The organism is Campylobacter sp. RM10537, from assembly GCF_022369435.1.
Taxonomy (GTDB): domain Bacteria; phylum Campylobacterota; class Campylobacteria; order Campylobacterales; family Campylobacteraceae; genus Campylobacter_D; species Campylobacter_D molothri.
Window position 1 is genome coordinate 1 of the sequence record NZ_CP059597.1, and the last position, 57,671, is coordinate 57,671.

49 protein-coding genes and 2 pseudogenes (1 of these 51 running past the window's edge) are annotated in these 57,671 nt (G+C 28.4%); 24 read left to right on the plus strand and 27 right to left on the minus strand.

The genetic code is table 11. The features are described from left to right. From dnaA to CMOL_RS00020, 4 genes are all read left to right on the plus strand, one after another. Positions 1-1,323: a chromosomal replication initiator protein DnaA gene (gene dnaA / locus CMOL_RS00005; RefSeq protein ID WP_239820294.1), complete on the plus strand. Its 1,323-nt coding sequence runs from the start codon at positions 1-3 to the stop codon at positions 1,321-1,323. A gap of 161 nt (positions 1,324-1,484) precedes the next feature. Further along, positions 1,485-2,552: a DNA polymerase III subunit beta gene (dnaN, locus tag CMOL_RS00010; RefSeq protein ID WP_239820295.1), complete on the plus strand. Its 1,068-nt coding sequence runs from the start codon at positions 1,485-1,487 to the stop codon at positions 2,550-2,552. A 35-nt stretch (positions 2,553-2,587) separates the two neighbouring features. After that, on the plus strand, positions 2,588-4,900 hold the full coding sequence (gene gyrB / locus CMOL_RS00015) for a DNA topoisomerase (ATP-hydrolyzing) subunit B (RefSeq protein WP_239820296.1): 2,313 nt from the start codon (positions 2,588-2,590) through the stop codon (positions 4,898-4,900). A 53-nt stretch (positions 4,901-4,953) separates the two neighbouring features. After that, on the plus strand, positions 4,954-5,910 hold the full coding sequence (locus tag CMOL_RS00020; protein WP_239820297.1) for an HrgA protein: 957 nt from the start codon (positions 4,954-4,956) through the stop codon (positions 5,908-5,910). A 46-nt stretch (positions 5,911-5,956) separates the two neighbouring features. Here the strand turns inward: CMOL_RS00020 and sorB are convergent, their stop codons facing one another. Beyond that, positions 5,957-6,295 (minus strand): sulfite:cytochrome c oxidoreductase monoheme cytochrome C subunit, encoded by a 339-nt coding sequence (sorB, locus tag CMOL_RS00025; RefSeq protein WP_200281474.1) that lies wholly within the window; start codon positions 6,293-6,295, stop codon positions 5,957-5,959. Positions 6,296-6,297: 2 nt separating this feature from the next. After that, positions 6,298-7,539 carry a sulfite:cytochrome c oxidoreductase molybdopterin oxidoreductase subunit gene (gene sorA / locus CMOL_RS00030; protein ID WP_200281476.1) on the minus strand — a complete coding sequence of 414 codons (1,242 nt, stop codon included), beginning with the start codon at positions 7,537-7,539 and terminating at the stop codon, positions 6,298-6,300. A gap of 193 nt (positions 7,540-7,732) precedes the next feature. Here sorA and CMOL_RS00035 point away from each other — a divergent pair, with 193 nt between their 5' ends. From CMOL_RS00035 to CMOL_RS00045, 3 genes are all read left to right on the plus strand, one after another. Continuing rightward, positions 7,733-9,034, plus strand: coding sequence for a Na+/H+ antiporter family protein (locus CMOL_RS00035; RefSeq protein WP_200281478.1), 1,302 nt, complete (start codon positions 7,733-7,735; stop codon positions 9,032-9,034). A gap of 69 nt (positions 9,035-9,103) precedes the next feature. After that, positions 9,104-13,531, plus strand: coding sequence for a glutamate synthase large subunit (gltB, locus tag CMOL_RS00040; RefSeq protein WP_239820298.1), 4,428 nt, complete (start codon positions 9,104-9,106; stop codon positions 13,529-13,531). A 12-nt stretch (positions 13,532-13,543) separates the two neighbouring features. Further along, positions 13,544-15,310 (plus strand): DUF262 domain-containing protein, encoded by a 1,767-nt coding sequence (locus CMOL_RS00045; protein ID WP_200281482.1) that lies wholly within the window; start codon positions 13,544-13,546, stop codon positions 15,308-15,310. On the opposite strand, the gene CMOL_RS00050 is transcribed toward CMOL_RS00045, so the two are convergent. The 5 genes from CMOL_RS00050 to CMOL_RS00070 form a co-directional block, all read right to left on the minus strand. Next, complete coding sequence (locus tag CMOL_RS00050; RefSeq protein ID WP_200281484.1) at positions 15,311-15,886, minus strand: ribonuclease HII; 576 nt, start codon at positions 15,884-15,886, stop codon at positions 15,311-15,313. Next, entirely contained in the window at positions 15,861-16,916 is a 1,056-nt protein-coding gene (locus tag CMOL_RS00055) for a beta-1,4-N-acetylgalactosaminyltransferase (RefSeq protein WP_200281487.1), read from the minus strand. Before CMOL_RS00055 ends, CMOL_RS00050 begins: the two co-directional genes overlap by 26 nt. A 161-nt stretch (positions 16,917-17,077) precedes the next feature. Further along, positions 17,078-17,725 carry a ferritin family protein gene (locus CMOL_RS00060; RefSeq protein ID WP_200281489.1) on the minus strand — a complete coding sequence of 216 codons (648 nt, stop codon included), beginning with the start codon at positions 17,723-17,725 and terminating at the stop codon, positions 17,078-17,080. 93 nt (positions 17,726-17,818) lie between these two features. Beyond that, positions 17,819-18,337 (minus strand): YagU family protein, encoded by a 519-nt coding sequence (locus CMOL_RS00065; protein WP_239820299.1) that lies wholly within the window; start codon positions 18,335-18,337, stop codon positions 17,819-17,821. Positions 18,338-18,419: 82 nt separating this feature from the next. Next, positions 18,420-19,646 carry an HD domain-containing protein gene (locus tag CMOL_RS00070; RefSeq protein WP_239820300.1) on the minus strand — a complete coding sequence of 409 codons (1,227 nt, stop codon included), beginning with the start codon at positions 19,644-19,646 and terminating at the stop codon, positions 18,420-18,422. A 73-nt stretch (positions 19,647-19,719) separates the two neighbouring features. Between CMOL_RS00070 and queC the strand changes: the two genes are divergently transcribed. Then, positions 19,720-20,400, plus strand: coding sequence for a 7-cyano-7-deazaguanine synthase QueC (queC, locus tag CMOL_RS00075; protein WP_200281498.1), 681 nt, complete (start codon positions 19,720-19,722; stop codon positions 20,398-20,400). A 135-nt stretch (positions 20,401-20,535) separates the two neighbouring features. Here queC and dsbI read toward each other — a convergent pair whose 3' ends face one another. The 6 genes and pseudogenes from dsbI to CMOL_RS00105 form a co-directional block, all read right to left on the minus strand. After that, entirely contained in the window at positions 20,536-22,053 is a 1,518-nt protein-coding gene (gene dsbI, locus CMOL_RS00080; RefSeq protein WP_200281501.1) for a disulfide bond formation protein DsbI, read from the minus strand. A 12-nt stretch (positions 22,054-22,065) separates the two neighbouring features. Further along, positions 22,066-22,233, minus strand: coding sequence for a disulfide bond formation protein Dba (gene dba / locus CMOL_RS00085; RefSeq protein WP_200281504.1), 168 nt, complete (start codon positions 22,231-22,233; stop codon positions 22,066-22,068). Positions 22,234-22,328: 95 nt separating this feature from the next. Continuing rightward, positions 22,329-22,976 (minus strand): methyl-accepting chemotaxis protein, encoded by a 648-nt coding sequence (locus tag CMOL_RS07850; protein ID WP_374269639.1) that lies wholly within the window; start codon positions 22,974-22,976, stop codon positions 22,329-22,331. Positions 22,977-23,435: 459 nt separating this feature from the next. Then, positions 23,436-24,116 (minus strand): annotated as a pseudogene (locus CMOL_RS07855) (DAHL domain-containing protein); the annotation flags it as partial. Next, on the minus strand, positions 24,100-25,014 hold the full coding sequence (locus CMOL_RS00100) for a cytochrome-c peroxidase (RefSeq protein ID WP_200281510.1): 915 nt from the start codon (positions 25,012-25,014) through the stop codon (positions 24,100-24,102). The gene CMOL_RS00100 and the pseudogene CMOL_RS07855, both read right to left, overlap by 17 nt. Before the next feature lie 76 nt (positions 25,015-25,090). Further along, positions 25,091-25,996 carry an RluA family pseudouridine synthase gene (locus CMOL_RS00105; protein ID WP_239820301.1) on the minus strand — a complete coding sequence of 302 codons (906 nt, stop codon included), beginning with the start codon at positions 25,994-25,996 and terminating at the stop codon, positions 25,091-25,093. A 79-nt stretch (positions 25,997-26,075) separates the two neighbouring features. On the opposite strand from CMOL_RS00105, the gene purB reads away from it, so the two are divergent. Next, entirely contained in the window at positions 26,076-27,404 is a 1,329-nt protein-coding gene (gene purB / locus CMOL_RS00110; protein WP_239820302.1) for an adenylosuccinate lyase, read from the plus strand. Between the two features lie 17 nt (positions 27,405-27,421). After that, positions 27,422-29,791: a ribonucleoside-diphosphate reductase subunit alpha gene (locus tag CMOL_RS00115; RefSeq protein WP_239820303.1), complete on the plus strand. Its 2,370-nt coding sequence runs from the start codon at positions 27,422-27,424 to the stop codon at positions 29,789-29,791. 46 nt (positions 29,792-29,837) lie between these two features. On the opposite strand, the gene CMOL_RS00120 is transcribed toward CMOL_RS00115, so the two are convergent. The 6 genes from CMOL_RS00120 to bamA all read right to left on the minus strand — a co-directional run bounded on the left by CMOL_RS00120 (position 29,838) and on the right by bamA (position 35,773). After that, positions 29,838-30,755 carry a tRNA dihydrouridine synthase gene (locus CMOL_RS00120; protein ID WP_239820304.1) on the minus strand — a complete coding sequence of 306 codons (918 nt, stop codon included), beginning with the start codon at positions 30,753-30,755 and terminating at the stop codon, positions 29,838-29,840. Beyond that, the gene (locus CMOL_RS00125) at positions 30,752-31,738 is read right to left on the minus strand and encodes a hypothetical protein (protein WP_239820305.1); all 987 of its coding nucleotides are present in this window, start codon (positions 31,736-31,738) and stop codon (positions 30,752-30,754) included. Before CMOL_RS00125 ends, CMOL_RS00120 begins: the two co-directional genes overlap by 4 nt. Beyond that, a complete protein-coding gene (dksA, locus tag CMOL_RS00130) occupies positions 31,735-32,091 on the minus strand; it encodes an RNA polymerase-binding protein DksA (RefSeq protein WP_239820306.1) in 357 nt (118 codons plus the stop codon). Before dksA ends, CMOL_RS00125 begins: the two co-directional genes overlap by 4 nt. A gap of 13 nt (positions 32,092-32,104) precedes the next feature. Then, positions 32,105-32,557 carry a 23S rRNA (pseudouridine(1915)-N(3))-methyltransferase RlmH gene (locus CMOL_RS00135; protein ID WP_200281523.1) on the minus strand — a complete coding sequence of 151 codons (453 nt, stop codon included), beginning with the start codon at positions 32,555-32,557 and terminating at the stop codon, positions 32,105-32,107. 1 nt (position 32,558) lies between these two features. Then, positions 32,559-33,401 (minus strand): acetyl-CoA carboxylase, carboxyltransferase subunit beta, encoded by an 843-nt coding sequence (accD, locus tag CMOL_RS00140; RefSeq protein WP_239820307.1) that lies wholly within the window; start codon positions 33,399-33,401, stop codon positions 32,559-32,561. Between the two features lie 155 nt (positions 33,402-33,556). Continuing rightward, entirely contained in the window at positions 33,557-35,773 is a 2,217-nt protein-coding gene (bamA, locus tag CMOL_RS00145) for an outer membrane protein assembly factor BamA (RefSeq protein ID WP_239820308.1), read from the minus strand. A 216-nt stretch (positions 35,774-35,989) separates the two neighbouring features. Here bamA and pgp6 point away from each other — a divergent pair, with 216 nt between their 5' ends. The 10 genes from pgp6 (at position 35,990) to CMOL_RS00195 (ending at position 46,769) form a co-directional block, all read left to right on the plus strand. Next, a complete protein-coding gene (pgp6, locus tag CMOL_RS00150; RefSeq protein ID WP_239820309.1) occupies positions 35,990-37,357 on the plus strand; it encodes a peptidoglycan metallopeptidase Pgp6 in 1,368 nt (455 codons plus the stop codon). Continuing rightward, the gene (gene lpxC, locus CMOL_RS00155; RefSeq protein ID WP_239820310.1) at positions 37,354-38,238 is read left to right on the plus strand and encodes a UDP-3-O-acyl-N-acetylglucosamine deacetylase; all 885 of its coding nucleotides are present in this window, start codon (positions 37,354-37,356) and stop codon (positions 38,236-38,238) included. Before pgp6 ends, lpxC begins: the two co-directional genes overlap by 4 nt. Before the next feature lie 11 nt (positions 38,239-38,249). Beyond that, entirely contained in the window at positions 38,250-38,678 is a 429-nt protein-coding gene (locus tag CMOL_RS00160; RefSeq protein WP_239820311.1) for a tRNA threonylcarbamoyladenosine biosynthesis protein TsaB, read from the plus strand. A gap of 22 nt (positions 38,679-38,700) precedes the next feature. Next, positions 38,701-39,579: a homoserine kinase gene (gene thrB, locus CMOL_RS00165; protein ID WP_239820312.1), complete on the plus strand. Its 879-nt coding sequence runs from the start codon at positions 38,701-38,703 to the stop codon at positions 39,577-39,579. Then, positions 39,573-39,869: a YlxR family protein gene (locus tag CMOL_RS00170; RefSeq protein ID WP_234284798.1), complete on the plus strand. Its 297-nt coding sequence runs from the start codon at positions 39,573-39,575 to the stop codon at positions 39,867-39,869. The genes thrB and CMOL_RS00170 overlap by 7 nt, the downstream gene beginning before the upstream one ends. After that, positions 39,856-42,435, plus strand: a complete 2,580-nt coding sequence (gene infB, locus CMOL_RS00175) for a translation initiation factor IF-2 (protein WP_200281542.1) — start codon at positions 39,856-39,858, stop codon at positions 42,433-42,435. Before CMOL_RS00170 ends, infB begins: the two co-directional genes overlap by 14 nt. Further along, complete coding sequence (gene rbfA, locus CMOL_RS00180) at positions 42,432-42,794, plus strand: 30S ribosome-binding factor RbfA (RefSeq protein WP_239820313.1); 363 nt, start codon at positions 42,432-42,434, stop codon at positions 42,792-42,794. The genes infB and rbfA overlap by 4 nt, the downstream gene beginning before the upstream one ends. Then, the gene (gene rimP, locus CMOL_RS00185) at positions 42,784-43,224 is read left to right on the plus strand and encodes a ribosome maturation factor RimP (RefSeq protein ID WP_239820314.1); all 441 of its coding nucleotides are present in this window, start codon (positions 42,784-42,786) and stop codon (positions 43,222-43,224) included. The genes rbfA and rimP overlap by 11 nt, the downstream gene beginning before the upstream one ends. Before the next feature lie 69 nt (positions 43,225-43,293). Next, the gene (locus CMOL_RS00190) at positions 43,294-45,378 is read left to right on the plus strand and encodes an AAA family ATPase (RefSeq protein WP_239820315.1); all 2,085 of its coding nucleotides are present in this window, start codon (positions 43,294-43,296) and stop codon (positions 45,376-45,378) included. 8 nt (positions 45,379-45,386) lie between these two features. Beyond that, a complete protein-coding gene (locus CMOL_RS00195; RefSeq protein WP_239820316.1) occupies positions 45,387-46,769 on the plus strand; it encodes an McrC family protein in 1,383 nt (460 codons plus the stop codon). Here the strand turns inward: CMOL_RS00195 and CMOL_RS00200 are convergent. The 3 genes from CMOL_RS00200 to CMOL_RS00210 are packed head-to-tail and all read right to left on the minus strand — an operon-like array spanning position 46,740 to position 49,207. Then, positions 46,740-47,546 (minus strand): metal ABC transporter permease, encoded by an 807-nt coding sequence (locus CMOL_RS00200; protein WP_239820317.1) that lies wholly within the window; start codon positions 47,544-47,546, stop codon positions 46,740-46,742. The two genes, CMOL_RS00195 and CMOL_RS00200, sit on opposite strands and share 30 nt — an antisense overlap. 9 nt (positions 47,547-47,555) lie before the next feature. Further along, positions 47,556-48,335 carry an ABC transporter ATP-binding protein gene (locus CMOL_RS00205; protein WP_239820318.1) on the minus strand — a complete coding sequence of 260 codons (780 nt, stop codon included), beginning with the start codon at positions 48,333-48,335 and terminating at the stop codon, positions 47,556-47,558. Positions 48,336-48,343: 8 nt separating this feature from the next. Beyond that, on the minus strand, positions 48,344-49,207 hold the full coding sequence (locus CMOL_RS00210) for a metal ABC transporter solute-binding protein, Zn/Mn family (RefSeq protein ID WP_239820770.1): 864 nt from the start codon (positions 49,205-49,207) through the stop codon (positions 48,344-48,346). Between the two features lie 123 nt (positions 49,208-49,330). Between CMOL_RS00210 and CMOL_RS00215 the strand changes: the two genes are divergently transcribed. After that, positions 49,331-51,307: a methyl-accepting chemotaxis protein gene (locus CMOL_RS00215; protein ID WP_239820319.1), complete on the plus strand. Its 1,977-nt coding sequence runs from the start codon at positions 49,331-49,333 to the stop codon at positions 51,305-51,307. A 167-nt stretch (positions 51,308-51,474) separates the two neighbouring features. On the opposite strand, the gene CMOL_RS00220 is transcribed toward CMOL_RS00215, so the two are convergent. Then, positions 51,475-52,182: a class I SAM-dependent methyltransferase gene (locus CMOL_RS00220; RefSeq protein ID WP_239820195.1), complete on the minus strand. Its 708-nt coding sequence runs from the start codon at positions 52,180-52,182 to the stop codon at positions 51,475-51,477. A gap of 138 nt (positions 52,183-52,320) precedes the next feature. On the opposite strand from CMOL_RS00220, the pseudogene CMOL_RS07860 reads away from it, so the two are divergent. Beyond that, positions 52,321-52,516 (plus strand): annotated as a pseudogene (locus CMOL_RS07860) (class I SAM-dependent methyltransferase); the annotation flags it as partial. Positions 52,517-52,683: 167 nt separating this feature from the next. Here CMOL_RS07860 and CMOL_RS00225 read toward each other — a convergent pair. The 4 genes from CMOL_RS00225 to CMOL_RS00240 all read right to left on the minus strand — a co-directional run bounded on the left by CMOL_RS00225 (position 52,684) and on the right by CMOL_RS00240 (position 57,019). After that, the gene (locus tag CMOL_RS00225) at positions 52,684-54,789 is read right to left on the minus strand and encodes a methyl-accepting chemotaxis protein (protein WP_239820320.1); all 2,106 of its coding nucleotides are present in this window, start codon (positions 54,787-54,789) and stop codon (positions 52,684-52,686) included. A gap of 103 nt (positions 54,790-54,892) precedes the next feature. Further along, complete coding sequence (locus CMOL_RS00230; protein WP_200281276.1) at positions 54,893-55,402, minus strand: DUF2393 family protein; 510 nt, start codon at positions 55,400-55,402, stop codon at positions 54,893-54,895. Further along, entirely contained in the window at positions 55,402-55,932 is a 531-nt protein-coding gene (locus CMOL_RS00235) for a DUF2393 family protein (protein ID WP_239820771.1), read from the minus strand. Before CMOL_RS00235 ends, CMOL_RS00230 begins: the two co-directional genes overlap by 1 nt. A 19-nt stretch (positions 55,933-55,951) precedes the next feature. Further along, positions 55,952-57,019: a prohibitin family protein gene (locus tag CMOL_RS00240; RefSeq protein WP_200281279.1), complete on the minus strand. Its 1,068-nt coding sequence runs from the start codon at positions 57,017-57,019 to the stop codon at positions 55,952-55,954. Between the two features lie 312 nt (positions 57,020-57,331). On the opposite strand from CMOL_RS00240, the gene CMOL_RS00245 reads away from it, so the two are divergent. Together CMOL_RS00245 and bcp are read left to right on the plus strand one after the other, a co-directional pair. Continuing rightward, positions 57,332-57,538: a tautomerase family protein gene (locus tag CMOL_RS00245; protein WP_239820321.1), complete on the plus strand. Its 207-nt coding sequence runs from the start codon at positions 57,332-57,334 to the stop codon at positions 57,536-57,538. Further along, a protein-coding gene (gene bcp / locus CMOL_RS00250; protein ID WP_239820322.1) for a thioredoxin-dependent thiol peroxidase crosses the window boundary here: on the plus strand, positions 57,535-57,671 show its 5' portion. The gene runs 322 nt beyond the window's last position; 137 of the gene's 459 nt are visible here — the first part of the coding sequence; its start codon is at positions 57,535-57,537; its stop codon lies off the right edge, out of view. Before CMOL_RS00245 ends, bcp begins: the two co-directional genes overlap by 4 nt.

The following is a 57,671-nucleotide window of genomic DNA, read 5'->3' on the forward strand; positions in this document are numbered from 1 at the left end:
ATGAACCCAAGCGAGATACTCCTAGCTTTAAAAAAAGAATTAAATCAAAACGAATATGAAAATTATATATCTATGTTAAAATTCAATGAAAAGCTAAGCAAAGCTGATTTTTTAGTTTTCAATGCTCCAAATGAACTTATCGCTAAATTCATACAAACAAAATACGCCCGCCAAATTTCACATTTTTACGAAGTACAAAGTGGAATTAAAGCTAATATCAACATACAAGCACAAAATCAAAAACATAGTAAAAATACAACTAAAATCGATATCGCAAATATCAAAGCACAAAGCACGATTTTAAATCCTTCTTTTACTTTTGAAAGTTTTGTCGTTGGAGACTCTAATAAATACGCTTATGGAGCTTGTAAGGCAATCGCACATAAAGATAAACTTGGTAAGCTTTATAATCCTATATTTATCTATGGACCTACAGGACTTGGTAAAACTCATTTGCTTCAAGCTGTAGGTAATGCTAGTTTAGAAATGGGTAAAAAAGTTATTTATGCAACAAGTGAAAATTTTGTCAATGAATTTACCTCAAATTTAAAAAATGGCTCTTTAGATAAATTTCATGATAAATATAGAAATTGCGATGTTTTACTCATAGATGATGTGCAGTTTTTAGGAAAAACAGATAAAATTCAAGAAGAATTTTTCTTTATATTTAATGAAATCAAAAATAATAATGGTCAAATCATAATGACTTCAGATAATCCACCTAATATGTTAAAAGGCATCACCGAACGTTTAAAGAGTCGTTTTGCACATGGGATTATCGCTGATATCACTCCACCACAACTTGATACTAAAATCGCTATCATAAGAAAAAAATGCGAATTTAATGATATCAATCTTTCTAATGACATCATAAATTACATCGCAACTTCTTTAGGGGATAATATAAGAGAAATTGAAGGAATTATCATCAGTTTAAACGCTTATGCAAATATAGTCGGACAAGAAATTACACTTGAACTTGCAAAAAGTGTTATGAAAGATCACATCAAAGAAAAAAAAGAAAATATCAGTATAGAAGATATTTTAGCTTTAGTTTGTAAAGAATTTAACATCAAACCAAGTGATGTGAAATCAAACAATAAAAAACAAAATGTAGTAACTGCTAGACGCGTTGCAATTTACTTAGCAAGAGAACTTACTAGTCTTACTTTTTCGCAATTGGCTAATTTTTTCGTAATGAAAGATCATACAGCTATTTCACATAATGTGAAAAAAATCAAAGAATTAATGGAAGAAAATAGCGAAACAAAAATCAAAATAGAAGAATTAAAAAATAAAATTTTAGCAAAAAGTCAAATTTAAGTGAAAAAAGGTGAAAAAATAGAAAGGCTATGTGAAAAAAATAGAATTAAGCAAAGTATGATAAAATACAAATTTAATGATTTTTTGCTGAAAAATTTCACAATTTCAACAGCCCTATTATTACGACGAATTTTAAAATTAAATATAAGCAAGGAGAAAAAATGAAACTTAGTATTAATAAAAATACACTTGAATCCGCTATACTTTTATGTAATGCCTACGTTGAAAAAAAAGATTCTAGCACGATTACTTCACACTTACTTTTTCAAGCTGAAGAAGATAAACTTATCATCAAAGCAAGTGATTTTGAAATAGGAATTAACTATAAAATAAGAAAAATTCGCGTTGAAAACAGTGGTTTTGCAACTGCAAATGCAAAAAATATAGCTGATGTTGTTAAAAGTTTAAACAATGAAGAAGTTGTCTTAGAAACCATCGATAATTTTTTATTTATAAGACAAAAAAGAACAAAATATAAATTGCCTATGTTTAATTATGAAGATTTTCCAGATTTCCCAAAAACAGAAGGGAAAAATCAATTTGATATTGATTCAAGTGATTTAAGTCGTTCTCTTAAAAAAATCTTACCAAGTATTGATACTAATAATCCAAAATATTCTTTAAATGGTGCTTTTTTAGATATTAAAACAGATAAAATTAATTTTGTTGGAACTGATACTAGACGCCTTGCTGTTTATACTCTTGATAAAAATAATTCTCAAGAATTTTCTATAAGTATTCCTAAAAAAGCTATTATGGAAATGCAAAAACTTTTTTATGAAAAAATAGAAATTTACTATGATCAAAATATGCTTATTGCTAAAAACGATAATTTTGAATTTTTTACTAAATTGATTAATGATAAATTTCCAGATTATGAAAAAGTTATACCAAAGGAATTTAAACAAAATCTTGAATTTTCAACCGAAGATTTTATTGACAGTCTTAAAAAAATTAGCGTTGTAACTGAAAAAATGAAACTTCATTTTAATAAAGATAAGATTATCTTTGAAGGTATAAGCTTAGATAACATGGAAGCAAAAACTGAACTTGAAATGCAAACAGGTGTAAGTGAAGAATTTACTTTAACTATAAAAATAAAATATTTATTAGATTTTTTAATGTCTATAGAAGAAGAAAAATTCAGCTTAAATGTTAATGAATCTAATCTAGCTTTCGTAGTTAAATCTCAAGGTTTATCTATGATCATTATGCCTATGATTTTGTAAGAAATTTTTTAAAAGCTTAGATAAAAAGGAAAATTATGCAAGAAAATTACGGCGGAAGTAATATTAAAGTTTTAAAAGGCTTAGAAGCTGTTAGAAAACGTCCAGGAATGTATATAGGTGATACCAATATAGGTGGACTTCATCATATGATTTATGAAGTAGTAGACAATTCTATCGATGAAGCCATGGCTGGACATTGTGATACTATTGATGTAGAAATTACTACTGAGGGAAGTTGTATCGTAAGTGATAATGGACGTGGTATTCCTGTAGATATGCATCCGACTGAAAATATGCCTACTTTAACTGTTGTCTTAACCGTTCTTCATGCAGGAGGTAAATTCGATAAAGATACTTATAAAGTTTCAGGCGGTTTACATGGAGTTGGAGTTTCTGTTGTAAATGCTCTTTCTAAAAAACTTGTAGCTACAGTTGAAAGAAATGGAGAAATTTATCGTCAAGAATTTTCAGAAGGTAAAGTTACAAGTGAATTTGGTGTGATAGGAAAAAGTAAAAAAACAGGAACTACAATTGAATTTTGGCCTGATAATACTATTTTTGAAGTGACTGAATTTGATTATGAAATTTTGGCTAAAAGATTTAGAGAACTTGCGTATTTAAATCCAAAAATCACTATTAATTTTAAAGATAATCGCGTAGGAAAAAGTGAAAGTTTTCATTTTGAAGGCGGAATTTCACAATTTGTAAGCGATATGAATAAAAAAGAAGCTCTAACAAAACCAATTTTTTTTAGCGTAGATGAAGAAGATGTCAATGTCGAAGTAGCTTTGCTTTATAATGATACTTATAGTGAAAATTTACTTTCTTTTGTAAATAATATCAAAACTCCAGATGGTGGAACTCATGAAGCTGGTTTTAGAATGGGTTTAACTCGTGTAATTGGTAATTATATCGAAGCTAATGCTAGTGCTAGAGAAAAAGACAATAAAATAACAGGTGAAGATGTAAGAGAAGGTTTAATCGCTGTTGTAAGTGTAAAAGTACCTGAACCACAATTTGAAGGACAAACTAAAGGCAAATTAGGATCTTCTTACGTGCGTCCTATCGTTTCAAAAGCTAGTTTTGAATATTTGACTAAATATTTTGAAGAAAATCCTATCGAAGCAAAAGCTATTATGAATAAAGCTTTAATGGCTGCACGTGGTAGAGAAGCAGCTAAAAAAGCTAGAGAATTAACCCGTAAAAAAGAAAGTCTAAGCGTTGGAACTTTGCCAGGAAAATTAGCTGATTGTCAAAGTAAAGATCCAAGTGAAAGTGAAATTTATCTTGTTGAGGGTGATTCTGCGGGTGGTTCTGCAAAACAAGGACGTGAAAGATCTTTTCAAGCGATCTTGCCTTTGCGTGGTAAAATTCTTAATGTTGAAAAAGCAAGACTAGATAAAATTTTAAAATCAGAACAAATTCAAAATATGATTACTGCTTTTGGTTGTGGTATAGGTGATGATTTTGACATTTCAAAATTAAGATATCATAAAATCATCATTATGACGGATGCGGATGTGGATGGATCGCACATACAAACCTTGCTTTTAACCTTCTTTTTCCGTTTTATGAATGAACTTGTAGCTAATGGACATATTTATCTTGCACAACCACCACTTTATCGTTATAAAAAAGGGCAAAAAAAAGAAATTTATCTTAAAGATGAAAAAGCTTTAAATGATTATTTGATCGAAACAGGAATTGAAAGTTCTAATTATGAAGGTATAGGATTAAATGATCTTAAAGACTTTTTAAAAATCGTTGCTGCTTATAGATCGGTTTTAAATGATCTAAAAAAACGTTTTAATGTGATTTCTGTGATTCGTTATCTTATAGAAAATCCTGATTTTATCAAAGAAAATAATGAAGAACTTTTTAAAATCATCAAAGCATTTTTAGATAAGCAAGGGCATAATATCTTAAATCATTATATCAATGAAAATGAAATTCGTATGTATATACAAACTGAAAATGGCTTAGAAGAGCTAATCATCAATGATGATTTATTTGCACATCCACTTTATGAAGAAGCAAATTATATCTTTAGTAAAATCAAAGAACGCGATTTAACTTTTGAAAAAGATATCTTAGAAATTTTAGATGAAGTTGAAAGAAATGCTAAAAAAGGAGCTTATATTCAACGTTATAAAGGTTTAGGTGAGATGAATCCTGAACAACTTTGGGAAACGACTATGGATCCAAGCATAAGAAGACTTCTTAAAATTACCATAGAAGATGCACAAAGTGCTAATGATACTTTTAATCTTTTCATGGGCGATGAGGTAGAGCCAAGACGTGATTATATCCAAGCACACGCTAAAGATGTGAAGCATTTGGATGTGTAACAAATAAAGAAGATTTTTCTTCTTTATTTAGAAACTGATTTAAAGATAATTTTATGAAAAAATATAGTTTTTTAGATTTGATCATAGATGTTTTAAAAGAAACTGAATTTCCTTTAAGTGCAAATGAAATTTGGCAATATGCTTTAGATAAAAATTTTGATAAAAAACTCCAAAGTTATCAAAATGGAACTTTAACTAAAACTCCTATTGCAAGTTTAACTGCTAAAATTTATGTTAATTTAAACAGTAAGAATTCTTCAATTTTAGTTGTTTCTAAAAATCCAACGAAATTTTGGTTAAAAGAAAGAGAAAATGAACTCAATCTAGTAAAATCAAAAAATATAGAAATTCAAAAAGAAGAAAGTAAATTTAGAGAAAGGGATTTACATCCTTTAGTAGTTAAGTTTTTATTTGAAAGTCCTGATTTTAATCTTTATTCTAAAACTATTTTTCATGAAAAATCTCATAAAGGAAAAAGTGGTGAAAATGAATGGATTCATCCTGATATAGTAGGTGTGCATTTTCCTTTTAAAGATTATGAAAATGAAACTTTTAAACTTTGCAAGAATTTAAATCAAATTTCTTATAAAATTTATAGTTTTGAGCTTAAAATAAAACTTGATTTTTCAAATTTAAGACAAAGTTATTTTCAAGCTGTGAGTAATTCTAGTTGGGCAAATGAAGGTTATTTGGTTGCTTTGGAATTTGATGATGAGATTATGAATGAGCTTTGGAGATTAAATAATGCTTTTGGAATAGGTTTTATTAAGCTTGATGTTAGAGATATTAATGATTCTAAAGTGATTATTAAAGCTAGAGAAAAATCGAATTTAGATCTTATTACTTTAGATTTATTAGTAAATAAAAATAAAGATTTTAACGAATTTATACAAAATTTAAATAAGGATATCAATATATCAGATATTGAAAGAATAGGATATAAATTTTATGATGAAATTTATAATGATGAAAAAATGCAAAAATATCTAAAAGATAAAAAAATTATTTAAGAGTTTTATCAAAAAAAGAAATTCACTTTTTTTGATAAAATTAAAATTATTTATTTTCTAAAATAACAGCTAGAGGAACTCTTCTTCTAGTGTTGTATTGTTCTCCGTAGTATTTTTCAAGATAATTTAAAATCTTTTCTTCATCTTCAGCTGGAATTTCCCACAAGCCTTCTTCTGCTTGCATCCATCTAATAGCAGCTAACCAAGCTTGTTTGTTAGCGTGCATATTTGTAATAAGTCCTGAATTATGACAAGCAAGACAATTAGCCTCTACTAAAGGTGAAACAGGATCGATGATTAAACCTGTTTCTGGATTTACTTTATAATCTTGAGCAAAAGAAAAACTCAAGCTTAAAGCAAGTAAAAATAAAATTTTTTTAAACATAATCAAACTCCGTATACATTCACTCTATGGCAAGCATTGTTTAAATAACCGCCTGGATTCCATTGTGCTAAAACCATAGGTTGGCTTTTGTTTTCACTATCAACCGCTCTAGCCCAAATTTCATAATATCCTTTTGTCGGAATAGAAACTTCAGCACTCCATTTTTGCCACGCTAAACGATTAAGTGGTTTTTCTACTTTAGCTTTAGTCCAAGTTACACCATAATCACAACTTACAAAAACATCTTTTACAAACAATTCTCCCGCCCAAGCTTTTCCTCTAACTTCAAATTTTTTATTAACTTTTACTTGAGTGCCATTTTTTATATTGGTGATTACAGATCTTACCGGCATTGATTCTATGATTTTTGTTTCGCCTTTATAGTTAAAATCACCTGGTTTAACAGGATTTACAGGAACTCTATAAGATCCTTCCATTTTTTCACCATCATGAACTTTATTTCTTACAACGATTTTGCTTAACCATTTTCCACTTGTACTTGCAGGATAACCTCCACAAACTAAACGTAAAGGATAACCATTATATAATGGGATGTCTTTTCCTTCATAAGCCCAAGCTACTAATGTTTCATCTTGTAAAGCTTTAGAAATAGGAACACCACGGCTAATAGGAGCACTTTCTTCACCATTTAATTTAGTGTCTATTCCATAATATCCAATATAAACAGCATCTTTTTTAAGACCACAATCTTCTAAAATATCTTTTAATCTTACTCCAGTCCATCTACCACAAGCTACAGCACCATAACCCCATTGAGTTCCTTTAGTGCTAGGTAAAACTTCTGCTCTTCCATTTCCACCACATTCAACAGTTAAAGCATAAGTATAAGTTTTAAATTTCTTTTTCAATTCATCCAAAGTATAAGTTTTAGAATTTACAACACTTTCACCACCAATTTCTAAAGTCCAACCTTTTTTTAATCTTGCTTTGATAGTTTCTAGAGTAGGTGGAACACCATTATTTCTAACAAAGAAATTTTCAGGTTTTGTAAAATCACTATCTAAAGCATAAATTTCTGTTTCTGCAGTCATTGGTCTATCACCATGATAGATCAAATCTTTTTTTCCTTCTAGTTTAAAATTTGATAATTCTTTCGCTAAAGCTTTGCTGCCTAAAAAATTTTTGAAAGAAAAACTAGATAACACGCTTATTCCAAGCAAACTAACTCCTAAATTTTTTAGAAAATCTCTTCTATTTTCTTCATTGTGATCAGTTTTTTTCATTGTAATTTCCTTTAATTTTTTAAATACGATAATTTTATTATAATTTAAATAATCTAAATAATTTATAATATTAATGTTTTTCATTAAAAAAAATTATTATTTTAAAATAATGATACAAAACTAAGTATTTTATAATAAAATAACATTTCGATGATTTTTATATAATCAAATTTTTATAATTTAAGGAGAAAAATTGACTTTACTTACAAATCCAGTTATAGTAAGCGTTTTGTTGATGAGCTTACTTTGTTTGTTTCGTTTTAATGTACTTTTAAGCCTTTTAATTTCAGCACTTGTAGCAGGAATGCTAGATCATATGCCATTAACAGAAAGCATGAACGTTCTAATTGATGGTATGCAAGGAAATTTAAAAACGGCTTTAAGCTATGTTATTTTAGGTGCAATTGCTGCGGCGATTTCTCGCACTCAATTAACAGCATATTTGATTAAAATAGTAAGTCATTTTATTTCTCATAAAAAATATTTATTGATTTTATCTATTGCTTTAATTTCTTGTTTTTCTCAGAATTTAGTTCCTATTCATGTGGCTTTTATCCCTTTGCTGATACCGCCACTTTTAAGTTTGTTTAATCGCTTAAAGATAGATCGTAGAGCGGTTGCTTGTGCTTTAACTTTTGGTCTTACAACTCCTTATATGGTTTTGCCTGTTGGATTTGGTTTGACTTTTCAAGATCTTTTAAGAGATAATCTTGAAAAAAATGGTATTAATGTGACTTTAAATGATGTCACCCATACTATGTATTTTGCAGCTATTTGTATGATTGCTGGACTTTTTTTAGCAATTTTTGTTTTTTATCGTAAACCAAAAGAATACAAAGAAATTGAACTAGCTAAAATCGACTTAGAAAATTTAACAATGACACGTAAAGAATGGGGTGTTTTAGCTGGATTGATTTTAACTTTAGTATTGCAAATTGTTACTATGAATTTACCTTTATCAGGACTTTTAGGCTTTATTTTAATGGTTATTTTAGGTGGAATTAAATATAGCAATGTTAATGAGATTTTTGATGATGGGCTTAAGACTATGGGATTTATCGCCTTTGTTATTCTTGTAGCAGCAGGTTATGGAGAAGTTTTAAGACATGGTGGAGCAGTGCAAGAACTTGTTAATTTTGTGATTCCATGGATAAAGCAAAGTAAATTTTTAGCTATTTTTTTAATGCTTTTAATTGGACTTATTGTAACTATGGGCATAGGAACTTCTTTTGGTACTATACCTATCATTGCTACGCTTTTTTGCCCTATTTGTATAGAGCTTGGTTTTAGTATTCCTTTGACGATTTTTATTTTAGGGGTAGCTGGAGCTTTAGGAGATGCTGGGAGCCCTGCTAGTGAAACTACAATGGGAACAACTGTAGGTTTAAATGCCGATAAACAACACGATCATATTAAAGATACCTGCATACCAACTTTTATTTTTTACAATGGTCCTTTACTGATTTTAGGAAGTATTATTGCTATGTTTTTATAGCATCTAGTTTATATTCTTATTTATGCTATAATCCTTATAAATAGTGAAATTAATTTATAAGGAGTGAAGATGAATTTAGAGGATATTTTAGAAAAAAATCAAAGCGTAGGACTTTATGATTCTAAAAATGAGCATGATGCTTGCGGGATTGCTGCTGTTGCTAATATACGTGGTATTGCTTCTTATAAAGTTATTTGTAATGCTTTAGAAATTTTAATGAATCTTGAGCATAGAGGAGGTTTTGGAGCTGAAGAAAATTCAGGAGATGGAGCTGGAATTTTAATCCAAATTCCACACGATTTTTTTAAAACTCAAGAATTAGGCTTTGAACTTCCTAAAAAAGGCAATTACGCTGTTGCACAAATGTTTTTATCTCCTAATTTAGAGGCTAAAGAAGAAGCTAAAGCCATATTTTTACAAGGTTTAAAAGACAAAAATCTTGAATTTTTAGGATTTAGAGAAGTTCCTTTTAATCCTAGCGATATAGGAAAGAGTGCTTTAAGAGCTATGCCTTATTTTTTACAAGCTTTTGTGAAAAAGCCTGATGAGGTTAATGCAGGAATTGAATTTGAAAGAGTGCTTTATGCTTGCCGTCGTCTTATAGAAAAAAGGGCCATAAATGTGCCTAAATTTTATTTTTCTAGTTTTTCTTCTAGAACTATTGTTTATAAAGGGATGTTGCTTTCAACGCAATTGAGTGATTTTTATCTTGATTTTAAAGATGTCAATATGAAATCAGCCATAGCGTTGGTACATTCTCGCTTTTCTACTAATACTTTTCCAAGCTGGGAAAGAGCACATCCAAATCGTTATATGGTGCATAATGGTGAGATTAATACTATACGAGGCAATGTTGATGGTATTAGATCAAGACAAGATTTGATGCAAAGCGATTATTTTGAAAATTTGGATGAAATCTTTCCAATTATTGCTAAAGAAAGTAGTGATTCTGCTATGTTTGATAATACTTTAGAATTTTTAGCTTTAAATGGTAGAACTTTAGAAGAAGCTTTTATGATGATGGTGCCTGAACCTTGGCATAAAAATGAAAATATGCAAATTCATAAGCGTGCATTTTATGAATATCATTCTTTATTGATGGAACCTTGGGATGGTCCTGCAGCCATAGTTTTTACAGATGGTGTGATTATGGGGGCAAGTTTAGATAGAAATGGTTTTCGTCCTTCAAGATATTATCTTACAAAAGATGATATGCTAATACTTTCTAGCGAAACAGGGGCTTTAAAAATAGATGAAAAAAATATTAAAGCTAAAAAACGCTTGGAGCCAGGAAAGCTTTTGCTTGTTGATACGGCAAGGGGAAGGGTGGTAACTGATAATGAAATTAAAGAACATTATGCTAATGCTAAGCCTTATCAAAAATGGCTTACAAATTTAATTGATCTTGAAAAACAAAATAGTGGAGTTTATAAACACAAATTTTTAAAACAAGATGAAATTTTTAAACTTCAAAAAATTTTTGGTTGGGATGAAGTCGAGCTTAGCATAAAAACTATGGCACAAAATGGTAAAGAAGCAATCATTTCTACCGGAGTTGATACGCCTTTAGCTATTTTATCTAAAAATTACCAGCCTTTGTATAATTATTTTAAGCAGCTTTGTGCACAAGTGACTAATCCTCCGCTTGATTCTATACGAGAAGAAATTGTAACTTCAACAAGAATTTATTTAGGTTGTGAGGGAAATTTATTAAAACCCGATGAAAAGAATGCTAAACGTGTAAAAATTTCTTTACCAATTATCAGTAATGAAGAATTATTTGAGATTAGATCTTTGAAAAATTTTAAAGTAAAAGAATTTTCTATACTTTATGATTATTCTAAAATGAATTTAGAAAAAGCTTTAGATAATCTTTTTATAGAAATAGAAAAAGAGATAAAAAAAGGGACTTCTATTGTTATTTTAAGTGATAAAGGAGCTGATGAAAATAATGCTTACATCCCTGCTTTGCTTGCAGTTTCTGGAGTGCATAATTATTTAGTTAGAAAAAATTTAAGAACACATACAAGTATTATTATAGAAAGTGCAGAGCCAAGAGAAATTCATCATTTTGCTTGTCTTTTGGGCTATGGTGCTACAGTGATTAATCCTTATTTGGTTTATGAAAGTATTTATAAACTTATTCAAGATAAAGAACTTGATTTAAGTTATGAAAAAGCGGTTGAAAATTTCATCCATGCAAGCTCAAATGGTATAGTAAAAATTGCTTCTAAAATGGGTGTTTCTACTTTGCAAAGTTATAATGGATCAGCACTTTTTGAATGCTTGGGATTAAATTCTAAAATGATTGATAAATATTTTGGTTCTACTGTTTCTCGTATAGAGGGTATTAGCTTACATGATTTTGAAAAAGAGTTTCTTTATTTTTATAAAAATGTTTTTAATGAGAAAGATTTTAAAGAAGAACATTTAATCGATCCTATGATTGTTTTTAATCTTCAAAAAGCATGTCAAACCAATGATTATAAAATTTTTAAAAAATATTCTTCTTTGGTCGATGAAAAACAAATTACATTACGTTCTTTAATGGAATTTGATTTTAATGAAGCTATTAGTATTGATAAAGTAGAAAGCGTAGAAAGCATAGTAAAACGTTTTAGAACAGGTGCTATAAGCTATGGATCAATTTCTAAAGAAGCTCATGAGTGTTTGGCTATGGCAATGAATAAAATAGGTGCAAAATCAAACTCAGGTGAGGGTGGTGAAGATGAACAACGCTATGAAAGCGATAAAAATTCCGCTATAAAACAAGTTGCAAGTGGGCGTTTTGGAGTGGATTTAAATTATTTAATTCATGCAAAAGAAATTCAGATTAAAGTTGCCCAAGGTGCAAAACCAGGAGAAGGGGGTCAATTATTAGGCTTTAAAGTTTATCCTTGGATTGCCAAGGCTAGACATTCTACTCCAGCTGTGACGCTTATTTCTCCGCCGCCACATCATGATATTTATTCTATTGAAGATTTGGCTCAGCTTATTTATGATTTAAAAAATGCAAATAAAGATGCCAAAATTTCAGTAAAGCTTGTTAGCGCAAACGGTATAGGAACTGTTGCTGCTGGTGTTGCAAAATCAGGAGCAAATTCTATCTTAATTTCAGGTTATGATGGAGGAACAGGAGCAAGTGCTAGAACTTCTATTTTGCATGCCGGAATTCCTTGGGAATTAGGCCTTACTGAAGCGCATCAAACTCTTATTTTAAATAAACTGAGAGATAGAATAAAATTAGCAGTTGATGGCAAACTTATGACAGGAAGAGATTTAGCTATAGCAGCACTTTTAGGAGCTGAAGAATTTGGTTTTGCTACTGCAGTTATGATAGTAATGGGTTGTAGTATGAATAAGGTTTGTCATCTTAATACTTGTCCAGTTGGAATCGCCACTCAAGATATCAATCTTAGAAAGAATTTTAAAGGAAAAGTGGATGAAGTTGTTAATTTTATGTATTTTATAGCTGAAGAATTGAGAGAATATATGGCTAAATTAGGTTTTGAACGCTTAGATGATATGATAGGTCGCGTAGATAAACTTTATCAAAAAAATGTTCAAGCTAAAGCAGGAAAAATTAATTTAGATAAAATTTTAAAATCTTTATCCACTTACAATAAAACCGCAGTGCATTTTAAAGATTATAAAGATAATAAACTTGAAAAAACGATTGATTATAGAATTTTACTCCCACTTTGTAAAAATGCTATAAAAAAACCGATTAAACTTTCTTTAGAAGTAGGCAATCAAAGTAGAACTTTTGCTACTATGCTTTCAAGTGAAATTTTAAAAATTTATGGAAAAGACGCTTTAATGGAAGATAATATTCATATTAAAGCTATAGGGAATGCTGGAAATAGTTTTGGAGCTTTTTTGATAAAAGGGATCAAGCTTGAGATTATCGGGGATAGCAATGATTATTTAGGAAAAGGTTTAAGTGGAGGAAAAATCATCGCTAAAATTTCAGATGAAGCAACTTTTTCACCTGAAGAAAATATTATTGCAGGAAATGCTTGTTTGTATGGTGCAACCGAAGGTGAAGTATATCTTGATGGTATAGCTGGAGAGAGATTTTGTGTAAGAAATTCAGGCGCTAAAGCTGTGGTTTTAGGAATGGGAATTCATGGATGTGAATATATGACAGGTGGGCTTGTGGTTGTGCTTGGTGATATAGGTGCTAATTTTGCAGCTGGTATGAGCGGAGGTGTTGCTTATATATTAGGAAGACACAATGAAGTTCATGTTAATACTGAGTTTGTAGATATTAAAGATTTGAGTGCTAAAGATGAAAAAGAATTAAAAAAGATGATAGAAAAGCATATTTTTTATACTGATTCTAAAAAAGCTAAAGATATATTAGATAAATTTGATAAGAAAGATTTTTTTAAAATTATGCCAAGGGATTATGAAAAAATGTTAAAAATGCTTGAAATTTGTAAGCATGAAAAAGATCCAGATTTGGCAGCTTTTTTGAAAATCACACAAGGATAAAAAGGAGGAAAAATGGCAGGATTTCAGCCAGCAATAACAATTAATGAAGCAATGCAAAGAATTAAAAATAATGAATATTTGCTTCCAGCTTTTCAAAGAGAATATGTATGGAAACCTTGGCAGATTGAAGAATTATTTGATTCGTTAATGAGAGGTTATCCTATAAGTTCTATGCTTTTTTGGCAAGTTAAAGATGAGAGTAAAACAGCTTGGAAATTTTATAGATTTTTAGAGTATTATCGTGAAAGATATCATACGCACAATGATTATTTTAATACCTCAAGTCATAAAGACTTTTATGCTGTTTTAGACGGACAACAACGTCTTACTTCTTTATATCTTGCATTGTTTGGGCATTATGATATACATAGAAGTCATCATAAACGGGAAAATGATGATAAAAATTTTAAAATTTGTGATTTTTATTTTAATCTTACTCAAAGCAAAAAACCAGAGAATGAAAACGTTGAATATGAATTTTTATGGCTTGATAAAGTGGAAACAAAGGAACAAGATATTTATATAGACAAATATCAGCAAAAATGGTTTAAATGCAAGAGTATTTATAATATAGCAGATATTAATGAAATTATGGAAATTTCAGAAAATAGCAATTTACAAAAAGAAGAAAGAAAACGTTTAAGTGAGTTTCATACTTTGATATTTAATACTAAAGATCGATCCAAGATTAATTTTTATTTAGAAGAAGAAAAAAATCCAGATAAAGCAGTCAATATTTTTATTAGAATCAACTCGAATGGAGAGTCGCTTGATTATTCTGATATTTTATTTAGTATTGCTATTGCCAATTGGAATAAAATTGATGCAAGAACAGAAATAAATAATCTTGTAGATAAAATCAATGAAAATTTTAAAATTTCTAAAGACTTAATTCTTAAGGGATTCTTGTATTTATTTCATCAAAATATTAAATTTCAAATCAATAGTTTTGACAAAAATTTTATAGAATTTATAGAAACTAAATGGGAAGATATAAAGAATGCTTTTATTGAAACTTTTAAATTACTTAGAAGTTTTGGGTTTGAAGCAAAAACGTTATCATCAAATAATGCAGTTTTACCTATTTTATATTTTATTTATCATAAAAATTTAACCAATAATATTGTTGAATCTGTAGGATGTCAAGAAAATAGAGAATTGATAAAAAAATGGCTGCTTAGAGTTATTATTTTTAAACCATTTGGCGGAAGTGGAGACACTGTTTTGACCAATATGCGTAAAGCTTTTATTAAAGAATTTAAGCAAAATGAAGTATTTTTTGATAGAGAGATAGAGTTATTTCCATTGCAAGAAATTGAAAAAGAGGCAAAATATAATCAAAAAATAGATGATGATTTTTTAAAAGATAATGTGTTGGTGCATCGTAAAAGTAGCTCAGAAGCATTCGCTGTATTAGCTTTGCTTTATCCAAATTTAGATTATAAAAATAATGATTTTGATAAAGATCATTTACACCCAGAATCTGCTTATGTTAAATATGAAAAAATTTATAAAGAGAAAAATGAGGGTTATTGGAATTTTCAAGTCTATGATTCTTTGCTAAATTTGCAAATGCTTGATAAAAATGAAAACAAGTCTAAAAAAGATAAACCTTTAAAGCAATGGGTGGATGAAAATTGCAAGGATGATAGAAAAGCATTTTTAGAAAAACATTTAATACCAGATGTTGATTTGTCTTTGGAAAATTTTAACGAGTTTTTAGAGGCAAGAGAAAGATTAATGATAGATAAATTAAAGGAAAAATTAAATTTGTATTAATTACAAAAGCTTAAAACTTTTTCTATGTAATTTACAAATTCCAAATTTGGCTATTAATTCTCTATGAATTTTGGTACCATAGGCTTTATTTTTTTCAAATTCATAATAGGGGAATTCTTTAGCCAAAAAATTCATAACTCTATCTTTGCTTACTTTGGCAAGTATGCTAGCTGCACTTACTTGTAAAATTTTAGCATCCGCTTTAACTAGGGTTTTGATATTGTTAATTCCAAAATTCGTATTGCCATCATACAAAAAATGAGAATGTATTTTAAAATGTCTTTTTATAAGTGTTAAACCTGTTTTTAAACAAGCGCTAAGTCCTAGATTATCAATTTGTTCAGATGAAAAAGCTAGAATGAGATAGTTTGAATTTTGTATGATTATTTCATAAAGTTTTTCGCGTTTTTTTTCACTAAGTTTTTTAGAGTCGCAAAGTCCGTCTATTTTTTTATTAAGCTTGCAAGCTGCCATCATCATAGGACCTGCCAAAGCTCCACGTCCAGCTTCATCAATACCTACTAAATTTTCATCATATTCTGGTAAAAGTTCATTTTCTGGAAATAAAAGTTTCATAAAAATATTTTAACCAGTTTTTTATTTTATATTCTTTATTTTGTTTGAAATTTTCAAGATTGAAAGTTTTGTAAATTTGTATAATTTTTTCTTTTTTTAAAAAAGAAGGATCGATTTTTATGCCAATTAGATTATCTAAATTTTTGTCAATATATTCTTCTAATTTTATCCAGTTTTTTTTGGTTTTATAAATCACTTTGTCTTTTTTTACAAAAGGAAAATGATAATTTGTAAGTTGTGTTTGGTAAAAAGTGATATGAGGTTTATTGATAATTATTGCTTCATATGATTTTAGATTATTATATTTTGATATTTTTGCAGGATCAATTTCATTCCAATTACGAGAATCTCCTTTAACTAGAGCTTCTCTAAAACATAAATTTTCATTTTTAATAAGCCAATGATCTATTTCATCTATAAATAAAGTCTTACTTGTTGGTTTGGGAATGATATAAACTTGTTCTTTAATTACAGCAAAATCCATTCTTGCTATAGATACAACATCATTTTCATTTTTGGGAATATAAAAACTTTTATAAAGTTTTTGGGCATCATAAATTTGATCTACATCGATTTTGATAAACCATTCTCCCTTAGGAATAAAGCTAAGAACCCAATTATAATAGTAATAAAGTTTATTTTTTTCTTTTTTAGGGCTTTGAATTTGTATAGAAAAGGGATATTTTTTAGGAATAAAAGTTGGATATTTTTTACAAAATTCTAAAATAAATTCTTCACTTCCATCATCGCAATCATTATAAGCAATGATACCTCTTTGTATTGCTGGAAGAATACTTTCTAAGGAACTTTTTAAAGTTGAAATTTCATTTTTTACCCTTATAAAAGCCCAAGGATTTAGTGGCGATTTTGTATTTTTTGAATTTTTATCGAGGTTAAAAAATCCATAATGACCCCCCCCCATATTGTTCATTTTTTTAATAAAATATTCATTAGAAAAAGAATGAATTTGTTTTAATAATTTTGAGTCAATTAAAATATCAATATCATTAAGATTAATATCTTTTATCATATTTTAACAATCCTGATTAATTTTTGAAATATTTTAACACAAATAGATGTTTTTATTAATTAGAATTTTATTTATTTAAATTATTAAAGAAAGAGTGAAAATTTTTTACTGCTTAGGTATTTAAATTTGCATTATTAAAATACAAAAGCAGTGTTATTAAATTAGCCTAAAAATTCTCTTTTAAAATATTCTCTTGGAGCTTTACATAAAGGACAGGCTGCTGGAGCTTTTTTACCACGATGGATATGTCCGCAAACTTCACAAACCCATAAATCTTCTTCTTCGCTATTAAAGAATTCTTCTTCTTCAAGCATTTTTTTAAGAGCTAAATATTCTCTTTCATGTTCAATTTCTACTTTTCCAATAGCGGTAAATAGTCTTGCTATAGCTTTTTTACCTTCATCTTCTGCAATTTTAGCAAAATTTGGATACATGGTTGTATGTTCATAGTTTTCACCTTCTGCTGCGGTTACAAGATTTTTTGTTGTTACTTCTAAAGGTTTTCCATCTACGATTTCATGATAAGCTTTAAATTCAGCTCTTGCATGCCATTTTTCATTTTCAGCAGCTTCTCTAAAATGTCTAGCGACTGCATGCCATCCTTCTTCTTCTGCAACATCAGCAAATAAGTCGTATTTATTTCTAGCCATAGACTCTCCCGCAAAAGCTTTCATAAGATTTACAGCCGTTAAATCTGTTGTTATACATTGCATTTCTTCGCCACAACAAGTAAGTTTTCCTCCACCTACAACTTGAATTTCAACTTCATTGCCGCATTTTGAGCACTTATAAGTTTCATACTGTCTCATTTGGACTCCTTTTTTAAATATGAGCACGTATTGTATTATAAAAAAATATTTTTGTCAATTGATAATTTTTATCAATTATAAAGATAAAAATTTTTAATTTTCGATTTCTTTTGTGATACGATTTCTTATATCACGACGTACAATTTCTATACCCCAAAGCCAAACTATATGCCCAAAAAATTCAGATAAGTGCTCATCAAAAGGAATTTCTGAAAGAGGAGGAACTTCTGCAATTAAAGGCATAACAATTACATGAGCAAAAAGATAAACAAAAAAACCAAAAACAGCTCCTTGCCACATTGTTATTTTGTGCCATTTTTCTGCTATCATACAATATGCTATTGCAAATATAATAGAAAATCCCACATGAACTATAAAAATCGACAAAGGCATTTGTATACCTGAAAATGTATAAGTCCAATCGGTAGATAATCCTAATTGTTCTAGAAAAATTTTAGGCGGAGTTGTGCGCTCTAATGCATCTATTGGCCAAAATATATTAGGATTTCGAGGAGGAAAAGGTACTTCCCATCCCCATTTTACAATTGCACCAAAAATACCTGCTAAAATTCCTATAAAAAATGCTAGAGTATATTTTCTATCAGTTTTCATAGTCTCTCCTTTTTTTTGGATTTGATTACAATTGATTCTACTGCTTTCAATTTTTTTTGTCAATAAATATATTTAATTTATTTTAAATTTTAAAATATTCTTTAAGCTTTGTGCATATTTCAAAAAAATTTACTCCATCTATAGTGCGGTTTTTTTCAAAAAAATCATACATTCCTAAAAAACCATTTTCAAGTTCTTTGGATTTAACGCCATAGCTGATACTAAGTCCAGCTTCTATAAAGGCAGCGAGCTTATCGCAATATTTCAAAGCTTTACCGTCAATTGCTCCAAAATCATTTTCATTAAAAGAACTTAAGCTGCCACTGCAAAGCTCTATTTTTTTATTTTTATAAGTGCGATTTTCAAATTCATTTTTAACAAAATTAGGCTCCCCTGCTCTTCCTTCTCTAATGCCAAGTATAAAAGAGAATTCAGCTCTTAAATTTTCAGGTACAAAAGGGAGAATTTTTTCATTAATTAATTTCATTTCGTAATCATTTATAATTTCATGAAGACCTTCTATCCCATATTTAACAGGACTAATAATATCTCTTGTAAGACTTTCTGGTAAGTCATGAAATAAAGCACAATAAAAATTATTTTCCAATCTTTTATCACAAGCTTTGATTTTTAAAGAATAAAAATAACCTAAAATTGCAACTACTAGCATATGTCCAAGTACCGCAGTTTCTGGAATTCTTGGAGTTTGTGCCCAGCGTTTTTGAAAACGAAGCCTCCCACTAAGATCAATTATCTTTGCTATTTTTTGATTTAATGCGATTTTTCTAGCTCCTATTAATTCATAGTAGTCTTCTAATTCTTCTTCAACTTTGTTTTTAATTTCATCAATATCGCTTAAAAAAGCTGAGGTTTGATAGACAATATTAAATTCCCATTTTGTAGCAAAATAAGAAGCGGCTTTTAAAATTAGCCTTTCTTTGGCATAAGAATTGCTATGAAGATAGTTTTCAAAACGCTTAAGAAACTCTCCATCTTCAATATCTATTATCATAGGTTCAATTTTGCTTAAAACCCAAGCATTCACTTCATCTTTTTTTTGGCGTACGATTTCATGATAAACATCAGGGCGTATATCAGTCACTACAACACGACTTAAAAATTCAAAAATACCTCCTTCTATAATCATTTTCATATCAATATCTTTTTCCATTTTGGCAATAAAATATGCGATAATAAATTTATGCGCTTGTTTGTCAAGTTCAACTAAATTTGCCATTCTTGGATAATCATTCCAGCGGCTAATAGAAGCGGCTTTAAAAATATGTTCTATAAGTTTTATATTTATCATATAATTACCTTTTATATTTTAGATTAAAAAAATTCGTTAAAATAATAAAAATTATAACAAATTAAGGATAAGAATGAGTAAAAAGGCACTTTGTATAATCAGCGGAGGAATGGATAGTACTTTATGTGCTTATTTAGCTAAAAAAGAAGGCTATGAGATTGTAGCTTTGCATTTTGATTACGAACAAAGAACTCAAAAAAAAGAAAGAGAATGTTTTGAAAAAATTTGTCAGACTCTAAAAGTTGAAAAAACTTATATTTTGGATGTAAGTTTTATTAAAACTATAGGTGGAAATGCTTTAACTAATACAGAGTTAAGTATACCTAAAAATGAACTTCTTTTAAATAATGTCAATCCACCTATAACTTATGTTCCTTTTCGCAATGGAATTTTTTTAAGTATAGCAGGGTCTTTAGCTGAAAAAGAAAACTGTGAAAGTATCTTTATAGGAGTTGTGGAAGAGGATGGTAGTGGTTATCCTGATTGCACTTTTGAATTTATAAAAAAAGCAGAGAATTTTATCAATAACGGAACGAGTAAAAATTTTAAAGTCTCATTAAAAACACCTCTTATTAAACTTAATAAGGGTCAGATTGTCGAGCTGGCTTTAAGTGAAAATGTTCCATTAGAGCTCACTTGGTCTTGTTATGAAAATAATGACGAAGCTTGTGGAGAGTGCGATAGTTGTTTACTTCGTTTAAGAGGTTTTAAAAAAGCAGGAATAAAAGATAAGATCAAATATAAAAATAATTAGATTATTAAAGAATGAAATAAGATTCAGATAAAATTTAAAAATTTTTACTTTCACCAATAATAAGAAAAATTAAAAATAATTATTAGATTTAAGTTTTTTAAATATGAAAGTCCTAGTTTAACTAGGACTTAAGTTTTAATTTAAGGCAAAGAGTTTATTTGCTCCATCTTGATAAGAAAGAATATTGATTTTTCCATCTTTAAAGAAAATACTTCTTGCATTAGTTATAGTATTTGGAAAAGATAGGGTTTTAATAACTTCTTCTTTAACTGGATCAATTACCGCTATAACATTATGATTTTTACTTAGAGCATATATTTTTCCATCTTTATCAGTCATTGAAGTGATATAAAGATCGCCCAAAGTTCTACCTTCTTTAAGATCTGCTTTTGGTGTGAATTCTCCAGATAAAACAAGATCTTTTAAAGAGTATTTAGAGATAACAAAGGTTTTAGCATCTTTATTGTTTGGAACTGTAGCAAGATAAAAATATTTATCATCTGTAGTCATACTTGCTACGTGATTAAATTTAGATCTTACGGTGCTTAATCTTCCACGACCCAAATCTTTTCCTTGACCCTCAAAGTGATTGGCTCCTTTTACAAAATCAGCATATTGTAAAGTATCATTTGCATTTGGATTTTTCTTAAATCTTAAGAAAGATTTATTAGAGCCCATAAGGATAAATTTATCATTCATATAAGGAATGATTCCTATAATAGGATCAATGCTTGCTGAAAAATATGGATCAAGTTCAAAACTATCTTTTGTGGTAAAATTATTATCTAAGAAATACACATCCCATTTAGAACTTGCTACAAATTCATCATTAATAAAGTCCAGAGTATTGATTGCTTTATTGAAATTAATAGTTTGCTCATCTAATATTTTAAGATTTTCATCGATTTTTGCAAATGGAGAATTATTGACATCATTATCAAATTTAATTCCTAGTTTATCGCTTGCTGGTGCAAAAGCATAATCGGGAGCTTTAACATCACGTTTTCCTAAGAAAGAGATATTTTGCCATAATCCATGCCAACTATCTGTACTCCAAATAATATATTTTGGATTAAGGGTAAATCTTACAGGATCTCCTTGGCCTACATAAGGGAATATTCCAGTTCCTACAAAAGCTTGAAAAACATTAGAAGCTACAATAATAGCACTAATAACAACAGCGGCAAGTGAGAAGCCGGTATATTTTCTAAATTTTTCACCATTTAATTCTTTATCAAAAGCACTGAATTTTGGTGCAAAAATAAAAATAAAACCTAAAAGCAATACAACAGCCCAAAATACAACTTCGGCCCAAAAATAGGTATGAATTCCAAAAACAGGCAAGCCAAAACCTTGATCTAAATCTTCCATAGCATGATTTCCAAAATGAGCAAAAGACTGATAAAGACCCGCTGCAGTCATAATCAAAAGAGCAGCTAAATATTTTCCTTTCATACCATAACGAACTATGAAAAGAGCCATTACCCCGATAAAAATCATCGCTTCTCTTTGTCCCCAGCAAAGTACACAAGGGCTATCAGCTAGAAAGTAACCAAAAATAATATTTGCAGTTCCTACAGGTAAAAGTATGATTAAAAAACCCGCTAGACACATTAAGGTATAAAATTTTTTTGCTTTATTAATTTCGTTCATTTTTTATCCTTTTTACAAATTCATTATGGTTAAAAGTCCAGTTGATTTGTGACCAACATAAAAAATAATCATCATAAGCCAAGCTATCATCACTAAACTAAAAGCCAAATTTTCTTTTTCTGGTTTTTTAATGATGAGTATTAAGGCAACAAAAATTAATAAAAGTTCCAAAAACTCCATAATAACTCCTTTTTAGCTAAAGTTATTAAATTGTACCCCATTAAAATAAAATAAAAATAAAATATTTAATCTATATTTATAAAATACGGAAAAAATTATTTAAAATTATTAAGTTTTTGCGAAAGCTTAGAAGCTCCATTGAAAACATTGCTAGAAATATTATTTATTTCACAAGAAAGATTTTTAATAAGATTAGCAAGTTCATTTACCTTATCAACGCTATTTCTTAAAACAATCATTTTTTCTTGCACTTCTGTACTTTTATCTTTCATAAATTGAGTCGATTGTATAGAGCTTTCTAGCTTATGCATAGAATTAATAAGTTCTTGTTGCAAACTATTAGTTTTGTCTGAAGTTTCTTTCATGGACTCGTGAATAAGATCCATCAAAGATTTATTATCATTGATTTGTTGTACAATAGTATTAACAGTAGCATTAATACTTAAAAGAGATTTGCTTGTTTTCTCAGCAAGTTTTCCAACCTCATCAGCAACTACTGCAAAACCTCTACCATGCTCACCCGCTCTAGCTGCCTCAACAGCTGCATTAAGGGCAAGTAAATTGGTTTGATCTGCTATATCTCTAACAGAGTCAGTAATTTCTATAATATTGTCAGCACTTTGAGTTAAGTTATCCATATTAACAACAACATTTTGTTCTTTTGCATTATTTTCATTAATAAGATCAACAAGTTGAGTAAGGGTGCTTCCGACTTTATTCATCAGTAAATGCATATCTTGCATATTATCAACACTTTCTTGTGCTAAATTTCCAGCTAAAACGATATGATCATCTAAGACATTGGTAATTTCTTTAACATTTTCAATTTGATTATTTTGAGAATTTGAACTCTCTTCAAGAGTGTTAGCATTGTTTTTCAATTGTTCAGAATTTTTATGATTGGCTTCTGCATTTTCAATTGCTTCAAGTACAGAATTTTGAACAACCGAAATAAAAGTATTAATATATGCAGCACTTTGTCCTAATTCGCTTTTTGGATCGATATTTAATCTAGAGGATAAATTAGCTTCTTTGCTAGCTAGATTAGTACTTAATTTTTCTAAGATTCTTACAGGAATAATAACTTTTTTTAAGGTAATAGAAATAAATAAGATTAATAAAACAAAAATCAAGGCAAAAACTCCAATTGCCACATATAATTTTTGTATATTAATTTTATCAATATTTGATTGTGTGATTTGATTGAGGCGATTAAGCTCTTTGGCCAGTGTAGCATCAGCATAAATAGTTGAATCACCTTGCATAATTTGAATTTGTTTTAAAATCATTTTATAATGGGTTGCAAAAAGCTCTAGGGTATCATTATTTTTCATCATCGATAAATTTTGTATTAAAGCATCTAAATGTTTTAAGGTGGTTTTTTCTAAAACATTTTCTGTCGCAATAATCCTAAGAATAGCATTCATTGTTTTTATATTTTGAATATCTTTTTTGCTTAAATTATTTTCAGTTTCATCAAAATAATCTTTAGCTAATTCAAAAAGATAAAATTTAGAATTTACTGCAATTGAATTTGCTGATTTGAAATGATCTAATTGTGCTAATTTTTCTTGAAAAATAGTTTCAGTGCGAGAATCATCAATCCCTAATTTTTTAAGTTTTTTTAGCATATTTTCCATTTGTTTAACTGCTGCAACACTTTCATCATAATTGATAAAATTAAAACTATTTTGAAAAACTTTATCAATACGGGTATTTAAAATTTGAAGCATTTGTAAAGTATTTATAATTTCTTTAGCATTTTTGCTTGAGGTGTAGTTATTAAAAATAATTCCTAATAATATAAAAATAGCAATCAATGTACAAATTGCCAAAAAAATAAATTGATATAAAAAAGAAATTTTTTTATTGGATGCTGTCATGGTATTCTCCTGTTAAGCTTTCTAGAAAAGCTACTATATCATCTACAGTTTCTTGATTTAAAAATTTTCCAAGTTGATAATAAGCCATAAACTGGACACAAGCATCTAAAGTTGGTATGCTTCCATCGTGATAATAAGGAGCTGTTTTGGCAATATTTCTAAGGCTTGGTACTTTAAATACCATTTTATCGCTTTCTTTTTTTGTGATTTCATAACGTCCTAAATTTTCTTGATTAGGATATTCTTGAAAAATACCAATTTTTTGAAACATATTACCACCTATATTTTGTCCTTGATGGCAAGAAATACAACCTTGAGCTTTGAATTCTTCATAGCCTCTTTTTGCTTTTTCAGAAATTGCATTTTTATCCCCTTTTAAATATCTATCAAAAGGAGAATCTGGAGTAATAAGTGTTTTTTCAAATTCTTTAATCGCATCAGCTATATTATCTACAGTAATTTCTCCATAAATATCTTTAAAACTCTTTACATAGTCAGGATTTGCATTTACTTGTTTTAAAAGAAATTCTGGAGTTAATCCCATCTCTTTAGGATTAAACAAAGGTACTTTTGCCTGCTCTTGTAGATTTTGTGCTCGTCCATTCCAAAATTGGACAAAATTAAATACAGAATTAAAAGTTGTTGGTGTGTTAAAAGGTGTATCTAGTTGATTGTTTACTCCTGTTGAATTTGTAGTATTGTCAACTCCATAATTATTAATATTATGGCAAGTATTGCAAGATATCTTTCCATCTTTAGATAAGGAGGTGTCCATATATAATTTTTTTCCAAGAATAGCCTTTTCTTTGTTATAGTTTATTTTATCTGGAAGCGGAGTGATCATATCAATTGCAAATGTTGTTGTTATTAAAAATAGCATTGCATAGAATATTTTCATTGTCTGGTTTCCTTAATTTTTAAAGTTTCATAATCATAATGTAAAATTTATTAATTAATAATAAATTTTTAAAGCATTAGATATGTAAGATTTGTATAAATTCATTTTCAATATTTTTTTTAGAATTGATAATAAATTGATCATTTTTAAAAGTAAATTTTAAAGCATTAGCATGTAAACATAAACGTTTAGCACCTGTTAGACGGATTCTTTCACTAGAATTTATTTTTCCATCCAGTATAGCTTCAATTTCTTCTTTTTTTAAACCATAAAGTGGATCACCTAATATAGGATATTTTGCATGATATAAATGAATTCTTATTTGATGCTGCCTTCCTGTTAAAGGTTTGCAGAGCAAAAGAGTGCAATTATGTTTAGGAAAAAAATTTAAAATTTCAAATTCGGTTAAAGCTTTTTTTCCTTTTTCACAGATTTGCATTCTGGTTTTAACATCATCGTAATTTTGGATTAAATCAATACAAGCATCAATCTTAAAATTTTTTTCTATTTTTCCTGAAACTAAAGCTAAATACTCTTTTTGAATTTGTCTTTTTTCAAACATGGTTTTAAATTCAATTTGGGCATTTTTATTTTTTGTAACTAGAATTAACCCACTTGTTTCTTTATCAAGGCGATGGGCTATACAAGCTTGTTTTCCCCATAAATGCCAAATTTCGTCGCTAAGACTATATTGGCAATGCCTTCCATTAGGATGACTTAAAACACCACTTGGTTTTTCAAGCACAGCAAAATCTTCATTTTCAAATACGATTTCCACTCCTCTTGGATGATTTTCATAAACAATGAGCTCTACAATTCCATTTAAAATTTTATTTTTTTCTTCAATTAAATTTCCATTACAAAAAAGTCTTTTTTTATCAATCAATCTTTGCGCTTCATTTATGGGAATTTTTAAAGATTCCATTAAGACCTGAAACGCCTTTTTTCCATTATTAGGTAGTTTTATTTTTATATAGGGCATTTAACTTCTTTCTTAGAATTTTTTAGATAGAATTCTATTTTTTATGATTTAAAATTATAGCTAAAAAGGTTTATAAAGCATGGTTGTAAGATATAGCAGAGAAGTTATGGCTAAAAAATGGGATATTAAGGCTAAATATGATGCTTGGTTAAAAGTAGAATTAGCTGCTGTTAAAACTTGGAATAAATTAGGTCTTATTAATGATACCGACTGTGAAAAAATCTTAAAAAATGCAAAATTTGATATTGATAGAATCGATGAAATTGAAAAAACAACTAAACATGATGTTATAGCTTTTCTTACAAGTGTGAGTGAAAGTTTAGGAGAAGAGAGTCGTTTTGTGCATTATGCAATGACGAGTTCTGATTGTATTGATACTGCTGTTGCTTTGCAAATCAAAGAAAGTTTAGAACTTATTTTAGAGGATATTTCATTGCTTTTAGAGGCCATTAAAAAACGAGCTATGGAGCATAAAAATACTTTGATGGTTGGAAGAAGTCATGGAATTCATGGCGAACCTATAACTTTTGGTCTTGTTATGGCAATTTGGTATGATGAAATTTTACATGCTAAAGATCTTATAATGCATGCTAAAGAAGTGATTAGCTATGGTAAAATTAGTGGTGCGATGGGAAATTTTGCTCATGCTCCTTTAGAATTTGAAGAAGAGGTTTGTAGAAATTTAGATCTTAAGCCTGCTCCGGTTTCTAATCAAATTATCCAAAGAGATCGTTACGCGCAAGTGATTTCAGCTATTGCTATTTTAGCTTCATCTTGCGAACAAATTGCTGTAGCAATAAGGCATTTTCAAAGAACAGAAGTTTATGAAGCTGAAGAATTTTTTGGCACAGGGCAAAAAGGAAGTTCAGCGATGCCGCATAAAAGAAATCCAGTTTTGAGTGAAAATATTACGGGACTTTGCAGAGTTCTTCGATCTTTTGTTACTCCAGCGTTGGAAAATGTTGCGCTTTGGCATGAAAGAGATATTTCTCATTCTAGTGTAGAGAGATTTATTTTACCAGATGCTTTTATAACAGCTGATTTTATGCTTACACGTCTTACAAATTTAATTGAAAATCTCTTAGTATATCCGGAAAATATGATGAAAAATTTGAATCTTACCGGAGGACTTGTCTTTTCTCAACGTGTTTTATTAGAGCTTCCTTTCAAGGGAATTAGTCGTGAAGAAGCTTATAAAATCGTTCAAAGAAATGCTATGAAGGTATGGTCTGATTTGCAAAATGGCAAAGAGGCAATTAATGATAAAAATGAAAGTTTATTTTTAATAGCGCTTTTACATGATGAGGATTTGAGAAAAAGTTTAAATGAAGAGGATATACGTAAATGTTTTGATTATAATTACTATACAAAAAATATTGATGCTATTTTTGCAAGAACATTTAAATAATTAGGCTAAGGAAAACAATGAAAGTTATAAAAAGAAATGGACGAACAGAAGAATTAGATATTGCTAAAATTAAAAAATGTACTTCCGATGCTGTAAGAGATTTAGAGGGTGTAAGTTTAAGTGAATTAGAGCTTGATGCTAAAATTCAATTTAGAGATGGAATTTCAACTGAAGAAATTCAAAAAACTCTTATTAAAACAGCTGTAGATAAGATAGATATTGATTGTCCAAATTGGACTTTTGTTGCAGCTAGGCTTTTTTTATTTGACTTGTATAAAAAAGTTAATGGCATGAATCGTTATAATCATTTACGTGATTATTTTGAAAGAGGTGAAAAAGAGGGGAGAATTTTACTAGGTTTAAAAGAAAAATATGATTTAGATGATTTAAATGATTATATCAAGCCTGAGCGTGATATGCAATTTACTTATTTGGGTGTTAAAACTTTATATGATCGCTATTTAATTAAAGACAGTAAAGGTATGCCTATAGAGCTTCCGCAGCAAATGTTTATGGCTATAGCTATGTTTTTAGCACAAAATGAATTTAATCCTGGAGAATGGGCTAAAAAATTTTATGATTTGATTTCCAAATTTGAAATTATGTTGGCTACTCCAACTCTTTCAAATGCTAGAACTACTAGACATCAGCTTAGTTCTTGTTATATAGGGAGTACTCCTGATAATATTGAAGGAATTTTTGACTCCTATCAAGAAATGGCGCTTTTATCAAAATTTGGTGGTGGTATAGGTTGGGATTGGTCGAAAGTTCGTGCTATGGGTGGAAGTATAGACGGACATAAAAATGCTGCTGGAGGAATTATTCCTTTTTTAAAAATTACAAACGATATTGCTGTTGCAGTTGATCAGCTTGGAACAAGAAAGGGTGCTATTGCAGTTTATATAGAGCCTTGGCATATGGATATAAGCGATTTTATAGATTTAAGAAAGAATTCTGGAGAAGAAAGACGTAGAGCGCACGAGCTTTTTCCTGCTTTATGGATTAATGATCTTTTTATGAAAAGAGTTAGAGCTAACGACAAATGGACGCTTTTTGATCCTGCTGATACAGCTGATTTATGTGATTTGTACGGGGAAGAATTTGAAAAACGTTATGAAGAATACGAAAAAGATGAAAATATTGTTAAAGAAATTGTAGAGGCAAAAGAGCTTTGGAAGAAAATATTGTTAAATTATTTTGAAACAGGTTTGCCATTTTTATGTTTTAAGGATGCTGCTAATAAAGCTAATCCAAATTCTCATGCAGGAATTATTAGAAGTTCAAATTTATGTACAGAAATTTTTCAAAATACTGATCCTAATTATTATCAAATTAAAGTTGTTTTTGAAAATGGAGATGAAAGACATTTTGACGAAGAAGAGCGTGTAATTATAGACGGTGGTTATGAAAAATCAGCCAAGAAAATTTCAACTTTAGATAGTATTGATGGTAATAAAGTTTATATAGTTGAAAAGTATAAAAATGATGGTAAAACCGCTGTATGTAATTTAGCAAGTATTAATTTAAGCAAGGTGCATTCTAATGAAGATATCGAACGCGTTGTACCTACAGCTATTCGTATGCTTGATAATGTAATTGATTTGAATTTTTATCCTCATAGGAAAGTTAAAGATACAAATTTAAAATCTCGCTCCATAGGACTTGGAGTTATGGGTGAAGCACAAATGCTTGCTGAAGCTAGAATTCATTGGGGGAGTGAAGAGCATTTTGAAATAATTGATAAGATTATGGAAAAAATTAGTTTTGAAGCTATAAATGCAAGTTCTAATTTATCCATAGAAAAGGGATCTTATCCTGATTTTCAAGGATCAAACTGGAGCAAGGGAATTTTTCCTATTGATGTTGCTAATGAACAGGCTAAAGCTTTAACTTTAAGAGAAGGTTTGTTTAATCAAAGCGATTGTGATTGGAATAAGCTTCGAGAAAAAGTTAAAAAAGATGGCATGAGAAATGGATATCTAATGGCAATCGCTCCTACTTCCTCTATATCTATTTTAGTAGGGACCACTCAAACTATAGAACCTGTTTATAAGCGTAAATGGTTTGAACAAAATTTGAGCGGTATGATACCTGTTGTTGTTCCAAATTTAAGTCTTGAAACTTGGGAATATTATACTCCAGCTTATGAACTTGATCAAAGAATTTTGGTAAAAGCAGCTGCTATACGCGGAAAGTGGATAGATCAAGGGCAAAGCTTAAATATCTTTTTATCATTGGATAAGGCAAGCGGGGGCTATCTTAATGAAATTTATCAGCTCGCTTGGGAACTTGGTGTTAAATCTACATACTATTTAAGAAGTGAAAGCCCTAATAGTGAAAAAGTAAATGTGGCTGATCGTAGTATAGAGTGTGAGGGATGTCAGTGAAAATTTATTAAAGTTTTTATTTTTAAAAACTTTAAATTTAAAATGATTAAAAAAAAGAATCTATTTTTTTAATCATTTCTTTTGCATCATTGATGCGATTGATTTCATCTCTAAAAGCTGAAGCTTCTTTATGACCCTTGGAATACTCATGTAAATGTTTGCGAAATATACTTACGGCTTGATTTTGATAATGCTTTAACATTTCTTCAAAATGAGTTAGTATGATTTCTTTTTTTAATTTTTCTTCAACTTTTTTGTTGTGTTTTATTTCATAAAATATCCAAGGGTTACCTATACTTGCCCTTCCTATCATTAATCCATCGCATTTTGTAATATTATAAACCTCAAGAGCGTTGTTTGCATCGATGTCTCCATTGGCAATTACTGGAATTTTTACACTTGCTTTAGCAAAGCCTATAGAATTATAATCAGATTTTCCACTATAAAGCTGTTTTCTTGTTCGTCCATGGATGCTTATAAAATCAACACCTAAATTTTCGCAAATTGTTGCCATTTTTTCAGGATATTTTTCATTAAATCCTAATCTAAATTTGACACTTGTTAATTTTTTTTTATTGGTTTGCTTGATTACTCCCACCAAAGTTTTAAAAAGTTCTAAATCGTTTAATAAAGCACTACCAGCACATTGCTTAACTACTTTATTCACAGGGCAGCCGCAATTAAAATCAATACCGTCTATAAAATCCATCTTATTGAGTATTTCAACAGCTTTTTTAAGTATTTCTTTATCACCTCCAGCAATTTGCACAATATAGGGTTTTTCTAATTCTGAACGTTCTAGCATATGTAAAGTCTTAGAGCTTTCGTACACTAAAGCATTAGAGCTTATCATTTCACTGATAGTTACATCAGCTCCAAATTTTTTAACTACATTTCTAAATGGTAGATCTGAGAAACCTGCCATTGGAGCTAGAAATAAAGGTTTATTGGTAAAATCTATCATTGTATAAGATGATTTAAATCAAATTTAATATTATTTTCTTTAAGGATTAAAAAAGCTTTAAAATCGTTAAATTTTTTTTCATCTTTTCTGATTTGCTCTCTTAGTTCATCTAAAAGGCCAAATTCGGCAAGTAAATATAAGTATGCTTTTAAAGCTTCATTTTTTTCATTTTTTATTTTGGAAAAAATTCCTAGTATTGCATCTGGATTAAAAAATTTAGTGCTTATTTTTGCAATGCTTAAATATTCCTTTTCGTTTAAGAGAGAATGAGACAATAAAACTTCAAATTCAGCAGTATTAAGTTCAAGACTCCCATCTTTAAAGCGTTTTATTAAGTTTAAAACTTGATGAGAATTTTTAGAAATTTTAATATTTTTAATTTGTTCATAATTACCTTTTTGCAGAAGGGTATTAAAGGCTAATTCTTCAAATTCATCTTTAATTTCAGTAATATTTTTTATTTTAGAATAAGCATAATTAATATCATTTTGAATGCGATTTTGCTCATTTTTTAAAAATAAAATATTATTATTTGGAAGTTTAAATTTGGAAATATTTTTATATTCTTGATTATTTAAAGCGTCAATGAGATCTAAAATTTCATTGATTTTAGTTTCATTTGGAATTTTTTCATGAGTCTTTAAAATTTTTGCAAATTGTGCTACTTTTCTAAATTCTTGAGTATAAAAGCTTGTATTTAACTCTTTTTCTAAAAGTAAATTTTGAATATAACTTTCAAACTTAGCAGAATCTTTAAAGAAATGTTTAAATTTAAAAGTTAATAAAAAATGATAAAAAATCATATGAAAAGTGGCAAAAAAAATCAAGGGAATTAAAGGTAAAATTAGCCAAATCATAATTGGAAGTTCAAAATTATAAGTGCTAAAATTTAGAGTATAGCTACCAAGTTTTAAATACCAAGCAAATGCAAAAATTATAAGAGTGTAAATAAGGCTAGCACCCAAAAATAATTTAACTTTCATAAATTTTTTCCTTTTTCCAAATTTTCGCGACAAGTAATACAATATTTTGCATGAGGTTTTATTTTAAGTCTTTCAACGGCAATTTCATCATCGCAAGATTCACAAATACCATAAGTATTATTTTTGATTTTATTAAGAGATTCTTCAATTTCTTTTAATTCTTGTTTTAAGTTGGCACTAATAGCAAGATCAATTTGAGAATTTGTTTCTATAACTGAAAAATCAACACTATCGCTAGGAACGCTATTGTGTAAGGCTTCGATTTCTTTGGAATTACTTTGTAAATCTTCTTTGATAGCTTTTTTTCTTTGTTCTAAATTATCTTTAAAAAAGTTCAAGTCATTTTTTTTCATAAAATTTCCTAATTCATTTGTGGTAGGGATGATTGGAGTTAATGCAAAAGGCGCGATAAATTTGTTCTAAAAGCAAAGTTTTAACAAAATAATGTGCCAAAGTCAATTTACTCAACGAAAAGCTAAAATCTAATTTTTCTGTAAATTCTTTTCTTAGTCCATAAGCCCCACCTATAAAAAAACTTAATTCAATTTTATCTTGTATCATTTTGGCAAATTCTAAACTTGTTAGTTCTTTACCTCTCTCATCAAGAGCTATATTAAAACCTTTTTTGTGTGTATTAAATGCTTCTTCGTAGCTTTTTTTTGCTAATTCTGGATTGTTAAGATTTTGCGCATTGGCTATTTTTTTATTAAAAAGATTATATTCTTTAATTGTGGCAAATTTAGATATTAATTTGAAATATTTTTGATCTAAAATTTCAAATTCATCGTTTTTTTGTATATAAAAAATATTAATTTGCAAATCAATTTCCGCAAAAAAACTTAAGTACATCACTAAGATATTTTTTCATTTCAGATCGCTCAACTATTGCATCTATAAGCCCATGTTCTAGTAAAAACTCGGCTCTTTGAAAGCCTTGTGGCAAATCAGCCCCTATGGTTTGTTTTATAACTCTTTCTCCTGCAAAGCCTACCAAAGCTCCTGGTTCTGCAATTACTAAGTCTCCAAGCCAAGCAAAAGAAGCACTAACCCCTCCCATAGTTGGATCTGTTAAAATGCTAATATAAGGAATTTTTTCTTTACTTAAAAGTTTTAAAGCGGTGCTTGTTTTACTCATTTGCATTAAAGAATAAGTGCTTTCTTGCATTCTAGCACCTCCGCTTGAACTTACAATTACTAAAGGATTTTTATTGCTAATGGCTCTTTGTATAGCTCGAACTATTTTTTCACCCTCTACTGATCCTAAAGAACCACCCATAAAGGAAAAATCAAACACAACTAATTGGGTTTTAATTCCATTGATTGTGCATTCTCCGCTTACAACTGCTGACTTTTTACCTGTTTTGTTTTGATTTTCGCTTAATCTTTTTTTATAAGATTTACTATCAACAAATTTTAAAGGATCAATAGCTTCTAAATTTGCATCGAATTCTATAAAACTATTTTCATCGCTTAAAAGATTAATTCTTTCTGTAGGAGAAATCCTCATATGGTGAGAACACTTAGGACATACATTAAAACAAGATTCTATTTCTTTGTAATACATTAAAGCATGGCAGCTTGGACATTTTATCCAATGATTTGGTGCTTCTTTTACACTAGGTTGTTGTCTTCTAATTTTTGAAAAAATATCTGCAAAATTCATAAAATCACCTAATTAGATTTAAAAGATTTAAGAATTATATCAAATTTTTCTTATCTTTTCTTGCAAAAGATATTTTTTAATATAAATTTCTATCCAATGGAATTTATTTATGATAAATATTTAAATTTTTAGATGTTTTAACGCATCTAAAAATATTAAAAACGTGTTCCTAGATTAAATTCAAAAGTACTTGTATCATCGCCTTTTTTCTTATTTAACGGTTTAGCAAAGATAAGTTGTAAAGGCCCAATAGGAGTTATCCATTCTAAGCCCACGCCTGTACTCATTCTCTTGATTTCATCTAAATTTTTGCGCCCAATCATGCCATAATCAAAAAACATGCTTCCACGGAGTTTTATTCTGTCTATTAAAGGAAAGCTAAGTTCTACGGAATTAGCAAAAGCTATAGTTCCACCCACTTCATCACCCCATTCATTTTTAGGACTTACGGTTCTGCTTTCAAAACCACGAATTGAGCGAATACCGCCTAAATAAATTCTTTGATTAATCGGTAAATAACCTCTATTCCAAACTTTATAAAAACTTGCTTTGTAGCGATAGATAAGGTCATAACCTATATAATCTTGCAAACCTTGATAAAAATTAAATCTAGTACTTGAGGATAAAAATTTTTGATCTCCACCAATTCCAGCGTATTCAAGGCTTGTTGAAGCAATGATTCCTGATCTTGGTAGATAATAATCATCCGTATTATTAAATGAAAGGGCTGGAGATATAGAACTTTTAATACTTTTTCCAAGATCATAACCTGTTCTTAAAAGAGTTGGGCTAAGATGGTAAATATCACTTTGCTCTAGATTGTAGGTTAGACTTACATTATAATATCTTGCAAATTGACGCCCAACAGTAATATCAAACCCATAGTTTTTTTCTGAATAATTATCCCATTCATAATCATTAGAATAAAGAGTCCCTCCTAAACTATACTGGCTATCAAGAACTCTTGGATCGAGTAAGCTGATTCTTCCTGATAAAGTATCATTACTTTTGTCTACGCTTACTGAACTTTTAATCCCTGAGCCAAAAATATTTGTATCAGAAAGAGAAGCATTTAAAAGCAATCCATCACTTGATCCATATCCTATACCCCCAGAAATTGCACCTGTAGAGGCTTCTTTAACATCGACAATAAGATCAATATGTGTATCATCAACTTTTTTTTCTTTAATATTAACATCATCAAAATAAGAAGTTCTTTTTAGAGCGTTTTTAGATTCAGTCAAATCTGTTCTATTGTATAAATTACCTTCAGTGATATATAATTCTCTACGTATAACACGATCCACTGTGCGAGAATTATTTGCAATAATTACATTTCTGATATAGACTTTTTCATGAGGAATGACTTTAAAATTAATTGTAGCTTCATGAGTTTCATCATTTTTTTGGATATCTGGATAAACTTCAACAAAGGCATAACCCAAATCAGCACTTTGCGTTTCTAAAGTTTTTACATCTTTTCTAATATCTTCAATATTAATAATCTTACCAACGCTAGAACGCAGATTTTTAATTGTTTTTAAATTTTGTTTTTCTTCAAATAAAGGATTTTCTATAGAAATATTTTTAATTTTATAGGGTTTACCTTCTTTGATAAAATAAGTTAAATCGGCTTGATATATATCAGTATAAGTTTTTAAATAGGGCGCAGAAACTTGTACATCCAAGTAGCCTTTTTTCATGTATTCATCGCTAATTCTTGCACTATCATTGTTTAATTCAAATATTTTAAGCTTTCCATCATTTCTTCCCCACATCCAGCCCATAAATTCTTTTTCTTTATTAATTACGGCAGGTTCTATGTTGGAATAAGATAGTTTTTTAGCTCCGCTTAAATAAACATTGTTGATAATAATATTTTCCCCACGATTTACTATAAATTCAAGCTCTAAGCCATCTGTATTGTTTAGAGTTTTTGTTTTATACTCTACAATAGTGTCAAAATAACTTCTTGCTTCATAGTAATTTTTAATTCGATCACATGCTTCTTTGGCACTTGATTCATCAAATAAATTACCCTTTTTAATCCCAAGTATGCTTTCAATCTGTTTTCGGTCATTAGAGGCAATCCCTGTAACAGTGATTTTAGCAATACTTGGTTTTTCTGTAACAATAATATTTAAAATTCCATTATTTTCTTTTACAGCAATATTATCAAAATAATTTTGCTTATAAAGATTAAGTATGGCTTTATTAACCTTAGAAAGATCTAGTTTTTCTCCAATTTTTAAGCCAGTAATATTAAGCGCACTTGTATTTGAAAGATGATTTAAGCCGCTAAATTTAATTTCTTTTATAACAGTAGCACCACTTAAAGTGGCCAATAAACAAACACTGATAATTTTTTTCATTGATTTTTTTACCTAATAAATAAGCTTTATATTAAAAAGTTATGATTATATCAGAAAAATTTTAACAAAAACAAGATATTTTAGGGTTGTTTAAATTTGGTTAAATTAAACTTCTTCAAGATTTTTAATTTTCTATAATTTTAAGTATTTACTATATTTTTATAAAATTTTTAAAAAATTAAATTAAATTATTTTATTGATTTTTAGGAAGAAAAGATGGCAAGAAGAAAGAAAAAAGCTTTTTATCTGTATTTTTTAATCCTTGTTGCTTTGGTAGCTTTTTTTATTGTAAAAGAAAATATAGTTAAAAAAAGTTTGCCTCAAATTCTTATGCCTGATATTGTCTATACAAATCTTGAAAAACCTATTTCTGTACACATTAAAGATGAGAATCATTCTATTGAGAATGTACAAATCATTTTAAAAAAAGATGAACAAGATACTGGAACACTAATTGCAGATGAAAAAATAAAAAAATTAAATGATATTACTTTACAAGTTGTTTTGCCAAAAAGTAGTGAAAAATCAAAATCTTTTATTATGGAAATTATTGTTAAAAATGATTGTTTTTGGAATATTTTTGATAAAGATAAGGCAAAGAAGCAAATCGCAATTATAATTGATAATACTGCTCCTAAAATAAATATTTTAAGCAATTCCTATCAAATTGAACAAGGTGGAGCAGCAAGCGTTGTATTTTCTGCAAAAGATACTAATTTAGATCAAGTTTATATTCAGACTAATAGAGGAAAAATTTTTAAAGCAACTCCTTATGTTAAAGATGGTTATTATGCAGCTCTTATTGCTTGGGATGCAAGAGATGATGAATTTAGGGCTTATGTTATTGCAACGGATAAGGCCGGAAATATTTCTAAAGAGCGTATAAGATATTATTTTTTAAACAGAAAATACAAAGTCTCTAATATCAATCTTACTGATGGATTTTTAGATGGTAAAATTGAAAATTTAGCCCAAGAATACGCTCCAAAAGATAATAATTTCACGCGTTTTGATAAATTTAAATTTGTCAATGAAACCTTAAGAAATGATAATGAAAAATTGATACATGAAATTACGTCAAATGTTTTAGAGGATAAAATTAATGATTTTTCTTTTAATTTATTTTTGCCACTTAAACATGCGTTAAAAGTTGGGGATTTTGCTGATCATAGATATTATTCTTACAATGGTCAATTTGTTAGCGATTCTTATCATATGGGTATAGATTTAGCTAGCGTTAGAGAAGCCCCAATAATTAGCAATAATTCTGGAAAAGTCATATTTGCACAAAAAAATGGAATTTATGGACTTAATTTGATTGTTTATCATGGATTTGGTGTTTATAGTCTTTATGGACATTGTTCATCTAAAAATATTAATGTTGGTGAAAATATAGCCAGTCAAAGTGTGATTGCAAGAACAGGAAAAAGTGGTTTGGCTCTTGGAGATCATCTACATTTTGGAGTTTTAGTTCAAGGAGTAGAAACGCGTCCAGAGCAGTGGCAAGATAGAAAATGGATCGAGGAAAATATTTATAAAGTTTTAAATACTGGAAAAAAAATAATTTTAGGACAGCAACAATGAAGCAATTAACTTTAGCAAGATCAGTAAAAGGTGTGGGCATAGGGTTGCACAAAGGTGAACCTATTGAGATTACTCTTGAGCCTCTAGAGGCTGATAGTGGTATAGTTTTTTTTAGGAGCGATTTAAATGTAAGTTATAAAGCGATTCCTGAAAATGTAATCAATACTCAAATGGCTACTGTTTTAGGAGATGATCGTGGTTTTATTTCAACTATAGAACATTTAATGAGCGCAATAAATGCTTATGGAATTGATAATGTGAGAATTGTTTTAAATGCAAATGAAGCTCCGGTTATGGATGGATCAAGTATTAGTTTTTGCATGATGCTTGATGAAGCAGGAGTTATGGAACTAGATGCGCCTAAAAAAATTATGGTTATTAAAAAATCAATAGAAGTAAGAGATGGAAATAAATTTGTAAGATTGATACCAACTAAAGAACCTCGTATTAATTATACAATTAAATTTGATAATGCTGTTATAGGTGAGCAAACTTATAATTTTGAATTCAGTAAAAAAAACTATATAGAAAATATAGCAAGAGCTAGAACTTTTGGTTTTTTAAAAGATGTTCAAATGCTTAGAGATAAAAATTTAGCCCTTGGCGGTAGTTTGGAAAATACTATAGTTGTAGATGAGAGTAGAATCTTAAATCCGGAAGGTTTACGTTTTAAGGATGAATTTGTAAGACATAAAATTTTAGATGCTATTGGGGATTTAACCTTGCTTGGATATAGAGTTTTTGGTGATTATATATCTTTTGCTGGAAGCCATCATTTAAATCATTTGCTTACTAAAGAGGTATTAAAAGATAAAGAAGCTTATGAGATAGTTAGCCTTGAAAAAGCAAATGTAAAAGCTTATGAAAAGGTTTTTGCATAAAAACTTCTCTTTTGCTTAATGCCTTATCTAAGCCTTTAATGCTTGGTATTTATAAAAATAATCTTCTAGTAAAAAGTATAACAAGTTATGAAAAAGCGAGTGAATTTATACCTAAAATTTTACAAGAATTACTTCAAGATTTCACCTTTGATGAGCTTATTTATGCTAATGGTCCAGGTTCTTTTATGGGAATTAAAATTTCTTATGTGAGTTTGAGTACTTTAAGTATAGTTAGAAATATCCCATTATTTGCAATTAGTGCATTTGAATTAAATAACAATCAGCCTATTAGTGCCCATAAAGAAATGTGTTTTGTAAAAAAAGGGGATGAAATTTTTTTAGAAAAGGCTACTTCGGGAGAGTTTGTTTTGCCTTTAAATTTAAGCAAGCTTAATAAAAAAAATGATAATCTACCTTTTTATTTTTTACCTGCAATTTAAATCATTTTATTAGGAATCAATATTGAAAATTTTAGTACCGGCAACGAGTGCAAATTTAGGGCCAGGGTTTGATTGTCTTGGCTTGAGTATGAGGCTTTTTAATAGCACTATTATCGAAAAATCCAATTTTTTTAGCATTAGCGTTTATGGAGAAGGTAGCGAAAATTTAAGTCTTAAAAAAAATAATATTTTTGTGAGTATTTTTAATGAATTTTATGAAAGATTGAGTGGAAAAAAAGAAAAATTTCGCTTTATTTTTGAAAATAAAATTCCTTTATCTAGAGGACTTGGGAGTTCTTCTGCTGTGATTGTTGGGGCTATTGGTGCAGCTTTTGAAATGGCTGGATTTAAGATTGAAAAACAAAAAATTTTAAATGAGGCTTTAAAATATGAAAATCATCCAGATAATATAGCTCCAGCAACTTTAGGTGGATTTGTGGTTTCTGTGATTGAAAATGAAAGTGTTTTTAGTATAAAAAAACCTATAGATGAAAATTTAAGTGCTGTTGTGGCTATTCCAAATGTATTTATAAGTACAGATCAAAGTCGCACAGCTTTGCCATCAAGTTTTAATCTTAAAGAATGTGTGTTTAATTTATCTCATTCTTCTTTTCTTACAGCTTGTTTTTTGGAAAAAAAATATGATTTATTAGCCATAGCTAGTAAGGATTTAATACACCAAACCTGTAGAATGAAAAATTTACCTGAACTTTTTGAGGTACAAAAATTTGCTCTAGAAAATAAAGCTTTGATGAGTACTCTTTCAGGATCAGGTTCTAGTTTTTTTAATCTTGTATATAAAGAAGATGCAAATTATTTAAAACAGCAACTTAAGCAAAAATTTAAAAATTTTAAAATTTTAGTTTTAGAATTTGATAATAAAGGTTTTGAAATTTGCTAAAAAATGAAAAAAAAAGATATAATTCTAAAAATGCAGACAAACATAAACCAGTTAGAATGTGCGTGGTTTGCAAAAATCGTTTTTTTCAAAAAGAATTGCATAGATTAAAGGTTTTTAAGGCTGGGTTATACCAAAATTTAGCTTTTGGTCGTAGTATTTATTTGTGCGATCATTGTCTTTTAATTGAAGATGAAAAATTTCAAGCCACATTCTCGAAAATATGTAAAAAATTAAATATAAAAATCACTCAGCAGAATATAAAGGAGATCATTTTAAATGGCAAAAATTAGAATTCATGAAATCGCGAAAGAATTAGGATATGATAGCAAAGAAATCATTGAAAAGGCAAATGAATTAGGGCTTAATATTAAAACTGCATCAAATGCCGTAGAACCTGATGTTGCTGCCGGAATTTATGAATACATACAAACCAAAGTTATCCCCGAAGCTTTTAAAAAAAATATTAAGCAAACTCCGGCAAAAAAAACAAAGGCCAAAATAAAAGAAGATAAAGTTCAAGCTACAAAAATCACGACTTCAGCAAAACAAGAAAAAGTAGAAAAAAAAGAAATGATCAAGCCAAAAGAAGAAATTAAAGAAGAATCTAAAGAAAAAGTTCAAGAAAGTTTAGCAAGTGCTACTTTAGCAAAAAGAAGAGGTCTTGTGATAGTTAAAAAGAAAAAAACTGAAGAAGAGCTTGTAAAAAAAGAAGAATCAAAAAATGTCTCTGAGCTTTCTTCAAATCAAGAAAGAATTAATTTAAAAACGATGTTTTCAAATACTGATCTTGATGATTCTGCAAAAAGAAAGAAAAAAGATAAAAAACCTAATATTGCAGTAAAAAAAGAAAGTGCTCAAAAAATGGATTTGCTAGGAAATCAAGATTTTGCTGAAATTTCTTTAGATGATGAAGATGAGGTTGTTTTACCTGATTTTAGTGTCAAAGAAGAGGAAAAACCAAATAATGCAATTAAAAAACAGCCTAATTTTTTACGCCAAGCTGTTGGTAATTCTGTTAATTTTGCTGAGGGTGGAATTCAAAGAAGAAGTCGCAAAAAGCCACCTAAAAAAGTAGAAAAAAAAGAAAATGAAGCGATTACAAGTGTTGAAATTCCTAAAGAAATTAGAGTATATGAATTTGCCGATAAAATAGGTAAAAGCACAAGTGAAGTAATTTCAAAACTTTTTATGCTTGGCATGATGACAACTAAGAATGATTTTTTAGATGAAGATGCTATTGAGATTTTGGGCTCTGAATTTGGTATAGAAGTAAGCATTACCAATGAAGCAGATGAATTTGATTATGTAAAAGATTATGAAGCTCAAGATGATGAAAAAGATTTAATTACTAGAGCGCCTGTTATTACGATAATGGGACATGTCGATCATGGTAAAACTTCATTGCTAGATTTTATTAGAAAATCTCGTATTGCAAGCGGCGAAGCAGGTGGAATTACTCAGCACGTGGGTGCTTATATGGTGAAAAAAAATGATCGCAAAATCACATTTATCGATACTCCAGGTCACGAAGCTTTTACAGCAATGCGTGCAAGAGGTGCGAGTATTACCGATATTGTTATTATTGTTGTAGCTGCTGATGATGGGGTTAAGCCTCAAACAAAAGAAGCGATTAATCATGCAAAAGCTGCCAATGTGCCTATTATTATAGCGATTAACAAGATGGATAAAGAGGGTGCAAATCCTGATATGGTAAAAACGCAACTTGCTGAACTTGAGATCATGCCAGTAGAGTGGGGTGGAAGTTATGAATTTGTAGGGGTATCTGCTAAAACTGGAATGGGGATAGAAGATTTACTTGAAATCGTGCTTTTACAGGCTGATATTTTGGAATTAAAGGCAAATCCTAAAAATTATGCAAAAGCAAGTATTATAGAATCTTCTATACAAAAGGGTCGTGGTGCCGTGGCCACTGTAATAGTGCAAAATGGAACTTTAAAAGTAGGTGATACGGTTGTAGCGGGTGTTTCTTATGGAAAAATAAAAGCTATGAGCGATGATCAAGGAAAAGCTCTTAAAGAGATCAAACCAGGCGAATGTGGAGTGATAGTTGGTTTAAGTGAAGTAGCACAATCAGGCGAAATTTTAATCGCTGTTAAGACTGACAAAGAAGCAAGAGAGTATGCAGCTAAACGTTATGAATATAATCGTCAAAAAGAACTTAGCAAATCTACAAAAGTTAGTATTGATGAACTTGGAGCTAAGATCAAAGAAGGCAATATTAAAGCCTTGCCTGTTATTTTAAAAGCGGACGTTCAAGGAACTTTAGAGGCTTTAAAAGCTAGTTTAGAAAAGTTAAAAAATGATGAAATTAAAGTTAATATTATCCATAGTGGAGTAGGTGGAATCACGCAAAGTGATATTGAACTTGCTAGTGCAAGTGAAAATTCTATCGTACTTGGTTTTAATATACGTCCAACAGGAGAAATCAAAGAGCGCGCTAAAGATAAAGGCGTTGAAATAAAAACTTATAATGTTATTTATAATCTTTTAGATGATGTTAAAGCATTGCTCGGAGGTATGATGAGTCCTATTATTTCTGAAGAGCAACTAGGTCAAGCTGAAATCAGACAAGTTATTAATGTGCCAAAATTGGGTCAAATTGCTGGTTGTATGGTTACAGAGGGTGTGATTAATAGAGGAGCTAAAATTCGTCTTATACGAGAAGGCGTAGTAGTTTTTGAAGGAAGCGTAAGCTCTTTAAAACGCTTTAAAGATGATGTTAAAGAGGTTGCAAAAGGCTATGAATGTGGAGTTGGTATACAAGGATGTGATGATATGAGAGTAGGCGATTATATAGAAAGCTATAAAGAAGTTGAAGAAAAAGTGAGTCTATGAATCCATCTGAGATTAAAAAATTACGCACAGAAAGCATTTTAAAAGAGCTTATTCCTGAAGCTTTGGCAAATTTAGATGATGAAAATTTGAAAAATCTTTGCGTTGTGGATGTAGAATGTAAAAAGGGTAGATATGATGCTTTTGTATATCTTGATAAGATGTTTTTTAACACTCATGAGCAAGAAAAAATTCTCAATACTTTAAAAAAGGCATCAAAGGCATTGCAAAATTATTGTATGAGTGAACAAGGTTGGTATCGCTGTCCGAATTTTCATTTTAAATTTGATGATAGGCTTGAATATCAAAATCATATGGATGCACTTTTTGAAAAGATAAAAAAGGAAAAAAATGAATCTTGAGGCCTTATGCAAAGAAGCAAATTTAGAACTTTATGATAGTGAATTAGTCAGTGAAAATGGAAAAAAAATTTATCGAATTTATGTGATGAATCCTTTAAATGAAAAAGGTGAAAGAGTGGGGATAAATTTGGATGATTGCGCTAGACTTAGTGAGATTTTATCGCCTATTTTTGATGTAGAGCCACCTGTAAGTGGAGAGTATTTTTTAGAAGTTTCAAGCTGTGGGCTTGAAAGAAAGCTTGGTAAAATAGAACATTTTGAAAAAAGTATCAATGAGCTTGTAAAAATCACAACCAATGAAAAAGAAAAAATCGAAGCAAAAATTCTTAGCGTTGAAAATGGAAATATAAATTTACAAACCTTAGATAATGAAAAAATCACTCTTAAATTTAGTGATATAAAAAAAGCTAAAACTTTTGTGCAGTGGTAGTTTGAAAATGATTTAAATAATAATTTATTACAAGTTTTAAATTATGATTGATAAAAAAAGGAATAATTTATGATTGAATTTTCAAATGAAGATAAAGAAGAATTTATAAAAGCTATAGATGAGTTAATAAAACAGGTAGATGATTGTATTTTAAGAAATAAAAGAACAAAACAAGGTAAAATTAGCATCGAGGGTTCCTCTAGTCAAAATATTAAGCAGTATTTAGAATTTATTGATAAAAAATATAACTATTCTTTTAAAATTGCTATAGGAAATTCTGGAGGCTTTTTAAATTCTGATAGTTGGATTATGTTTGCCAGAAATGATTTGCTAAAGGAAGGCTTAATTAATGGTAAAAAAATAACTCCGACAAAAGGGGTTTATATATTTATAGCATATTCTGGTTATTTAGAAGATAATAAACACATCGTATTGAAATTTGGTTTTCCGCAAGGAAATATTGAAAATTCTAGATGTGTAGCCATAAATAAAATGGAAAATGATGGATATTTAAAAAAATTTGATTTTATTTGTGATTTGAGTGATAAAGATAAATTATTAAAAGACTTTTTAAAAATGATGAATTATTTTAATTCTTTCAGTGAAAATGATTTTCGATTAAATAAAAATAATAAAATAATTTTTAAAAATCAAATTCTTTACGGGCCTCCAGGTACTGGAAAAACTTATCATACTATAGATAAAGCTTTAGAAATTTTGGGTGAAAATTTAGAAAATAGAATAGACAAAAAAGCAAAATTTGATGAGTATGTAAAAAATGGACAAATAGTTTTTACGACCTTTCATCAAAGTTATGGATATGAAGAATTTATAGAAGGCATAAAACCTATTATAAATAAAGATAATGGAAATTCCAAAGAATTAGATTATGAAATAAAAGATGGAATTTTTAAAAGAATATGCAATAGAGCGTTGAATAAAGAGAGAAAAGTTGATAATAATGAAATTGATGATATAACTATTAATAATGATACTCCAATATGGAAAATTTCTTTAGGACCTAACGCTTCGCTAAGAGACAAGTGTTTTAAGGAAAATAAAATTTATATAGGATGGAATAAAATTCCAGAAAATATGAATGAAGAATTTTTAGCACTTGGTACAAATGATAAAAGCACTATTAATAATTTTAAAGATGAAATGCAAATAGGCGATTTGGTATGTGTGTTTAATTCTTTAAAAACTATAAAAGGCGTTGGTATTATAAAAAGTGATGTCAAATACGGCAACGATAAAGAAGAATATCGAACTTACAGAGATGTTGAATGGATATCAAAAGATAGCGAAATTAGCTTATATGAGCTTAATGATAATAAAAATTTAACCTTAAAAACAGTTTATAAATTGTGGAGAATCAGGGCTAATGATTTATTAGAAAAAATAAAAAACGAAAAAGAACAAATTGATATAAAAACTATTGATGATAATACAGAAAAGAAATTTGTTATTATTATTGACGAAATCAATCGCGGTAATGTGAGTAAGATTTTTGGTGAGCTTATAACTTTGATAGAACCAAGCAAAAGAATAGGTAAGGAAGAAGAGCTAAAGGTAACTTTGCCTTATAGTGGTGAAAAATTTGGGGTACCTGAAAATGTTTATATTATAGGCACCATGAATACAGCTGATAGAAGCATAACTTCGCTTGATACAGCTTTAAGAAGGCGTTTTGAATTTGTAGAGATGATGCCTGATTTAAGTAAATTAAATAATAAATTTGTAAAAAAAGATCAAGAAAAAGTAGAATTGCAACAATTACTTGAAGCAATAAATACTCGCATAGAATACTTGCTAGATAGAGAAAAGACTATAGGGCATGCATTTTTTATGAATATTGAAAATTTAAATGATTTAAAATGGGTTTTTCAAAATAAAATTATCCCTCTATTGCAAGAATATTTTTATGATGATTATGCTTTAATCAATGCTGTTTTAAATAATAATGGCATGATTGAAGAAGTTGTAGAAAATAAAGAAAATGATTATTTGCATAGTATTAGGAAGCTAGAAATATATAACGAGAAAATTATTTATAATATTACCTCTTTTGATAGTAAAATTTGGGATAATGAAATAACGTATCAAAAAATTTATAAAAATCAAATTAGCGATAATAAAACCAAAGAAAATTAACTAAAACAATGACTAATGTTTTTCAAGTTATTGAGTATCAAGCTTTTGGTGAGAATGACTTAAAAAAAGATTTTGGAAATAGGGCAAATAAATTTTATAAAGAATTAGAAGAATTTGCTAAAAATAATGAAATTTTTTTAGGTTTTAAAAATAAAAATACTTTAAAAGCTAAAAATTATGTAGGCATGATACAAACAAAAAGCGGGATTTTGGAGATTTTGCCCAAGTGCACCGATCTAGAAAATTATCAAGGAGAAAAAGATGAGAATTTTAAAAAAATAAATTTTCATCAACTAAAACAAATTTATAAACTAGATATACAAAAGAACGGGTCTAAAAACGAGATCAAAATAGAAAAATTTGTAAATTTTAACTATGAAAAAAATTACAACTTTCCTTCTAAGCAACTTTTGTTAAATTTGCTTACAACCTTAAAAAATTCTCCTTTTAAAAAAAGTCATATTTCATCTTTAAAAACTTCTAAAATGCCTTTATTTGAAATTTTTATTTCTATGTTTTTAGAAGAATTAGATATAGTTTTTAAAAAAGGATTAAAAAAAGATTATGTGAGTATACAAGATAACAGGGCTTTTTTAAAGGGAAAATTGCTTTTTAGAGAAAATTTAAAATACAATCTCACTCATAAAGAAAGATTTTTCACACAAAGTGATGAGTTTATCTTGGATGTTCCGCCAAATCGTTTGATAAAATCTACTCTTGAATTTCTAAAATCCAAAACAACAATACATAAATTTAAAGTCATAAAAGTCTTGCAAATGTTTGATGAGGTGCAGTTATCTAAAAATTATAAAAAAGATTTCGAGTATAAAATTTCAAGACATTTTGATTATTATGAAACTTTGCTTTCTTGGTGTAAAATTTTTTTACAAAATGAAACTTTTACTCCTTATAAAGGAAGCAACGAAGCTTTTGCTTTGCTTTTTCCCATGGAAAAACTTTTTGAAGACTATATAGCTCATATGTTTAAAATAGCCAATGAGCAAGTTAAGATTAAAACTCAAGATAAAACAAAATTTCTAATGAGTAAAAATAATATTGAAGATTGTTTTTTACTTAAGCCAGATCTTCATATCCAAGATCATATAATCGCAGATACTAAATGGAAAATTTTAAGCGATAGTGATGATAAAAAACAATACCCTATCGTACAAAGTGATCTTTATCAAATGTTTGCTTATGCTGTTACATTCAAGGTAAAAGAGGTTTGGCTTATTTATCCTTTGTGTGGGAGGACTTTAGAATTAAAAGAGAAAAGCAAAAAGGATGAGTATTTTTTCAAAGCAAGTGATCTTGCAAATTCTACAAAAGATCGCATAAAATTAAAAATCTTATTCGCACCCTTACCTTTTGCAAATGATTTTTATGCCTAAATTGATTAAAAAACCAAAACAAGCAACGATAATAATACAAGCTCCGCTAGAAAGATCAAAATAATAGCTAAGTAAAAGCCCGCTTAAGCAAAAAATCATACTTAAAAAACTTGCTAGAATCATTATAAAGCCAAGTTTTTTGCTAAAATTTTCAGCAATAAAGCTAGGGATACTCAGTAACGCCATAATAAGAATAAGTCCAACAAGACGGATCGAAATACAAATGCAAAATGCCATTAATGCGATTAAGAGATAGTGAAAAAAAGTTGTGTTGATTCCACGTACCTTTGCAAATTCAGCATCAAAGCTTATTGCTTCAAATTGTCTATAAAATAAAAGCATTAAAAAAATCACAATCGCATCGATCAGTCCCATTAAATATAAATCTTGATTTTCAACTGCTAAAATATTTCCAAAAAGATAGGCCATAAGATCAGTATTATAACTGGGACTTAAATCTATAAGTATGATACCAATTGCCATACCAAATGCCCAAATCACAGCAATAATATTATCACTTCTATGCTCATAACGTTTGACTAAAAAGGCAACAATAAAGGCTAAAACTAAGGTAAAAATACTTGTACTAAGCAAAATAGGTAAAGAAAAATAAAAAGCAATCCCTATACCCCCAAAAGCTCCATGTGTAATGCCTCCAGCCATTGAAAAAAGCCGATTAATCATGATTAGAGTGCCTATAATTCCACACGCAATACTGACTAAAATTGCCGCAAAAAGAGCGTTTTGAAATATAGTAAAATGAAAAATTTCAAACATTATTTTTCCTTAGAAAGACACAGTGGTTTTTAAATTTTCATCTTTACATTTATGATTACATAGGCAAGAATTTAAACTCATTTCTACATCGCAAAAATGAGAATGATTTTCGTATAAATGTTTTAAAAAATCATTCTTCTTTTTTTCCTTTTGATTGGAGTGCAAAAATAATTCTTTATTTAAGTGCGCGATTTTATCACTATAGGCAAGGACTAAATTTATATCATGACAAACAAGTAAAATGCCAATACCTTTTTCATGTAAAGATTTCAAAAGCTCAAAAATTTGAATCGCTGATTTGCTATCAACACTCGCAGTTGGTTCATCTAATATAAGCATTTTGCATTCATCTACCAGAGCCCTTGCTATAAATACGCGTTGTCTTTGTCCTCCGCTTAATTGATTGATTTTTTTATTCCAAGAATCTTGCATTTGGACTTTTTTTAAAGCTTCTAAGGCTTTGTTTTTATCTTCTTGTTTATAAAAACCAAATTTTTTTTTATTGATAAGTCCCATAAGTACAATCTCTAGGACTCTAGGATTAAAATTCGGATTGGCTAAGGTATGTTGTGGAACATAGCCAATTTCAGTTTTTTTTATTTGTTTAAATGTAATTGAATTATGCGAATTTAAAAGTCCTAAAATCAACTTTATGAGTGTAGATTTTCCAGCACCATTTGGACCTATTATAGACAAGAAATCTTGGTTGTTATAGGTCAGGTTGATATTTTTTAAAACACATTCTTTATTGTAAGAATAATTAAGATTTTTAATAGAAAAAAATTCCATAAAATTACCTATTTTAAAGCTTTAGATAAGGCATCGCTGACATTTAAAAGTTCTTTTTCCCAATCTTTTGAAAGATGATTGATAACATAAATTTGAGCATCACATTGACGAGCTAAGGCTTTTGCCGCATTTTCAGGAAAACCATTTTGAACAAAAATAGTTTTAATGTGTTTATTTTTAATAAAAGTTATCAGTTGTTTTAATTCTTTTATTTTGGGTTCTTTTCCTAAAATTTCTACAGGAATTTGAATCAAATGATAGCGTTTGGCAAAATAAGCCCATGAAGGATGGTAGACAATAAATTCTTTTTGTTTGGTATTTTCAAGTTTTGAAGAGATTTGTAAATTGAGATTATCTAATTCTGCTAAGAATTTATTTAAATTTTCCTTATAAAAATTTTTATTTTCAGGATATTTTTGAGCTAAAGCATCATAAATATTTAAAGCCATAGTTTGAACCAATATAGGATCTAGCCAGGTATGAGGATCTTTTTGTTCACCATGATGAGAATCTTGAAAATCTAATAATTTAATATTCTTTTGCATATTAATAATTTCTAAGTTAGGAAAATTATGGTGAAATTTATCTATAAAAATTTTTTCAAATTCTAAACCTATGGTAAAATAAATTTCACTTTGCTCCAATTTTTTCATAATACTTGGTTTAAACTCAAAATGATGTTCATTAGTGTTAGGGGGTAAAATAATATTAACTTTTAAAGTATTTCCGGCTATTTTTTCAATAAAAAAGGCTTGAGGCGGTATGCTTACACTTACAATGGGAATATTTTTATTATTTTTTGTGTTAAAATTTTGAGCCCAAATTAAATTTAAAGAACCTAAAACTATAAATAGAAAAAATATTTTTTTTATCATTAAAAACCTTATATTTTAGATATTTTACGAGATTATTTTTTTAATATAAAATAAATTTTTGCTTCGTTATAATATCATTTTTTTTGTAAAAATTATTTAAAATTGAAAAAGGGAATATCTATGGGGAATTTGAAATTTAAGGTTTCTTTTGTCGCGGGTTTAATTACCGTAATTTGTTTAAGTATTTTGGGTGTTGTAACTTATTTTTTTCTAAAAAATTTAATTTATAATCAAGTTATTAAAACTGAAACTAGCTATATAAAAGTTGCTAAAAACTCTCTTATATCATTTCAAGAAAAGAATTTAGATGCTATTCAAAATTATAGCAAGAGAATTTTGAATTTTTCTTATGATGAGTTAAACAGTGAAAAAGCTCTTATGGAAAATGTAGGAGAAGACCTTAAGATTTTAAGAGATACTGGCGGTTTCTTAGCAGCATATATTGCTCAGCCAAATGGAGAATTGGTTGTATCAGATACAGATTCAGATGCTAAGGGAGTTGATTTTGGAACTTATGGCAAAAAAGATAATTATGATGCAAGAACTAGAGAATATTATCAAGAAGCCTTAAAAACAAATGGTGTTTATATAACTTCATCTTATATCGATGTTTCTTCAAAACTTCCATGCTTTACTTATGCTAAAGCTCTTTACAAAGATGGTAAATTTATAGGAGTGTTAGGAATTGATATCTTAACAAAAGATTTACAAAAAGAATATGAAGCAAATCCAGGAAGAACTTTTGCATTTGATAAAAATAATAAAATTTTTGCAGCTACAGATAAGGAGCAACTTAAAGAAGGCTATAATATTGATCAAATTGCAGCCTTATCCAAAACAAAAGCAGATTTTGAACCTTTTGAATATATAAGAAAAAAAGATAATAGTGAAAGATTTGCTATATGTGCAAAATATGAAAACTCGACCATTTGCATAGGAGAACCACTTGATATTGTAAGAGAACCTATTCTTAAAATGACTTATGTACAAATCGTTTCTTCTGTGATAATGGTTGTAATCATTTCTTTCTTATTGTATATTTTTATTGCCAAACTTCTCTCCCCACTCACCATCATCCAAAACGGTCTTAATGCTTTCTTTGATTTTATCAATCATAAAACAAAGAATGTTTCTACTATTAATATAAAAACTAATGATGAGTTTGGTCAAATCTCAAAAGCCATTAATGAAAACATCCTTATTACTAAACAAGGTTTAGAACAAGATAATCAAGCTGTAAAAGAATCAGTCTCTACAGTTCAAGTTGTAGAAAAAGGAGATTTAACAGCAAGAATTACTGCAAATCCAAGAAATCCTCAACTTGTAGAACTTAAAAATGTTTTAAATAAACTCTTAGATGTCTTACAAGAAAAAGTAGGTTCTGATATGAATGCTATTCATAAAATCTTTGAAGAATATAAGAGCTTAGATTTTAGAAATAAATTAGAAAATGCTAGAGGTAGTGTTGAAGTTACTACTAATGCTTTAGGTGAAGAAATCATTAAAATGTTAAAACAAAGTTCTGATTTTGCTAATCACTTAGCAAGTGAAAGTTCTAAATTACAAAATGCTGTTCAAAACCTAACTAGCTCTTCTAATTCTCAAGCAGCTTCTTTAGAAGAAACTGCTGCTGCTTTAGAAGAAATTACTTCTTCTATGCAAAATGTTTCTGTTAAAACCTCTGATGTAATCACTCAATCAGAAGAGATTAAAAATGTTACAAGTATTATTGGAGATATTGCAGATCAAATCAATCTTTTAGCATTAAATGCTGCTATAGAAGCAGCACGTGCAGGAGAACATGGACGAGGCTTTGCTGTTGTGGCTGATGAAGTTAGAAAACTAGCAGAAAGAACTCAAAAATCATTGAGTGAAATAGAAGCTAATACTAACTTACTTGTTCAATCTATTAATGATATGGCAGAATCTATTAAAGAACAAACTGCAGGTATTACTCAAATCAATGAAAGTGTAGCTGCTATTGATCAAACCACTAAAGATAATGTTGAAATTGCTAATGAGAGTGCAATCATTTCTAATACTGTTAGTGATATAGCTAATAATATATTAGAAGATGTTAAGAAGAAAAGATTTTAAGAATCTTTTCTTTAAATTATAATCAAATGATTATTCTTTAAATCATAATCTTTAAACTATTATCTTAAATCATTATTTTTAAATAGTTATTTTTAAATAACTATTTTTTATGATAATTGAAGATTCATTATTAAATTAAGCAATTTAATCTTTTAATGGATTTTTTATTAAAAGATTAAAAGCTTTATTTTTGATTTAATAATTTCTTTAATTTTATCTTTTGTAACTAAATTTTTAAGTTCATTACTTTCTGCTTTAATTCCATTCATATTTAAATGCCATAAAGCATTTTCTATAGCTTCATCTTTTTTTCTTTCTACTATGCGTGTTTCATCAAAAATAAATTTATAAAAAGTTATATTTTTTTCTAGTAAAAAACTTTCTAAATCTTGTTTATTAAATCCTTTAAATTCAGTATTAAAATGTTTAAATATTGGGTCTAAAAAATCACTTTTTCTATAATCAGCCCAGCCAAGATATATTCTTTGAGAAGCTAAATTTAAAAAAGCTTTGAAATCATTTTCATTTTGCAAAGCTAAAGACATACTTAAAAACGCTATATCAAAGTTTTCTTGATTTTCTTTATAAAAATTTTCAAAATCTAAATGAAGTATTTTAATATTATTAATATTATTTTTTATAGCATCTTCTTTTAAAATTTCAAGCATAGCTTTAGAATTATCTATACCTAAAACACTTTTTGCTTTTTGCGCTAAATGTAAAGTCCAAACACCTGTGCCACAACCTATATCTACAATATTTTTATTTGTAAAATCAATATTTAATTCATTTAACTTCTTAAAAGTTTGCTTTTGGATATCGTTTAATTTTGCATATCTTGCATAGCTTTTAGCCTTTTTATCCCACAAATTCATATTCATTCCCAAAAAAATAATTAAAATATAATTGTAAAATGTTTCTTTTAACTATACAAATAAATAAAACTAATATCAATAAATCTTTAATTTAAAGTAGCATTAATAAAATAAATAAAAATCTTTAATATTTAGAAAAATATAACTTTTTATAAATTTATTTTTGATGAAACACGCATAGTAGAAAGAAAAAAAAGATGAAGCTATAGAAAATGCTTTATGGCATTTAAATATGAATGGAATTAAAGCAGAAAGTAATGAACTTAAAAATTTAGTTACAAAAGATAAAATTAAAGAAATTATTAAATCAAAAATAAAGCTTTTAATCTTTTAATAAAAAATCCATTAAAAGATTAAATTGCTTAATTTAATAATGAATCTTCAATTATCATAAAAAATAGTTATTTAAAAATAACTATTTAAAAATAATGATTTAAGATAATAGTTTAAAGATTATGATTTAAAGAATAATCATTTGATTATAATTTAAAGAAAAGATTCTTAAAATCTTTTCTTCTTAACATCTTCTAATATATTATTAGCTATATCACTAACAGTATTAGAAATGATTGCACTCTCATTAGCAATTTCAACATTATCTTTAGTGGTTTGATCAATAGCAGCTACACTTTCATTGATTTGAGTAATACCTGCAGTTTGTTCTTTAATAGATTCTGCCATATCATTAATAGATTGAACAAGTAAGTTAGTATTAGCTTCTATTTCACTCAATGATTTTTGAGTTCTTTCTGCTAGTTTTCTAACTTCATCAGCCACAACAGCAAAGCCTCGTCCATGTTCTCCTGCACGTGCTGCTTCTATAGCAGCATTTAATGCTAAAAGATTGATTTGATCTGCAATATCTCCAATAATACTTGTAACATTTTTAATCTCTTCTGATTGAGTGATTACATCAGAGGTTTTAACAGAAACATTTTGCATAGAAGAAGTAATTTCTTCTAAAGCAGCAGCAGTTTCTTCTAAAGAAGCTGCTTGAGAATTAGAAGAGCTAGTTAGGTTTTGAACAGCATTTTGTAATTTAGAACTTTCACTTGCTAAGTGATTAGCAAAATCAGAACTTTGTTTTAACATTTTAATGATTTCTTCACCTAAAGCATTAGTAGTAACTTCAACACTACCTCTAGCATTTTCTAATTTATTTCTAAAATCTAAGCTCTTATATTCTTCAAAGATTTTATGAATAGCATTCATATCAGAACCTACTTTTTCTTGTAAGACATCTAAGAGTTTATTTAAAACATTTTTAAGTTCTACAAGTTGAGGATTTCTTGGATTTGCAGTAATTCTTGCTGTTAAATCTCCTTTTTCTACAACTTGAACTGTAGAGACTGATTCTTTTACAGCTTGATTATCTTGTTCTAAACCTTGTTTAGTAATAAGGATGTTTTCATTAATGGCTTTTGAGATTTGACCAAACTCATCATAACTATCAATTTTTATAGTTTCAATATCTTTAGTTTCGTGATTTAAGAAATGGAAGAAATTTTGCAAGTAATGCAAGGTAGAGCTAATCCTATTGCTTACTAATTTTCTAACGCAGATATAGATAACGCCTAAAACTACTACCAAAAAGATAATAGCAATAATAATGATTGAAAATTGTAATTTATATACAGGAGCTAAAACAGATGAGCGAGGAGTTGTAACTAAAATACTCCAATGGCTTGAATTATTAAGAGTACTAAATGATACTACTGAAGCATAAGACATAAACCCAGTAGAGGTTAAAAAATCATCCATGAGCAAATCTTTATGATTTTTAATAGCTTCTAAAATAGGTCTAACTGAAGGAGAATGATTGTAGTCATTAATTTTTTGCAATAGGGCTTGAGGATGATCATGTATCACAAATTCTCCATTATCTGTTAAAAGCAATCTTTGATCACCGTCATGAAAATTTAAAGAAGGATCTAATAAAGTCTTAGACATTTCTGAAAATTCTAAAGTAAAACCTAAAGCCCCTATATATTTTCCATTTTTATTAAATAAAGGCATTCCAAAATTAATACCTATAAATTCGCCATTTCCATAATTTAATCTTTTTGGTATTCCAAATTCAATTTTTGGATTGTTTATATCATTTTGTTTTTCTGTTTTTGATAAGAGAGAAATTTGGTCAAATGCGTTTTTTAAATGTGTTATTTTTATCCCTCCAGAAATTCCTGGAGTTGTATCATGAAATACCATAGACAAAGAGCCATCTTCATTTATAAATTTTTCTTTATCACTTCCAATTATTATTGAAGGATCTTTTAAATATAAAAAGGCATATGTAGTATGAATACTTCCATCTAAAGTATCTTTGATTAAATTTTCTATAATATTTGAATTAATTTGTCCATCATCTTTTATGATATCTTGAATAGCTGAATCAGTTGTGTTAGATAGCATTAAAGGTTCATTAAGCGCAGCTTCCATATAGTTGACGTATCTTTTTGAAGCTATTGTTAGAGATTCTTCTGCTTGATTTTCCATATTTGAGATAACTTGGAAAGAAATAAAAAAAATCATTACCGCTAAACCTATTATAATACTTATAGCAGTACATAAAACTAATTTCGTGCCAATACTTAAAGATTTAAACATCTTTTAATCCTTTCGTAAAAATAATTTAAATTTTTGCAAATGAATATAATATCTATATTTATTTTAAAAACAAATAATTAAAAAGTAATGATAAATACTTATATTAAAAGCATTTAAAAGTATGATAAAATTCTACATCGCTAAAGCTTGGTGGGAATGGCACTGAAGCTGAAAAATTTTTATAAGTATTTCCAGGAAGATTATTTATAATTTCTATAGTATAAGAAACACTTGTATTTTTCATTTTAGCATTTCGGATATTTTTGTCGTCAAAAATATCTCCACTGACATGTTGTTTATTGAATATATTAAGCATTAAATAACATTTTTTAATATTAAATTGAGTTAAATTTTCTACTTTTCCATTGATAATAACACTTTCATTTCTTAAATCTCTAGTATAGGATAAATTATCAAGTTTAGCTTGAATGGTAAATTGATTGATTGTTAAAAAGATAGAGTAAATTAGTAGCGCAGAAAAGATAGTGTTGATAGTATAAGCCATTAAAGCTATCTCTTTATGTTTTATTTTTAAAAAAATTAAAATACAAATTAAAATAAAACAAATAATGATAATAATAAAAGCGAGTAGATGATAGATTGTAAGCTGCATTAAAAACACTCTGAAACTAGATGTATGGTAAAATTGTTTTCATATTGGAAATTTTCAAAGGCAACCCTTTGAGATTGGGTTGTATTTTTCTTTAAATTTTTTACTTCAGCGCTTTTTTGTCTATAGGGTATAAATTTATCTTTATATCGATCAATAAAATTATCTTTTGGTGAGACATTTTTAAAAATCTTTGTTGTAATTTTACATTCCTTAAAATCATGCTTTGATGTATTGTTTATATTAAAATCAACAATTAAATCTCCAGAGGTATGCAACATTTTTTGAGATATAATTTCGAGGGTTCTACTTCTTACTTCGTGATCAATTATTTTAAATCCAAAAATATAGATTATAAAACAAAAAATCAAATTTAAAGCAATGATAAAAAGTGCTATAACTGGTCTATGGCGTAAAAACACACTCAAAAGTGAAACTCCGGTGAAAAGAAAAAAAATGAATAAAATGAGCATATAATCGACTAGATATAAATGAGTGGTATAAAAAAGCACAATTTCTCTTATTTTTTCTATCACCGTTTTTTCCTAAAAATTATTGAAGAGAGCTTTGTTTTTTTGCATCTTTTGTATCAACCCAAATATTAGGTACAGCTCCTCCAGGTGTTAAGAAAATTTTAGCATCTTTATTGATTTTTAAAGCCTCGTTAAATTCTTTTTGTGTTTCTATTTGTTTTAAAGTTAATAAAGAATTATTTAAACTATTGGCGATTTCTTTATTAGAATAAGCTTGAGCATCTGCTTGAATTTTAACAGCAGCAGCTTTACCTTTAGCACTGATGATAGTTGCATTTGCTTCTCCTTCTGCTAAGGCTGCTTTTTTCAAGGCTTCTTGGTTAGCTCTTTCAACTTCATATTTTGCTCTCTCTGCTTCTTGCTTAGCAATTTGAACCCGTTCTATTTGTTCTTTTACCTTGGAAGGCAAAATAATTTCTCTTAACTGAACCGCACGAAGTTCAACGGGTTTATTTGGTTGAGTAGATATTGTTTTTCCTATCCCTTCTTCAATTTGAGCTGCTATAGTATTACGGTTAGTAGGTAATTCTTCAGCTGTATATTTCCCTACAACACTTCGTACTACATCACGCACAACGGGATCAATAATTTTATTTTCCCAATTTAATCCCCATGTTGCAATGGTTTGTGGCACTTGAGAAGGATTTAAGCGATACTGAACTGTTACATCTATAAAAACTGGAAGCCCTCTTGAATCTAAAACAGAGATGCTATTTTTATTGATAACTCCTGATCCAAAACTTAAATTTTCATTAGCACCTTCAAAAGATGCGTAATTGATTTGTCTTATTCTTGTATCAATAATAGTAATTTTTTGAATAAAAGGTAAGAAAAAATGAAGTCCTGGCGTGATAGGCTCAGGATCGTATTTACCGGTATTTGATTTGATTCCCATTTCTCCAGAATTAATTATCACAAAAGGTTTGATTAATATAACAAATATTATTAATATTGCTATAGTATAGACAAAAGGTGAAATTTTTCCAAAAAATTTAAAATCAGACATTTTGAAATTGAAATTTTTTTGATTATTTTCATTGGAATTTTTATTTTTTTTATTAAAATAATCATTTAAATCAGCTGGCATTTTATTCCTTTTTTTGATTTGATTTCCATTGTTTAAAATTTTTAGGACTGAATTTTATCAAAAATAAACTAACAATAAACTTTTAAGAATATTTTAAATTGATTACATTGAAATTTACCGAATGAAAAATAGATTCTATTTGAAATTAAGACAAAGTTTTGTATTTTTATTTCTAAGATTTAATATTTTTAAAAATCAAAAATTGTGATGTTTAACGGTTTATAAAATAGTTATGAAATTTTTAGATTATTTATATTGTTTTGTTTTATTAAATTTGAAATAATTACGAAAATCAATAATAAAGGAGAAAAAATGCCAATTGTTAATATAAAACTAGCTAAACCCGCATTAACCAAAGAGCAAAAAGCTGAGCTTATAGCAGATATTACTCATCTTTTGAGCACAAAATATAATAAAAATAAAGAAAGAGTAGTTGTAATGATAGAAGATATAGAAAGTTACGATATAGGTTTTGGTGGAGAAAGTGTAGAGCAAATTAAAATGAAGGCTGCAAAATGAATAATTTAAAAGTAGGAGATAAGGCTCCAGAATTTGAGCTTTTAAATCAAGATGGAATTAAAATAGCGCTTAAAGATTTTATCGGAAAAAAAGTAATTTTATATTTTTATCCTAAAGACAACACACCAGGTTG

Excerpts from the sequence above, each read along its gene's own strand:
- CMOL_RS00225 (WP_239820320.1), bottom strand. The coding sequence starts at position 54,789 with ATGTTTAAATCTTTAAGTATTGGCACGAAATTAGTTTTATGTACTGCT.
- rbfA (WP_239820313.1), top strand. The coding sequence starts at position 42,432 with ATGAATCCATCTGAGATTAAAAAATTACGCACAGAAAGCATTTTAAAA.
- CMOL_RS00045 (WP_200281482.1), top strand. The coding sequence starts at position 13,544 with ATGGCAGGATTTCAGCCAGCAATAACAATTAATGAAGCAATGCAAAGA.
- CMOL_RS00100 (WP_200281510.1), bottom strand. The coding sequence starts at position 25,014 with ATGAAAATATTCTATGCAATGCTATTTTTAATAACAACAACATTTGCA.
- gltB (WP_239820298.1), top strand. The coding sequence starts at position 9,104 with ATGAATTTAGAGGATATTTTAGAAAAAAATCAAAGCGTAGGACTTTAT.
- CMOL_RS07850 (WP_374269639.1), bottom strand. The coding sequence starts at position 22,976 with ATGCAAGATATGCATTTACTGATGAATAAAGTCGGAAGCACCCTTACT.
- CMOL_RS00125 (WP_239820305.1), bottom strand. The coding sequence starts at position 31,738 with ATGAAAGTTAAATTATTTTTGGGTGCTAGCCTTATTTACACTCTTATA.
- rimP (WP_239820314.1), top strand. The coding sequence starts at position 42,784 with ATGAATCTTGAGGCCTTATGCAAAGAAGCAAATTTAGAACTTTATGAT.
- accD (WP_239820307.1), bottom strand. The coding sequence starts at position 33,401 with ATGAATTTTGCAGATATTTTTTCAAAAATTAGAAGACAACAACCTAGT.
- CMOL_RS00200 (WP_239820317.1), bottom strand. The coding sequence starts at position 47,546 with ATGTTTGAAATTTTTCATTTTACTATATTTCAAAACGCTCTTTTTGCG.
- CMOL_RS00205 (WP_239820318.1), bottom strand. The coding sequence starts at position 48,335 with ATGGAATTTTTTTCTATTAAAAATCTTAATTATTCTTACAATAAAGAA.
- CMOL_RS00240 (WP_200281279.1), bottom strand. The coding sequence starts at position 57,019 with ATGCCAGCTGATTTAAATGATTATTTTAATAAAAAAAATAAAAATTCC.
- dnaA (WP_239820294.1), top strand. The coding sequence starts at position 1 with ATGAACCCAAGCGAGATACTCCTAGCTTTAAAAAAAGAATTAAATCAA.
- CMOL_RS00220 (WP_239820195.1), bottom strand. The coding sequence starts at position 52,182 with ATGAATTTGTGGGATAAAAAGGCTAAAAGCTATGCAAGATATGCAAAA.
- sorA (WP_200281476.1), bottom strand. The coding sequence starts at position 7,539 with ATGAAAAAAACTGATCACAATGAAGAAAATAGAAGAGATTTTCTAAAA.
- infB (WP_200281542.1), top strand. The coding sequence starts at position 39,856 with ATGGCAAAAATTAGAATTCATGAAATCGCGAAAGAATTAGGATATGAT.
- CMOL_RS00190 (WP_239820315.1), top strand. The coding sequence starts at position 43,294 with ATGATTGAATTTTCAAATGAAGATAAAGAAGAATTTATAAAAGCTATA.
- dsbI (WP_200281501.1), bottom strand. The coding sequence starts at position 22,053 with ATGAACGAAATTAATAAAGCAAAAAAATTTTATACCTTAATGTGTCTA.
- queC (WP_200281498.1), top strand. The coding sequence starts at position 19,720 with ATGAGTAAAAAGGCACTTTGTATAATCAGCGGAGGAATGGATAGTACT.
- CMOL_RS00060 (WP_200281489.1), bottom strand. The coding sequence starts at position 17,725 with ATGAGACAGTATGAAACTTATAAGTGCTCAAAATGCGGCAATGAAGTT.
- dba (WP_200281504.1), bottom strand. The coding sequence starts at position 22,233 with ATGGAGTTTTTGGAACTTTTATTAATTTTTGTTGCCTTAATACTCATC.
- CMOL_RS00195 (WP_239820316.1), top strand. The coding sequence starts at position 45,387 with ATGACTAATGTTTTTCAAGTTATTGAGTATCAAGCTTTTGGTGAGAAT.
- CMOL_RS00065 (WP_239820299.1), bottom strand. The coding sequence starts at position 18,337 with ATGAAAACTGATAGAAAATATACTCTAGCATTTTTTATAGGAATTTTA.
- CMOL_RS00115 (WP_239820303.1), top strand. The coding sequence starts at position 27,422 with ATGAAAGTTATAAAAAGAAATGGACGAACAGAAGAATTAGATATTGCT.
- gyrB (WP_239820296.1), top strand. The coding sequence starts at position 2,588 with ATGCAAGAAAATTACGGCGGAAGTAATATTAAAGTTTTAAAAGGCTTA.
- CMOL_RS00070 (WP_239820300.1), bottom strand. The coding sequence starts at position 19,646 with ATGATAAATATAAAACTTATAGAACATATTTTTAAAGCCGCTTCTATT.
- pgp6 (WP_239820309.1), top strand. The coding sequence starts at position 35,990 with ATGGCAAGAAGAAAGAAAAAAGCTTTTTATCTGTATTTTTTAATCCTT.
- CMOL_RS00245 (WP_239820321.1), top strand. The coding sequence starts at position 57,332 with ATGCCAATTGTTAATATAAAACTAGCTAAACCCGCATTAACCAAAGAG.
- CMOL_RS00120 (WP_239820304.1), bottom strand. The coding sequence starts at position 30,755 with ATGATAGATTTTACCAATAAACCTTTATTTCTAGCTCCAATGGCAGGT.
- bamA (WP_239820308.1), bottom strand. The coding sequence starts at position 35,773 with ATGAAAAAAATTATCAGTGTTTGTTTATTGGCCACTTTAAGTGGTGCT.
- dnaN (WP_239820295.1), top strand. The coding sequence starts at position 1,485 with ATGAAACTTAGTATTAATAAAAATACACTTGAATCCGCTATACTTTTA.
- CMOL_RS00020 (WP_239820297.1), top strand. The coding sequence starts at position 4,954 with ATGAAAAAATATAGTTTTTTAGATTTGATCATAGATGTTTTAAAAGAA.
- CMOL_RS00215 (WP_239820319.1), top strand. The coding sequence starts at position 49,331 with ATGGGGAATTTGAAATTTAAGGTTTCTTTTGTCGCGGGTTTAATTACC.
- CMOL_RS00050 (WP_200281484.1), bottom strand. The coding sequence starts at position 15,886 with ATGAAACTTTTATTTCCAGAAAATGAACTTTTACCAGAATATGATGAA.
- CMOL_RS00105 (WP_239820301.1), bottom strand. The coding sequence starts at position 25,996 with ATGCCCTATATAAAAATAAAACTACCTAATAATGGAAAAAAGGCGTTT.
- CMOL_RS00055 (WP_200281487.1), bottom strand. The coding sequence starts at position 16,916 with ATGATAAAAGATATTAATCTTAATGATATTGATATTTTAATTGACTCA.
- purB (WP_239820302.1), top strand. The coding sequence starts at position 26,076 with ATGGTTGTAAGATATAGCAGAGAAGTTATGGCTAAAAAATGGGATATT.
- lpxC (WP_239820310.1), top strand. The coding sequence starts at position 37,354 with ATGAAGCAATTAACTTTAGCAAGATCAGTAAAAGGTGTGGGCATAGGG.
- CMOL_RS00230 (WP_200281276.1), bottom strand. The coding sequence starts at position 55,402 with ATGCAGCTTACAATCTATCATCTACTCGCTTTTATTATTATCATTATT.
- sorB (WP_200281474.1), bottom strand. The coding sequence starts at position 6,295 with ATGTTTAAAAAAATTTTATTTTTACTTGCTTTAAGCTTGAGTTTTTCT.
- dksA (WP_239820306.1), bottom strand. The coding sequence starts at position 32,091 with ATGAAAAAAAATGACTTGAACTTTTTTAAAGATAATTTAGAACAAAGA.